General features: G+C 64.4%; 54 protein-coding genes and 1 riboswitch (2 of these 55 running past the window's edge). Of the genes, 30 read left to right on the plus strand and 24 right to left on the minus strand.

Annotated features, from left to right (window positions below):
• Nucleotides 1-1,211, plus strand: partial view of an NADP-dependent phosphogluconate dehydrogenase gene (gene gndA / locus ACNEOT_RS15705; protein ID WP_314143064.1) — the 3' portion only. The gene continues 241 nt to the left of window position 1, outside the view; only the last 1,211 of its 1,452 coding nucleotides appear in the window; its start codon lies beyond the left edge, outside the window; its stop codon occupies nt 1,209-1,211.
• 68 nt (nt 1,212-1,279) lie between these two features.
• Here gndA and ACNEOT_RS15710 read toward each other — a convergent pair whose 3' ends face one another.
• Nucleotides 1,280-1,750 (minus strand): DUF4262 domain-containing protein, encoded by a 471-nt coding sequence (locus ACNEOT_RS15710; RefSeq protein WP_415974957.1) that lies wholly within the window; start codon nt 1,748-1,750, stop codon nt 1,280-1,282.
• A 146-nt stretch (nt 1,751-1,896) separates the two neighbouring features.
• On the opposite strand from ACNEOT_RS15710, the gene ACNEOT_RS15715 reads away from it, so the two are divergent.
• From ACNEOT_RS15715 to ACNEOT_RS15755, 9 genes are all read left to right on the plus strand, one after another.
• Nucleotides 1,897-3,198 (plus strand): DEAD/DEAH box helicase, encoded by a 1,302-nt coding sequence (locus ACNEOT_RS15715; RefSeq protein ID WP_415974958.1) that lies wholly within the window; start codon nt 1,897-1,899, stop codon nt 3,196-3,198.
• Nucleotides 3,195-4,094 (plus strand): DMT family transporter, encoded by a 900-nt coding sequence (locus tag ACNEOT_RS15720; protein WP_415974959.1) that lies wholly within the window; start codon nt 3,195-3,197, stop codon nt 4,092-4,094. Before ACNEOT_RS15715 ends, ACNEOT_RS15720 begins: the two co-directional genes overlap by 4 nt.
• 11 nt (nt 4,095-4,105) lie before the next feature.
• Nucleotides 4,106-5,542, plus strand: a complete 1,437-nt coding sequence (locus ACNEOT_RS15725; RefSeq protein WP_415974960.1) for a GuaB1 family IMP dehydrogenase-related protein — start codon at nt 4,106-4,108, stop codon at nt 5,540-5,542.
• A 342-nt stretch (nt 5,543-5,884) separates the two neighbouring features.
• Entirely contained in the window at nt 5,885-7,264 is a 1,380-nt protein-coding gene (locus ACNEOT_RS15730; protein WP_415974961.1) for a hemolysin family protein, read from the plus strand.
• Nucleotides 7,257-8,396, plus strand: a complete 1,140-nt coding sequence (locus ACNEOT_RS15735; protein WP_415974962.1) for a hemolysin family protein — start codon at nt 7,257-7,259, stop codon at nt 8,394-8,396. The genes ACNEOT_RS15730 and ACNEOT_RS15735 overlap by 8 nt, the downstream gene beginning before the upstream one ends.
• Nucleotides 8,397-9,329, plus strand: coding sequence for a 3-methyladenine DNA glycosylase (locus ACNEOT_RS15740; protein ID WP_415974963.1), 933 nt, complete (start codon nt 8,397-8,399; stop codon nt 9,327-9,329). It abuts the gene before it with no gap.
• A 65-nt stretch (nt 9,330-9,394) separates the two neighbouring features.
• The gene (locus ACNEOT_RS15745) at nt 9,395-11,569 is read left to right on the plus strand and encodes a malate synthase G (protein WP_415974964.1); all 2,175 of its coding nucleotides are present in this window, start codon (nt 9,395-9,397) and stop codon (nt 11,567-11,569) included.
• Nucleotides 11,570-11,636: 67 nt separating this feature from the next.
• Nucleotides 11,637-13,298: a substrate-binding domain-containing protein gene (locus ACNEOT_RS15750; RefSeq protein ID WP_415974965.1), complete on the plus strand. Its 1,662-nt coding sequence runs from the start codon at nt 11,637-11,639 to the stop codon at nt 13,296-13,298.
• A gap of 3 nt (nt 13,299-13,301) precedes the next feature.
• Nucleotides 13,302-14,441: a metallophosphoesterase gene (locus ACNEOT_RS15755; protein ID WP_415974966.1), complete on the plus strand. Its 1,140-nt coding sequence runs from the start codon at nt 13,302-13,304 to the stop codon at nt 14,439-14,441.
• A 61-nt stretch (nt 14,442-14,502) separates the two neighbouring features.
• Here ACNEOT_RS15755 and gcvP read toward each other — a convergent pair whose 3' ends face one another.
• The 12 genes from gcvP to idi form a co-directional block, all read right to left on the minus strand.
• Nucleotides 14,503-17,355, minus strand: a complete 2,853-nt coding sequence (gene gcvP / locus ACNEOT_RS15760) for an aminomethyl-transferring glycine dehydrogenase (RefSeq protein ID WP_415974967.1) — start codon at nt 17,353-17,355, stop codon at nt 14,503-14,505.
• Nucleotides 17,356-17,548: 193 nt separating this feature from the next.
• A riboswitch (glycine riboswitch) is annotated at nt 17,549-17,646 on the minus strand.
• A 12-nt stretch (nt 17,647-17,658) separates the two neighbouring features.
• Nucleotides 17,659-18,216: a MerR family transcriptional regulator gene (locus ACNEOT_RS15765; RefSeq protein WP_094642346.1), complete on the minus strand. Its 558-nt coding sequence runs from the start codon at nt 18,214-18,216 to the stop codon at nt 17,659-17,661.
• A gap of 397 nt (nt 18,217-18,613) precedes the next feature.
• Complete coding sequence (locus ACNEOT_RS15770; RefSeq protein WP_415974968.1) at nt 18,614-19,087, minus strand: bifunctional nuclease family protein; 474 nt, start codon at nt 19,085-19,087, stop codon at nt 18,614-18,616.
• Between the two features lie 99 nt (nt 19,088-19,186).
• Nucleotides 19,187-19,924: a MerR family transcriptional regulator gene (locus ACNEOT_RS15775; RefSeq protein ID WP_415974969.1), complete on the minus strand. Its 738-nt coding sequence runs from the start codon at nt 19,922-19,924 to the stop codon at nt 19,187-19,189.
• Nucleotides 19,921-20,418 (minus strand): FHA domain-containing protein, encoded by a 498-nt coding sequence (locus tag ACNEOT_RS15780; RefSeq protein WP_415974970.1) that lies wholly within the window; start codon nt 20,416-20,418, stop codon nt 19,921-19,923. Before ACNEOT_RS15780 ends, ACNEOT_RS15775 begins: the two co-directional genes overlap by 4 nt.
• A gap of 213 nt (nt 20,419-20,631) precedes the next feature.
• Nucleotides 20,632-21,036 (minus strand): glycine cleavage system protein GcvH, encoded by a 405-nt coding sequence (gene gcvH / locus ACNEOT_RS15785; RefSeq protein ID WP_415974971.1) that lies wholly within the window; start codon nt 21,034-21,036, stop codon nt 20,632-20,634.
• 41 nt (nt 21,037-21,077) lie between these two features.
• A complete protein-coding gene (locus ACNEOT_RS15790; RefSeq protein ID WP_415974972.1) occupies nt 21,078-21,827 on the minus strand; it encodes a DUF881 domain-containing protein in 750 nt (249 codons plus the stop codon).
• Between the two features lie 3 nt (nt 21,828-21,830).
• On the minus strand, nt 21,831-22,259 hold the full coding sequence (locus ACNEOT_RS15795) for a small basic family protein (RefSeq protein WP_415974973.1): 429 nt from the start codon (nt 22,257-22,259) through the stop codon (nt 21,831-21,833).
• Nucleotides 22,256-23,092, minus strand: a complete 837-nt coding sequence (locus ACNEOT_RS15800; RefSeq protein ID WP_415974974.1) for a DUF881 domain-containing protein — start codon at nt 23,090-23,092, stop codon at nt 22,256-22,258. The genes ACNEOT_RS15795 and ACNEOT_RS15800 overlap by 4 nt, the downstream gene beginning before the upstream one ends.
• 32 nt (nt 23,093-23,124) lie before the next feature.
• Nucleotides 23,125-23,727, minus strand: a complete 603-nt coding sequence (locus ACNEOT_RS15805; protein ID WP_415974975.1) for a CDP-alcohol phosphatidyltransferase family protein — start codon at nt 23,725-23,727, stop codon at nt 23,125-23,127.
• 66 nt (nt 23,728-23,793) lie between these two features.
• A complete protein-coding gene (locus ACNEOT_RS15810) occupies nt 23,794-24,429 on the minus strand; it encodes an NUDIX hydrolase (protein WP_415974976.1) in 636 nt (211 codons plus the stop codon).
• A gap of 27 nt (nt 24,430-24,456) precedes the next feature.
• Nucleotides 24,457-25,065 (minus strand): isopentenyl-diphosphate Delta-isomerase, encoded by a 609-nt coding sequence (gene idi, locus ACNEOT_RS15815; protein WP_415974977.1) that lies wholly within the window; start codon nt 25,063-25,065, stop codon nt 24,457-24,459.
• A gap of 44 nt (nt 25,066-25,109) precedes the next feature.
• Between idi and ACNEOT_RS15820 the strand changes: the two genes are divergently transcribed.
• The 3 genes from ACNEOT_RS15820 to ACNEOT_RS15830 all read left to right on the plus strand — a co-directional run bounded on the left by ACNEOT_RS15820 (nt 25,110) and on the right by ACNEOT_RS15830 (nt 26,897).
• The gene (locus ACNEOT_RS15820) at nt 25,110-25,268 is read left to right on the plus strand and encodes a hypothetical protein (protein WP_415974978.1); all 159 of its coding nucleotides are present in this window, start codon (nt 25,110-25,112) and stop codon (nt 25,266-25,268) included.
• Between the two features lie 103 nt (nt 25,269-25,371).
• A complete protein-coding gene (locus ACNEOT_RS15825) occupies nt 25,372-25,632 on the plus strand; it encodes a BatC protein (protein WP_415974979.1) in 261 nt (86 codons plus the stop codon).
• Entirely contained in the window at nt 25,629-26,897 is a 1,269-nt protein-coding gene (locus ACNEOT_RS15830) for a cupin domain-containing protein (protein ID WP_415974980.1), read from the plus strand. Before ACNEOT_RS15825 ends, ACNEOT_RS15830 begins: the two co-directional genes overlap by 4 nt.
• A gap of 6 nt (nt 26,898-26,903) precedes the next feature.
• Here the strand turns inward: ACNEOT_RS15830 and ACNEOT_RS15835 are convergent, their stop codons facing one another.
• Both ACNEOT_RS15835 and ACNEOT_RS15840 read right to left on the minus strand, forming a co-directional pair.
• Nucleotides 26,904-27,665: an SDR family NAD(P)-dependent oxidoreductase gene (locus ACNEOT_RS15835; RefSeq protein ID WP_415974981.1), complete on the minus strand. Its 762-nt coding sequence runs from the start codon at nt 27,663-27,665 to the stop codon at nt 26,904-26,906.
• 27 nt (nt 27,666-27,692) lie between these two features.
• On the minus strand, nt 27,693-29,489 hold the full coding sequence (locus tag ACNEOT_RS15840) for an acyl-CoA dehydrogenase (RefSeq protein WP_415974982.1): 1,797 nt from the start codon (nt 29,487-29,489) through the stop codon (nt 27,693-27,695).
• 318 nt (nt 29,490-29,807) lie between these two features.
• Between ACNEOT_RS15840 and car the strand changes: the two genes are divergently transcribed.
• Both car and ACNEOT_RS15850 read left to right on the plus strand, forming a co-directional pair.
• Nucleotides 29,808-33,335 carry a carboxylic acid reductase gene (gene car, locus ACNEOT_RS15845; protein WP_415974985.1) on the plus strand — a complete coding sequence of 1,176 codons (3,528 nt, stop codon included), beginning with the start codon at nt 29,808-29,810 and terminating at the stop codon, nt 33,333-33,335.
• An 82-nt stretch (nt 33,336-33,417) separates the two neighbouring features.
• Nucleotides 33,418-33,714 (plus strand): DUF503 domain-containing protein, encoded by a 297-nt coding sequence (locus ACNEOT_RS15850; RefSeq protein WP_415974986.1) that lies wholly within the window; start codon nt 33,418-33,420, stop codon nt 33,712-33,714.
• 6 nt (nt 33,715-33,720) lie between these two features.
• Here ACNEOT_RS15850 and ACNEOT_RS15855 read toward each other — a convergent pair whose 3' ends face one another.
• A complete protein-coding gene (locus ACNEOT_RS15855) occupies nt 33,721-34,284 on the minus strand; it encodes a dihydrofolate reductase family protein (protein WP_415974988.1) in 564 nt (187 codons plus the stop codon).
• Between the two features lie 116 nt (nt 34,285-34,400).
• Between ACNEOT_RS15855 and ACNEOT_RS15860 the strand changes: the two genes are divergently transcribed.
• Nucleotides 34,401-34,703 carry a hypothetical protein gene (locus tag ACNEOT_RS15860; RefSeq protein WP_415974990.1) on the plus strand — a complete coding sequence of 101 codons (303 nt, stop codon included), beginning with the start codon at nt 34,401-34,403 and terminating at the stop codon, nt 34,701-34,703.
• A gap of 99 nt (nt 34,704-34,802) precedes the next feature.
• The gene (locus ACNEOT_RS15865; protein ID WP_415975226.1) at nt 34,803-35,231 is read left to right on the plus strand and encodes a VOC family protein; all 429 of its coding nucleotides are present in this window, start codon (nt 34,803-34,805) and stop codon (nt 35,229-35,231) included.
• Nucleotides 35,232-35,247: 16 nt separating this feature from the next.
• Here the strand turns inward: ACNEOT_RS15865 and ACNEOT_RS15870 are convergent, their stop codons facing one another.
• From ACNEOT_RS15870 to ACNEOT_RS15880, 3 genes are read right to left on the minus strand one after another with little or no spacing between them, the layout of a single operon-like run.
• A complete protein-coding gene (locus tag ACNEOT_RS15870) occupies nt 35,248-36,519 on the minus strand; it encodes an MFS transporter (protein WP_415974992.1) in 1,272 nt (423 codons plus the stop codon).
• A 13-nt stretch (nt 36,520-36,532) separates the two neighbouring features.
• On the minus strand, nt 36,533-37,177 hold the full coding sequence (locus tag ACNEOT_RS15875) for a GyrI-like domain-containing protein (RefSeq protein ID WP_415974994.1): 645 nt from the start codon (nt 37,175-37,177) through the stop codon (nt 36,533-36,535).
• Nucleotides 37,174-38,400, minus strand: a complete 1,227-nt coding sequence (locus tag ACNEOT_RS15880; RefSeq protein ID WP_415974996.1) for an EAL domain-containing protein — start codon at nt 38,398-38,400, stop codon at nt 37,174-37,176. The genes ACNEOT_RS15875 and ACNEOT_RS15880 overlap by 4 nt, the downstream gene beginning before the upstream one ends.
• Before the next feature lie 177 nt (nt 38,401-38,577).
• Between ACNEOT_RS15880 and ACNEOT_RS15885 the strand changes: the two genes are divergently transcribed.
• From ACNEOT_RS15885 to ACNEOT_RS15895, 3 genes are all read left to right on the plus strand, one after another.
• Nucleotides 38,578-39,921: a serine/threonine-protein kinase gene (locus ACNEOT_RS15885; RefSeq protein WP_415974998.1), complete on the plus strand. Its 1,344-nt coding sequence runs from the start codon at nt 38,578-38,580 to the stop codon at nt 39,919-39,921.
• 258 nt (nt 39,922-40,179) lie between these two features.
• Nucleotides 40,180-42,243: an AMP-binding protein gene (locus ACNEOT_RS15890; protein ID WP_415975000.1), complete on the plus strand. Its 2,064-nt coding sequence runs from the start codon at nt 40,180-40,182 to the stop codon at nt 42,241-42,243.
• 110 nt (nt 42,244-42,353) lie between these two features.
• Entirely contained in the window at nt 42,354-43,022 is a 669-nt protein-coding gene (locus ACNEOT_RS15895; RefSeq protein WP_415975001.1) for a response regulator, read from the plus strand.
• A gap of 7 nt (nt 43,023-43,029) precedes the next feature.
• Here ACNEOT_RS15895 and ACNEOT_RS15900 read toward each other — a convergent pair whose 3' ends face one another.
• Nucleotides 43,030-43,401, minus strand: a complete 372-nt coding sequence (locus ACNEOT_RS15900) for a response regulator (RefSeq protein WP_415975002.1) — start codon at nt 43,399-43,401, stop codon at nt 43,030-43,032.
• 72 nt (nt 43,402-43,473) lie between these two features.
• Between ACNEOT_RS15900 and ACNEOT_RS15905 the strand changes: the two genes are divergently transcribed.
• The 8 genes from ACNEOT_RS15905 to ACNEOT_RS15940 all read left to right on the plus strand — a co-directional run bounded on the left by ACNEOT_RS15905 (nt 43,474) and on the right by ACNEOT_RS15940 (nt 52,620).
• Complete coding sequence (locus ACNEOT_RS15905) at nt 43,474-45,294, plus strand: sensor histidine kinase (protein ID WP_415975004.1); 1,821 nt, start codon at nt 43,474-43,476, stop codon at nt 45,292-45,294.
• Between the two features lie 116 nt (nt 45,295-45,410).
• Nucleotides 45,411-46,232, plus strand: coding sequence for an alpha/beta fold hydrolase (locus ACNEOT_RS15910; protein ID WP_415975006.1), 822 nt, complete (start codon nt 45,411-45,413; stop codon nt 46,230-46,232).
• A gap of 40 nt (nt 46,233-46,272) precedes the next feature.
• The gene (locus ACNEOT_RS15915; RefSeq protein ID WP_415975007.1) at nt 46,273-47,106 is read left to right on the plus strand and encodes an NmrA family NAD(P)-binding protein; all 834 of its coding nucleotides are present in this window, start codon (nt 46,273-46,275) and stop codon (nt 47,104-47,106) included.
• Nucleotides 47,103-48,722 carry an MFS transporter gene (locus tag ACNEOT_RS15920; protein WP_415975008.1) on the plus strand — a complete coding sequence of 540 codons (1,620 nt, stop codon included), beginning with the start codon at nt 47,103-47,105 and terminating at the stop codon, nt 48,720-48,722. Before ACNEOT_RS15915 ends, ACNEOT_RS15920 begins: the two co-directional genes overlap by 4 nt.
• Nucleotides 48,719-49,099, plus strand: a complete 381-nt coding sequence (locus ACNEOT_RS15925) for a VOC family protein (RefSeq protein WP_415975010.1) — start codon at nt 48,719-48,721, stop codon at nt 49,097-49,099. Before ACNEOT_RS15920 ends, ACNEOT_RS15925 begins: the two co-directional genes overlap by 4 nt.
• A 129-nt stretch (nt 49,100-49,228) precedes the next feature.
• Nucleotides 49,229-50,047: an Fpg/Nei family DNA glycosylase gene (locus ACNEOT_RS15930; protein WP_415975011.1), complete on the plus strand. Its 819-nt coding sequence runs from the start codon at nt 49,229-49,231 to the stop codon at nt 50,045-50,047.
• Between the two features lie 72 nt (nt 50,048-50,119).
• Complete coding sequence (locus ACNEOT_RS15935; RefSeq protein ID WP_415975013.1) at nt 50,120-52,048, plus strand: DEAD/DEAH box helicase; 1,929 nt, start codon at nt 50,120-50,122, stop codon at nt 52,046-52,048.
• Entirely contained in the window at nt 52,048-52,620 is a 573-nt protein-coding gene (locus ACNEOT_RS15940; protein ID WP_415975014.1) for a hypothetical protein, read from the plus strand. The genes ACNEOT_RS15935 and ACNEOT_RS15940 overlap by 1 nt, the downstream gene beginning before the upstream one ends.
• 14 nt (nt 52,621-52,634) lie before the next feature.
• Here ACNEOT_RS15940 and ACNEOT_RS15945 read toward each other — a convergent pair whose 3' ends face one another.
• Both ACNEOT_RS15945 and ACNEOT_RS15950 read right to left on the minus strand, forming a co-directional pair.
• Nucleotides 52,635-53,099 carry an SRPBCC family protein gene (locus tag ACNEOT_RS15945; RefSeq protein ID WP_415975016.1) on the minus strand — a complete coding sequence of 155 codons (465 nt, stop codon included), beginning with the start codon at nt 53,097-53,099 and terminating at the stop codon, nt 52,635-52,637.
• Between the two features lie 147 nt (nt 53,100-53,246).
• Nucleotides 53,247-54,098, minus strand: a complete 852-nt coding sequence (locus ACNEOT_RS15950) for an SDR family NAD(P)-dependent oxidoreductase (RefSeq protein ID WP_415975018.1) — start codon at nt 54,096-54,098, stop codon at nt 53,247-53,249.
• Between the two features lie 178 nt (nt 54,099-54,276).
• On the opposite strand from ACNEOT_RS15950, the gene ACNEOT_RS15955 reads away from it, so the two are divergent.
• Complete coding sequence (locus ACNEOT_RS15955) at nt 54,277-55,140, plus strand: helix-turn-helix transcriptional regulator (RefSeq protein ID WP_415975019.1); 864 nt, start codon at nt 54,277-54,279, stop codon at nt 55,138-55,140.
• A gap of 28 nt (nt 55,141-55,168) precedes the next feature.
• On the opposite strand, the gene ACNEOT_RS15960 is transcribed toward ACNEOT_RS15955, so the two are convergent.
• Complete coding sequence (locus tag ACNEOT_RS15960) at nt 55,169-55,537, minus strand: winged helix-turn-helix transcriptional regulator (protein WP_415975020.1); 369 nt, start codon at nt 55,535-55,537, stop codon at nt 55,169-55,171.
• Nucleotides 55,538-55,616: 79 nt separating this feature from the next.
• On the opposite strand from ACNEOT_RS15960, the gene ACNEOT_RS15965 reads away from it, so the two are divergent.
• Nucleotides 55,617-56,027 (plus strand): RidA family protein, encoded by a 411-nt coding sequence (locus tag ACNEOT_RS15965; protein ID WP_415975022.1) that lies wholly within the window; start codon nt 55,617-55,619, stop codon nt 56,025-56,027.
• A gap of 36 nt (nt 56,028-56,063) precedes the next feature.
• On the opposite strand, the gene ACNEOT_RS15970 is transcribed toward ACNEOT_RS15965, so the two are convergent.
• Nucleotides 56,064-57,671, minus strand: the 3' portion of a protein-coding gene (locus ACNEOT_RS15970) for a TerD family protein (RefSeq protein ID WP_415975024.1). The gene runs 384 nt beyond the window's last position; 1,608 of the gene's 1,992 nt are visible here — the last part of the coding sequence; its start codon lies beyond the right edge, outside the window; its stop codon occupies nt 56,064-56,066.

A 57,671-nucleotide genomic window follows, 5' to 3' on the forward strand; every position in this document is an offset into this window, starting at 1 on the left:
TGGTCAAAGCAGGCGACCCCACCGACGCGGTGATCGAGGAGCTCGCTGGCGCGATGGAAGAGGGCGACATCATCATCGACGGTGGTAACGCGCTCTACACCGACACCATCCGTCGCGAGGCAGCGATGAAGGAGCGCGGTCTGCTGTTCGTCGGTGCCGGAATTTCCGGCGGTGAAGAAGGCGCGCTCAACGGCCCGTCGATCATGCCGGGCGGTCCGGCCGAGTCCTACAAGGCTCTCGGTCCCCTACTCGAGTCGATCGCAGCGCAGGTCGACGGCACGCCGTGCTGCACCCACATCGGTCCCGACGGCTCCGGCCACTTCGTCAAGATGGTCCACAACGGCATCGAATACGCCGATATGCAGCTCATCGGCGAGGCATACAACCTGTTCCGCGATGCTCTCGGATACACGCCCGCTCAGGTTGCGGACGTGTTCACCGAATGGAACAACGGTGATCTGGAGAGCTACCTCGTCGAGATCACCGCCGAGGTTCTCCGTCAGGTCGACGCCAAGACCGGGCAGCCGCTCGTCGACGTGATCGTCGATGCTGCCGAGCAGAAGGGCACCGGTCGCTGGACCGTCAAAGCGGCACTGGATCTGGGCGTCCCCGTCACCGGTATCGCCGAGGCCGTCTTCGCTCGGGCGCTGTCGGGCTCACGCGCTCAGCGCAAGGCTGCCGTCGGGCTCGCCTCGGGAACGCTTGCCGACAAGCCCACCGACGCCGAGCAGTTCACGCACGACATCAGCCGGGCGCTGTACGCCTCGAAGATCGTTGCCTATGCACAGGGCTTCGACCAGATCGCCGCGGGCAGTACCGAATACGACTGGAACCTGCATCCCGGTGACCTCGCCACCATCTGGCGCGGTGGTTGCATCATCCGCGCTCGGTTCCTCGACCGGATCAAGGACGCCTACGACGACAACGCCGAACTCCCCAGCCTGATCCTGGCACCGTACTTCCGCGATGCCATCGAGAACGCCATCGACAGCTGGCGTCGAGTCGTCATCACCGCAGCCTCGTTGGGCATTCCGGTCCCCGCGTTCGCGTCCTCGCTCTCCTACTACGACGCGCTACGGGCGGAGCGTCTGCCTGCAGCTCTGACGCAGGGACAGCGCGACTTCTTCGGCGCGCACACCTACGAGCGAACCGACTCCGAAGGAAAGTTCCACACGTTGTGGAGCGGCGATCGTTCCGAGATCGAGGCCTGACCGACCTACGTGCACCGGTGGCGCTGCGCGGCAGAACGCAGCGCCACCGTGCTGTTCGGACAGAACGGTCAGAAGGGCACCGGCCCGAAAACCGGTTGCACCACCGTCGACGGCAAGCCCTCCCAGGGCAGCGCACCTTCGAGGTCCTTCCACACCGCCTGAACGGCATTGAAGCACCCTGGTCCGTATACGTCGGATGCCGTGTAGAGAATGTCCGCACAGTCCGGTACGTCGACGGTGAACAACTCGAACCCTGCTGCAGTACAACCGATCCCGGATTCGAGCTCCAGCATCCCCGACGCCACCGAGGCACCGAGCGAGTTGAGGATTCGTGAGGACTCGTGCGGTCCGCGCCCCGTCATGACGATCTCCGGGCTGCCGAAGTTCGTGAGTCCGACCGTGTAGCAGAACGCCGGGTGGATACCGTCCGGATCGACTTCCGATTCGACGTACTGAAGGGCCCAACCACACCTGTCGATGGTGCGTTTCACACCTTCGATGTACTCGTCGACGCTGTAGCCCTGACACATCTTGCACATAGCTCCCCCATACTCTGTGTGCGATCGCCCCCTCGGCAACCGCGGTGTCGAACGACGATCGAACGTACGTTCGGAGCAGAAGTATGGCGCGGGGCACCGACAAGAAGATTCCGACGCATGGTCGACGCAGCGGTAGGGTCACAGCCATGCCGGGTCAATCCGTTCGATCGTTCGCAGACCTGGGACTTCCCGTGGTTCTCGTGCACTCGCTGAAGAATGCGGGTGTCTCGGAGCCGTTTCCGATCCAGGCCGCGGCGCTGCCCGACGCTCTCGCCGGCCGCGATGTCCTCGGGCGCGCTCCGACCGGATCGGGCAAGACCCTTGCATTCGGGCTTCCGCTGCTCGTGCGGCTCGCCGGCCGTCGTAGCGACCCGAATGCACCGCGTGGACTCGTACTCGCTCCCACTCGCGAACTGGCGCTCCAGATACACGAAGTTCTCGACATGCACGGTGCGACGTTCGGCCTGCGCAGCGTCGGGGTCGTCGGTGGGGTTCCGCTCGAACGCAATGTCCGAGAGATTCAGCGTGGAATCGATATCGTGGTCGCCACCCCCGGCCGTCTCATCGATCTGCTCGAGCGACGTTCCATCGCCCTGAATCGCGTGGAGGTCACCGTGATCGACGAGGCGGATCGTATGGTGGACATGGGATTTCTACCCCAGGTCGACTCTCTGTTGGCCGCGACTCCTGCCGACGGTCAGAGGATGCTGTTCTCGGCAACGCTGGACGACGACGTCGATCGACTGGTCGAGAAGTTCCTGACCGATCCGGCCGAGCACGCCACCGCGGAGTCGGTGAGCGAGCCCGACATCGCGCACTACGTGTTTCGTGTCGATGCCGCCCGCAAGACCGAAGTAGCTGCCGCACTTGCCAACAGAGACGGTCGCACGTTGCTGTTCGTGCGCACGACACACTCGGTCGATCGACTCACCGACGACTGTCGCCGGCTGGGTGTACCGGTTTCGTCGTTGCACGGCAACAAGACTCAGGCGCATCGCACACGTTCGCTTGCCGCATTCGGCGAGGGCAGCTCGACTGCTCTGATTGCGACCGACGTCGCGGCCCGCGGAGTTCACGTCGACGACGTCACCCTCGTCGTTCACGTCGACCCGCCGATGGATTCCAAGGACTACGTGCATCGCGCAGGCCGTACCGCGCGAGCCGGAGCCAGCGGAACCGTCGTTACGCTGGCCACCGACGACCAGGTGGAGCAGGTCCGTGCGATGGCCGACGAGGCCGGCGTTTCGGCAACGGTTGTCGATACCGAGGCCGATCCAACCTCGTGGCGTCGACTGACCGGAGCGCGCACGCCCGTCGGCAGGCCACTGCCCAACGAGGCCGAAACACCCGCACCTCGGAATCCACGGCGCAGTGCCGCACCTGCCCGGCACGAACGGAACGGACGGGCCGCGGGCAAGCGTGGCGGCGGCAGAGGACGACGCGGGTGACCTCCTCCTGGTTGTCGGTCGCGCTCGCTCTGGTCTCGGCCTTCCTGTTCGCCTGTGCCTCGGTGGCGCAGCAGAGCGCCGCGTCGTCCGTCCCCGAAGGCGGGTCCCTCATATCGGCCTTGATCAGGAGCCCGCGCTGGTGGATCGGCGTACTCGGTGACGGCGGTGGGTACGTGGTGCAGATCGCCGCGTTGTGGGTCGGCTCGGTTCTGGTGGTACAGCCCGTGCTGGTCACCGCCCTGTTGTTCGCGCTGCCGATGTCGGCGAAACTGGCCGGCCGTACCCTCCCGGCCTCGACGTGGGCCCTCGCAGCTCTGATGGCGACCGCCCTGGCCGTCTTCATCGTGGTGGGCGATCCGAGTGAGGGCCGCACCGACGCACCCTTCACGCAATGGCTGATCCCACTGGCCGTAGCGGCCGTCGTGATCGGTGGGGCGGCAGTGTCCGGGCTACTGCTGAGCTCGCCCGGAGTGCGAGCGCTTCTACTCGGTGCCGCAGGAGGGTTGCTGTTCGGCCTCGCTGCAGCTCTGACGAAGTACGTCACCGACCTCGTCGACGGCGATCCGTTGGGAGCGTTGACGGCCTGGCAGACCTACGCACTGGTCGGATCCGGTGTGCTCGGTTTCTACCTCCAACAACGTGCATTTCAGGCGGGACCGCTGACCGCCTCGATGCCCGCCGTCACGATCGGTGAGCCACTGGGCGCAGCGTTCATCGGTCTCACTGTCCTGAGCGAGCGAATCAGAGCCGAGGGTGCCGCTCTAGCCGTCATCGTGGTCGCGGTGGCAGTCATGCTCGTCACGACGATTCTGCTCTCCCGGACGCAGGCCTCGTCCGATGTCGAACGGGAGACCGCGGACGGGGCGTCGATCCCCTCGACTGCACCCGACCGGTAGTCTCGATCAACGTGCAGTTCCTCGATGGTCACCATCCGCCCTACGACCTCACTTACGACGACGTCTTCCTCGTCCCCAACCGAACCGACGTCACGTCGCGATTCGATGTCGACCTCGGTACGGTCGACGGCTCGGGAACGACCATTCCGATCGTCGTATCGAACATGACTGCTGTGTCGGGCCGGCGGATGGCCGAGACCGTCGCACGTCGCGGAGCGATCGCAGTGATCCCGCAGGATCTCCCCACCGAGGCCGTCGCCGAGACCGTCGCATTCGTCAAGAGCCGAGACTTGGTCGCCGACACACCGGTCGTTCTCGGACCGAACGAGTCCGTGTCCGACGCATTGGCGTTGGTGCACAAGCGGGCCCACGGATCGGTGGTCATCGTCGAGAACGGCAAGCCCGTCGGAGTCGTGACGGAGAGCGCCTGCACCGACGTCGACCGATTCGCCAGGCTCAGTTCCGTGGCGTCCGCCGATTTCGTGCGCGCTCCTCGTCATGCGTCGCCCGAGGAAGTCTTCCGGTTGATGGAGGCGGCCCATGCGCACCTCGCCGTCGTCGTCGAGGACGACGGGGCGCTCGCAGGTGTGATCACCAGGACAGGCGCTGTTCGCACCGGCATCTACGCGCCCGCGGTCGACGCGTCGGGACGTCTGCGCATCGCTGCCGCCGTCGGCATCAACGGCAACGTCGCAGAGAAAGCGATCGCTCTGGTCGAGGCCGGTGCCGACGTGCTCGTGATGGACACCGCTCACGGGCATCAGCAGAAGATGCTCGACGCTCTCGCAGCGGTCCGCTCCCTCGATCTCGGAGTGCCTCTCGCTGCCGGCAACGTGGTGTCTGCGCAGGGCACGCGTGATCTGGTGCAGGCGGGTGCGGACATCGTCAAGGTCGGCGTCGGACCCGGAGCGATGTGCACGACTCGCATGATGACGGGCGTCGGACGCCCTCAGTTCTCGGCCGTTGCCGACTGTTCCGCTGCTGCAGCCGAACTCGGCGCTTCGGTGTGGGCCGACGGCGGAGTGCGCCATCCTCGTGACGTTGCTCTCGCATTGGCTGCGGGTGCTGCGAACGTCATGATCGGCTCGTGGTTTGCCGGCACCTACGAATCCCCCGGCGACCTGCGGGTCGACGCGTCGGGCAACCGCTACAAGGAGAGCTTCGGCATGGCGTCCAAGCGAGCCGTTGCTGCCCGCACCGCCACCGACGGTGCATTCGACCGGGCTCGCAAGGCTTTGTTCGAGGAGGGCATTTCCAGCTCGCGGATGCGGCTGGATCCCGATCGACCGGGCGTCGAGGATCTGATCGATCACATCTGTGCCGGAGTTCGCAGCACGTGTACCTACGCCGGTGCTCGCAGCCTCCCGGAATTGGCAGAACGCGCGGTGCTGGGAGTTCAGTCCGCTGCCGGATTCGCCGAGGGGCGCCCCCTGCCGTCCGGATGGTGACCGCACAGCACGGTTAGACTCTCCAACAGCAAACACAGTTGTCCGCGCTCGCTGCGCGCCCGAGGCCGTTCACCCGAGCCCAGGTGCCGTCGAATCGCGGGTTCCACACGGTGGACCCGCAGCGCGGACCGGACAGAAGGGAATCAGGTGCCCGAGGCACCCACTATTTCGGTTGCCGGTCCGGCAACCTCGGAGCAGCACGACGACGGTTCCACTTCGGAGGGATCCTCTATCGAGCCGGGAGAGAAACCCGGCGATCTCGATTTCGGCAGCCGCCTGCAGTCCGGTGGCGCGATGCTCCTGTCCCAGCTTCGACGGCCCCGACTCAGGCGGGACTGAAACGTGGCAACTCTTCTCACCATCGTCAGCCTCCTCGGCTTCGTTGCCTTGACGGCGGGTACTGCGCTGTTCGTCGCGGCCGAGTTCTCCCTCACTGCTCTCGAACGCAGTGCGGTCGAGGCGCAGGCCGAAAACGGCGACATGCGCTCGCGCCAGGTTCTGCACGCCCACAAGACGCTGTCCTTCCAGCTGTCCGGAGCGCAGCTCGGCATCACCATCACGACACTGATCACCGGCTATCTGGCCGAACCTGTGTTGGCAGGCTTCATTCGACCGGTGGCGGATGCGTTGGGTGCCTCGGAGCGGCTCGCGTCGGGCATCTCGCTCGCAGTGGCGCTGATCCTGGCCACCTCGTTCTCGATGATCTTCGGCGAGCTGGTCCCGAAGAACATCGCCATCGCGAAGCCGATGTCCACCGCCCGCGTCACCGCCGGAGCCATGGCCGGGTTCTCACTGATCTTCAAGTGGGCGATCAACGGGCTCAACGGCTCGGCCAACTGGCTGGTCCGACGCCTCGGTATCGAACCGGCCGAGGAGTTGAGGTCGGCACGTTCACCTCAGGAGCTGGGTTCGCTCGTGCGCACCTCCGCCAGGCAGGGATCGATCGACGAGAACACCGCTCGGCTCGTGGATCGCTCGCTGCAGTTCGGCGATCGCACGGCCGAGGAACTGATGACGCCGCGAGTCAAGATCGAAACGCTCGCCACCGACGCGACCGTGGCCGATCTGATCGAAACGGCTGCACGGACCGGCTTCTCGCGCTTCCCGGTGGTCGACGGCGATCTCGACGACACCATCGGCGTCGTACACATCAAACATGCGTTCACCGTGTCCATTTCACAGCGCCGTTCGACAACGGTCGAGTCGCTGGCACGCGATGTTCCGGTCGTACCGTCCAGCCTCGACGGTGACGCGGTGATGGAACGGGTTCGCGCCGACGGTATGCAGGTCGCGCTCGTCGTCGACGAGTACGGCGGTACCGCGGGCATGGTCACGATGGAGGATCTGATCGAGGAAATCGTCGGTGACGTGCGCGACGAACACGACGAGCCGGAACTCGACGTCGCCCGCTCGGGTGACGGGTGGGATTGCGCGGGCCTGCTTCGTATCGACGAAGTCGCCTCGGCCACAGGATATTTCGCACCGGAGGGTGAGTACGAGACCATCGGCGGGCTGGTGCTGACCGAGCTGGGCCGCATCCCTGCCGAGGGAGACTCGGTTCTGCTGCCTCCGCCTGCCAACGAGGATCCGCTCGAGCGGGACGGCGGTTGGGTGGCACGGGTGACTCGCATGGACGGGCGTCGGATCGACCGGGTGGTACTGCTGCCCGTCGACGCGGCAGCCGTGGCTCGCATGAGATCGGAAGGTGAGATCGATGGGTGATCTCTTCGGAGTCGGTCTCGCTGTTCTGTTGCTCGCGGGCAACGCATTCTTCGTCGGTGCGGAGTTCGCGCTGATCTCTGCCCGACGCGATCGCCTCGAAGCTCTGCTCGCGCAAGGCAAGAAGCGCGCTCAGAGTGTGATCGAAGCCGGTCAGAATCTTTCGCAGATGCTCGCCGCTGCCCAACTCGGCATCACGATCTGCTCGATTCTTCTGGGCCGCGTGGCCGAACCGGCGGTGGCGCATCTGATCGAGGTTCCGCTCGATGCAGTGGGTATTCCCGAATCGTTCCTGCACCCGATCGCGTTCGCCATCGCGTTGACGCTCGTGGTGGTGTTGCACATCCTCATCGGCGAGATGGTCCCCAAGAACATCGCCATTGCGGGGCCGGAGAGCACCGCGATGATCCTGGTGCCGATCCATCTGCTGTTCATCAAGGTGGCGCTGCCGCTGATCTCGTTCTACAACCTCTGCGCCAACCTGACCCTTCGGATGCTGCGTATCGAACCCAAGGACGAGCTGAGCTCCTCGGTCTCGGCGGTCGAGTTGTCGCAGATGATCGGCGAATCGCGTTCCGAAGGATTGATCGATGCCGAGGAGCATCGGCGGTTGCGGCAGGCCCTCGAGACGTCCGGTCGAACGGTCGCCGAGGTTCTGATTCCCTCGCACCAGGTCCGCAGCATTGCTTTGTCCGGGCCCGATCACGATCTCGGACCCACGCTCGGATCCGTCGAGCGCGCTGTGATCGAGACAGGCTTCTCTCGCTATCCGGTGCGCGACGCTGCCGGCGCGCTGGTCGGTTACCTGCACCTGAAGGACGTTCTCGACGACATGGCCGACGACTCGGCTGGCCCGGACACGGTCATTCCCCGCAGCGACGTCCGGGCTCTACCTGTGGTCTCCATCGACACGGTGCTCGACGACGCCTTGACGAAGTTGCGTCGTGCCAGCAGCCATCTCGGAGCAGTGCACGACGCGACAGGTGCCACGGTCGGCATAGTCGCGCTCGAGGACCTGGTCGAGGAGTTCGTCGGAACGGTTCGGGACGGCACGCATCGGGTGGCAGGACCCCGTCCGGGTCAATCGTCGTCCAGCTTCAAGTCGACGTCGGCCACTCCCCCACGGAACGTGTGAATGCCGGTCCCGATGCCGATGCCGACGCCGACGCCGCTGAGCGAAACGGAGTGGACCTCTCGCCGCGCCGCGCATGCGGCACGGGTGGAGAACCTGATCGGGGACTATCTGACCGACCGTGGCCACGGCGGCGTCCATCCGGTGCTGGATTTTCTGTTCACCTACTACAGCCACCGACCGGGTCAACTGCGACGATGGAATCCAGGTCACGGCGTCGTCCTCACCGGTGATCGTGCGCGAGATTACGCCGAGTTCGCGTCGTACGAGCAGGTGGACACCGCCGACGGGCCGGGCTTCCGGGTGCGGTCGGATCTGGTGGAGCGGCGCCGATCGAGCATCGAGTTCACGCTCGGCCTGCTCGTCGGCACCCGAGACCGACCCCCGATGCTGGGCTGCTTCGGATTGCACGAGTGGGCAATGGTCTACCGCGGAGGCAGCTCGGCTCAGCGGCACGAGCAAGTGCCACTGCGCCTCGGCCATCAGGGAACCGACGCCGTGGTCGAGTCCATGACATTGCGGTGCACCCATTACGACGCTTTCCGCTTCTTCACCCCTGATGCTGCGCCGCGCAATGCGCTTGCCCTGTCCCCGGACTCACGTCTGGGATCGGAACAGCCCGGTTGCATTCACGCCTCGATGGATCTGTACAAGTGGAGCTACAAACTGGGCCCGCTCGTCGATTCCGAGTTCCTGACCGATTGTTTCGAGCTGGCCTTGCGGGCCAGGACAATCGACATGCGCGCGAGTCCGTACGACCTGAGCGAATTCGATCTCGAACCCATTCGCATCGAGACTTCGGCCGGTCGCGCGGAATACGTCCGTGCGCAGGGAGAGTTGTCGGCCGAAGCGGCACCTCTACGTTCGGCTTTGATTGCTCGATGCCAGAATTTACTGATCGGCGGCGAGTTCGGCGTCGCACCTACCGCCGAGTAACATCGACAGCGTTGTCGTGGGGACACCGGTCGCCGGTGTCCGTGACCGGAAAGAGTGAGGAATTCATGACCGATCGTGTGCAGGCTGGTGGACTTCAGGTCGCCAAGGTCCTATTCGATTTCGTCGAGAAGGAGGCGCTGCCGGGTACCGACGTAGATTCGGATGCTTTCTGGGCCGGTGCCGCGTCGGTGATCACCGATCTCGCTCCCAAGAACAAGTCACTGCTGGCTGTCCGCGACGAGATCCAGGGCAAGGTCGACGCCTGGCACGGCGAACATGCGGGCCCGAACTACGACCGCGCTGCCTACAAGGCATTCCTGAAGGAGATCGGCTACCTGCTCGACGAGCCCGCCGACTTCCAGATCAGCACGTCCGGTGTCGATACCGAGATCACCACGACGGCCGGCCCGCAGCTCGTGGTGCCGGTGCTCAATGCCCGGTTCGCGATCAACGCGTCCAATGCGCGGTGGGGCTCGCTCTACGACGCGCTCTACGGAACGGACGCCATTCCCGAGGCCGACGGAGCCGAGAAGGGATCGAGCTACAACCGGGTCCGCGGCGACAAGGTCATCGCGTTTGCCCGTGACTTCCTGGACGAGGCACTGCCCCTGAGCTCCGGCTCGCACGTGGGCACCACCGGATACGTCGTCGACGCAGCATCACTGACCGTGACCCTGGCCGACGGCAACACCGTCGGCCTGAAGGACCCGTCGCAGCTGCTCGGCTACCAGGGCGCACCGGACGCGCCGTCGGCAATCCTGTTCGTGCACAACGGCTTGCACTTCGAGATTCAGATCGATCCCGAGAGCCCGATCGGCAAGACCGACGGCGCGGGCGTCAAGGACGTCCTGCTCGAGTCGGCTGTCACCACCATCATGGACTTCGAGGACTCCGTCGCTGCCGTCGATGCGGACGACAAGGTTCTGGGTTACCGCAACTGGCTCGGCCTGATGAAGGGCGATCTCACCGAGGAAGTCTCCAAGGGCGGCAAAACCTTCACTCGTGCGATGAACAAGGACCGCACGTACACCTCGGTCGACGGCTCGGAGCTGGCGCTGCACGGCCGCTCGCTGCTCTTCGTCCGCAACGTCGGCCATCTCATGACGTCCGACGCGATTCTCGATGCCGACGGCAACGAGGTGCCCGAGGGCATTCTCGACGCACTGTTCACCTCGCTGGCCGGTATGCACTCGCTGACCGCCGACAACGTGCTGTCCAACTCGCGTACCGGTTCGCTGTACATCGTCAAGCCCAAGATGCACGGACCGGACGAGGTTGCCTTCACCGCAGAGCTGTTCGGCCGTGTCGAACAGGTTCTCGGGCTGCCTGCCAACACGCTCAAGGTCGGCATCATGGACGAGGAACGCCGCACGACGGTCAACCTCAAGGCGTGCATCCAGGCCGCCTCCGAGCGGGTCGTGTTCATCAACACCGGCTTCCTCGACCGCACTGGCGACGAGATTCACACCTCGATGGAGGCAGGTCCCGTCGTTCGCAAGGGAGCGATGAAGGGCGAGAAGTGGATCGCTGCCTACGAGGACTTCAACGTCGACACCGGCCTGGCCGCCGGCCTCCAGGGCAAGGCGCAGATCGGTAAGGGCATGTGGGCCATGCCGGATCTGATGCACGACATGCTCGAGCAGAAGATCGGCCATCCCAAGGCCGGTGCCAACACGGCGTGGGTTCCCTCGCCGACGGCAGCGACGCTGCACGCCTTGCACTATCACAAGGTCGATGTGTTCGCCCGCCAGCACGAGATCGCACAGGCCAAGCGCGCAACCGTCGACGACATTCTCGAAATTCCTCTCGCGCCGTCCACGGACTGGACCGACGAGGAGAAGCAGAACGAACTCGACAACAATTCGCAGTCGATTCTCGGTTACGTGGTGCGCTGGATCGACCACGGCGTCGGTTGCTCGAAGGTTCCCGACATCAACGACATCGCGCTCATGGAAGACCGTGCGACGCTCCGTATTTCGAGCCAATTCATCGCGAACTGGCTGCGCCACGGCATCGTCACCGAGGACCAGGTGCGCGAGTCGTTGAAGCGGATGGCCCCGGTGGTGGATCGTCAGAACGAAGCGGATCCCACGTACAAGCCGTTGGCTCCCGATTTCGACACCAACATCGCCTTCCAGGCGGCGAGTGACCTGATCTTCCAGGGCACCAGCCAGCCGAACGGATACACCGAGCCGATCCTGCACCGCCGCCGACGGGAGTACAAGGCCGTCAACGCCTGACGGTCTTGTCGATCACGTGGGTGAACATCGGAACACAGGGCGCGGGCGTTCGATAGCCGCCGGACCCGTGATCGTCGTGATCACGATCGCGGTTCTGGTTGCGGCCGTGCTCGGATGGTTCCAACTTCGTGATCGCATTTCCGATCAAGGGATCGAAGCTGCCGATACATGTGTGGAGGGATCGGCGGTGCTCACCGTCGCCGCCGATCCCGACATCTCCGGACCCGTCGAACAACTGGCCACTCGATTCAACGACACGGCCCCCGTCGTACGGGATCACTGTGTGACAGTGCAGGTTCGAGCCACCGCCTCGGATGCGGTGCGGGCGGCCCTGAATTCCGGTATCGACAACTGGGATGTCGGTGCCCTCGGTGCCCGGCCAGGCCTGTGGATACCTCAGTCGTCGGGCGACGTCGAGGCGGTCACCGACCGCAAAGCCGTCGACGGCACCCCGCGGCCGCTGGCGTCGAGTCCGGTCGTTCTCGCTGCACCGTCCGCCGTGGCCGACGCTCTGAACGCCGCGGGCTCGAGCTGGGCCGATCTGGTTCGGCTGCAACGCGAACCGCAGGCGCTCGGACTGGGCGAATGGGGCGGCCTCCGTCTCGCCGTTCCGACCGGGTCCGATACCGGCGCAACCACACTCGCGATCGCCGCAATCGCTGCCGGGGTGCGCGGGGATCCGACCACGGCGCTGACCGTCGAGCAAGCCTCGTCGCGAGAACTGGTCTCGGCGATGTCGGAGTTGGCCGTCACCGACACCGGGGCCTCTGCAACGTCGGCGTCCACGACGTACGACGCGCTCGCGGCCCTCGAGAACGCGCCAGGCCCCGACGCCCCGATTCACGCAGTTCCGGTCACCGAACAGCAGCTGGCTTCGACCGATTCGTCGACGTTGACGGTTGTCAGGCCGCAGGGTCCGACGCCGGTCGCCGATCATCCCGCGGTCGTCCTCTCGGGCGACGAGACCTCGACCCGAGCTGCTGCCGCCTTCGTCGAGTTCGTGAGGCAACCCGAGGGAGCGCAATTATTCGCGGGTGCAGGCTTCGACGCCGCCGAGGCGCAGGACGCGCAGGCCGTCGCTGCTCCGTCCGGACCTGTCGCCGACGCACTGCTGGCCGTGCTGACGAACCCGGTCCTGCCGCGTCGGGCCACCGTCCTGCTCGACGTGTCCGAGTCGATGGGCACGGCCGAAGGCAGCGCGACACGTCTGCAGAACACGGTTCGGGCCCTCGGCGAGCAGTTCGAGCGAGTGCCCGACTCCACCGAACTGGGCCTGTGGAGTTTCAGTGAGGATCTGGGCAACTCACTGCCCTATCGGGTCGACGTTCCGACCGGTCCGATGTCGGCTCCGATCGGCACTACGCCCAGGCGCACAGCGTTGGAATCCAGCGCGACCGCGTTGACCCCGAAAACTGCGTCTCACTCCGCTGCGTCGTTGCTTGCGGCCTATCGCGACGCGGTGGCCGGATACGTCCCCGGACGCGCCAATTCGGTCGTGTTGATCACCGACGGCCCGAACGACGACGCGTCGGCGACTACGCAGGACCTGCTCACCGACCTGACCTCCGATGCTGCGCGTCCGGTCGCGGTGAACGTCGTGATGATCGGCAACAACGCCGACGCCTCTGCGTTCACCGACATCGCAGCCCGGACGGGCGGCACTGCCACGACGGTGCCGACGTCCGATTCTTCGCAATTCATCGAACTACTCGGAAAGTTGCTGTACTAGAACATGTCTCGCGTACTTTTTGTCGGCGTCTTCCTCCTTCTCGTCACCCTGTTCCTGCATTGGCGATTTCTTTCGGTCACCAGGATGCCGACACGTCCGAGGCGGGCGATCGACGTTGTGCTGACCGTCCTCTGGCTGTGCGCGGTGATCGGTTTCGGTAGCGGCGTGGTACTCGATCCGTCCTGGGCGCGCGGTCCCGCTTTCGTCGGCCTCACCTGGCTCGCCGTCGTGCTGTATCTGTTTCTGGGAACCGTCCTCGTCGGAGTCGTCAGCCTCGTCGTCCGAGCAGTCTTCGCGATGAGGCGTAGAGATTCGTCCGCAGTTCGTCTGCGCGTGACGAGGATCGGCTCCGCGGCGGTGGCACTCGTCAGCGTCGTCGCCGTCGGGTACGGACTCGTCGAGGCTGCGAGTCCGCGAGTGACGAACACCGACGTCGCACTCGGCGGGCTACCGGCCGAATTCGACGGTCTGCGTGTGGCGTTGGTATCCGACATCCATGCCGGTCCCTCGCGCGGTGCCGGGTTCGTGCGCACGGTCGTCGATTCGGTCAATGCGCAGAACCCGGATGTCGTACTGCTCGACGGAGACCTCATCGACGGCACGGTTCCCCTGGTGGGTGCCGACCTCGAGCCGCTGCGCGATCTCGACGCGCCGCTGGGCGTGTTCGGCGTCAGCGGCAACCACGAGTTCTACGCCGGGGACGGCGGCGAATGGCTGGACTTCTGGTCGACGCTCGACATCGATGTGCTGCGAAACGAGCGCACGACGATCACTCGTGGCGATGCAGCAATCGACATCGCCGGCATCAACGACGCCACTGCCCCGGCACCGTACGAACCCGACCTCGGCGCGGCCTTGAACGGAATCGATCCCGACCGCTTCGTGCTGCTGATGGCTCATCAACCCAAGCAGGCGGTGGAGGCCTCGGACTTCGGAGTGGACATGCAGGTCTCCGGACACACCCACGCGGGTCAGATCTGGCCGCTGCGATACCTGGTTCCGCTGCAGCAGCCGAGCGTCGAGGGGCTGGACACCATCGGCAACACGACGCTGTACACCACCCGCGGCGCAGGAGCGTGGGGTCCACCGGTGCGAGTTGCGGCTCCACCCGAGATCTCGATGCTTCGGCTCACGCAGGCTTGATCCCAGCGGCAACCGATACGACAGTGCCCGCCACGTCGACGTGGCGGGCACTGTTCTCGGTTCAGGCGAAAGCCTCGATCGGCGGGCACGAGCACACCAGATTACGGTCTCCGTGCGCGCCGTCGATGCGTCGCACCGCGGGCCACACTTTCGGTCGGTCGTAGCCTGCGGGGTAGGCCGCGAGCTCCCGCGAGTAGGGGTGATCCCAGTCGGCGACCAGACACTGGGCAGTGTGGGGCGCACCCCGAAGCGGATTGTCCTCGACCGTCCATTCGCCGGATCCGACACGGTCGATCTCTCCCCTGATGGCGATCATCGCGTCGCAGAACGCGTCGATCTCCTCGAGGTTCTCGCTTTCCGTCGGTTCGACCATCAGCGTTCCCGGCACCGGGAAGCTCATGGTGGGCGCGTGAAAGCCGTAGTCCGCCAACCTTTTCGCGACATCGTCGACGGTGACGCCGGTGTCCTTGGTCAACCCGCGAAGATCGAGAATGCACTCGTGGGCAACCATCCCGTTGTCGCCGGTGTAGAGCACCGGGAAGTACTCGTCGAGACGGCGGGCGATGTAGTTGGCCGACGCGATTGCCGTCAACGTTGCCTGCCGGAGCCCCGTCGCACCCATCATCGCGATGTAGGCCCAGGTGATCGTCAGGATCGACGCGCTGCCGTAGGGGGCTCCGGACACCGTCGGTCCCGAACCGAGTTGTGGGGCCAGCGGGTGACCCGGTAGGTACGGCTGCAGGTGCGACCGAACCCCGATGGGGCCGACTCCGGGCCCGCCGCCGCCGTGCGGGATGCAGAACGTCTTGTGCAGGTTCAGGTGGCTGACGTCGCCGCCGAACCGACCGGGTCGCGCCAGTCCGACAAGAGCGTTGAGGTTGGCCCCGTCGACGTACACCTGACCGCCTGCGTCGTGCACCGCCGCACAGATCTCGGAGATCTCGTGCTCGTAGACGCCGTGGGTCGAGGGGTAGGTGATCATGATCGCGGCGAGTGCCTCTGCGTGCTCGGAGATCTTGGCGCGCAGGTCGTCGACATCGACGTCGCCGTTGGGTCGACAGGCCACCACGACCACGCGCATGCCGACCATGACCGCCGAGGCAGCGTTGGTGCCGTGTGCACTCGACGGGATGAGGCACACCGTGCGCTGGGCATCGCCGTTGTCGAGGTGATAGCGGCGAATGGCGAGCAGACCCGCATACTCGCCCTGGCTTCCCGCGTTCGGCTGCAGACTGACCGCGTCATAGCCGGTGATATCGACGAGCCATCGTTCGAGGTCGGCGATCACCCGCAGCAGACCGGGCACGTCCGACGCCGGAGCGAACGGGTGCTGCCGGGCGAACTGCGGCCAGGTGATGGACTCCATCTCCGCGGTTGCGTTCAACTTCATCGTGCACGAACCCAGCGGAATCATGCTGCGGTCCAGCGCAATGTCCTTGTCGGACAACGCGCGCAGGTATCGGAGCATTGCCGTCTCGGTGCGGTACCGGGTGAACGCCGGGTGAGTGAGGTACTCGGAGGTGCGAGTCATGTGTGCCGGCAACGACTCCGCACCCGTACCGGCGTCTCCTGCACCGAACGCGGCGAGCACGTTCGCGACATGGTCGGACGTCGTCGCCTCGTCGCACGCAACGGCCACGTGATCGGCATCGACCGTTCGCAGATTGATGCCGCGTTGCTTGGCAGCGTCGACGACGATTCGAGCCCTACCCGGGACCGCCACGAGGACGGTATCGAAGAAATCGGAATGCACCACCTCGACGCCCGACTCCCGCAGACCCGCCGCCACGCTTCGAGCATGCGCGTTCACGCGAGTTGCCATGGCGCGCAATCCATCCGCGCCGTGGTAGCTGGCATACATCGCAGCGACGATGGCCAGCAGCACCTGCGCTGTGCAGATGTTGGAGGTCGCCTTCTCACGGCGGATGTGCTGCTCGCGGGTCTGCAGCGCCAATCGGTAGGCGCGGTGTCCGTCTGCATCGAGTGAAACCCCGACGAGTCGACCCGGTAGCTGACGGGAATGACCGGACCGCACCGCGAGGTAACCGGCATGCGGTCCGCCGTATCCCATCGGAACACCGAAACGCTGAGTGGTACCGAAGCAGACGTCCGCGCCGATCTCACCCGGCGGAGTCACGACGGTGGCAGCCAGCAGGTCCACACCCACGGCGACCAGCGCGCCTCGCTCGTGCGCGGCGTCGATGGTCGCGGTCAGGTCGACCAGACGCCCCGACGCGCCCGGCAGCTGCGCCAACACACCGAAGAATTCTCCGTCGGGCAGGCCGTCGGTCAGATCGGCGTAGACCAACTCGATCCCCAGCGGCTCGGCGCGGGTGGCCAGTACGGCTTCGGTTTGCGGAAAGATATCGGAATCGACCAGTAGTCGAGGCGACTTCGATGCTCTGTTCGCGCGCCGCATCAAGGTCATCGATTCAGCTGCAGCCGTGGACTCGTCGAGCATCGACGCATTTGCCACGTCCATGCCGGTGAGGTCGGCGACCATGGTCTGGAAATTCAGCAACGCTTCGAGCCGACCCTGGCTGATTTCCGGCTGATACGGCGTGTAGGCGGTGTACCAGGCTGGATTCTCCAGAATTCCGCGGGTCAGCACCGGCGGGGTCAAGGTGTCGTAGTAGCCGAGGCCGATCATGGATGTGGCCACGGTGTTCTGCCCGGCCAGGTCCGCGAGCGCGGCAAGCGCCTCGTGCTCGCTCAGGGCAGGAGGCAGGGTTGCCAATCCGTCGGGCACTCCGTCGACCACGGTGTCGAGGATCGACGCGGGAACTGCTTTGCGGGCCAACTCGTCGAGACTGCCGACGCCGATCGAGTCGAGGATGCGGACCAGCTCGGTAGCGTCGGGCCCGATGTGTCGGTTCACGAAAGTGGATGCGGGCGAGGCGATTCGGTCGGTCACGGTGTTCTCCCAGGGGCCGGAAAGACGAGGCGTCGGACGGCCGAGGCATGTGCGCCGGCCGCTCCTCCCCCTCTGTCGTGTGCCCGCTGACGCGTGCGCCTGAGAGATTCGGTCGGACACGGCGCGTAGAGACAGCGCGCCGGCACCTTTCCCCTTGGGCGGGTGGGTGCTCCCACCACTTTCCAGAGTTGTCGAAGCCCACACGGTCCGTGTGCCTGAGAGATTGACGGGGAGGTATTGCTCCTTCGGCGTCCGAGACTGGATGCCTCGGAACTCTCCCGCGCAGGCGCGACGGAGAGTAGTCTAGCCGGTCTTGCGGCTCGCGCGATTCTTGCGGCGTGAGGCCAACTCGTCCTCGGGGCTCGGCTGGCTTTCGCCGCCGTCTGCTCGTTCGGCCGGGAAGTCGGCGATTGTGCCGGTGAGTTCGCGCATCGCGCCGTTCACAGCGATCCCGAACACGCCTTGACCACCTTGGAGCAGGTCGACGACTTCCTCTGCCGAGGTGCACTCGTACACGGTGGTGCCGTCGGAGAACAACGTGATGTTGGCGAGGTCACCTACGCCACGCTGGCGAAGGTGATCGACGGCGACGCGAATGTTCTGGAGCGAGATGCCGGTATCGAGGAGCCGCTTGACGATCTTGAGGACCAGCATGTCCTTGAACGAGTACAGCCGCTGGCTTCCCGAGCCCGCTGCGCCTCGGATCGACGGGACGACGAGCCCGGTACGGGCCCAGTAGTCGAGCTGACGGTAGGTGATACCGGCGATCTGGCACGCGCTGGGGACGCGGTAGCCCACGAGTTCGTCGGGCACGGAGTCGTCGGGGAACAATCCGGGTTGGATGTCCTGAGGCGATTCGATCCGGGCGCTCGACGCCTGGTCGGGGGCGTCGACCCGAGCATCGGCACCGACAGGCGTGTCCTCGGTCCGGCCTGCGGCATCGGACTTTCGACTGCCGTGATGCTGCTGCGGCTGATCTCCCACTGACTGCTCCCTCTCGGATGTCTCACTGCGTTCGGATCGAGTCAGTACTGCGATCCGTCCGGGACCTGAGAAATGTCCCGGTGTACTCGCGTGAAGTCATACCGTGTACCAGGTCAGACTACGCCTCGTCGGTTATCGGCGAGGCGTGAACTGCACCGGATTCGACCAGCGCCGGCGATGAACTTCACTGGCACGAACGTTATGGGGGCGAGGGGGCAGATTCAACGCAACGCGCCGTAAACCTGAACCTAAAGTTGAGGTTGAGACTCTTCTGTTACCCGTCGGTGGCCTTGAAGTCGTCCGGCGACACCGATTCGAGGAATTCCTTGAACTTCTCGACCTCGTCCTCGCGCTCGTCGGGCATGATCAAACCGGCCTCGGCGAGCACCGGCTCCTCGGCGAAGATCGGCACCCCGGCCCGCAGCGCGATGGCAACAGAATCCGACGGCCGGGCCGAGACCCTGATGTCCTTGTCGAACACGAGGTCTGCGTAGAAGGTGCCCTCCTGCAGATCCACGATTCGCACCTCTTTGAGCTCGTGCCCCAGTGCCGAAATCAGGTTCTTGACGAGATCGTGGGTCAGCGGTCGAGCGGGTTGCACACCCTGCTGCTCCAAAGCGATTGCGGCAGCCTCGGTTTGACCGATCCAAATCGGGAGGTACCTGTCGCCGTCCGCCTCACGCAACAGCAGCACGGGCTGATTCTGTGGCTGTTCGACACGAATACCGACCACACGCATCTCACTCATCGTGTCCGCCTCTCACCTCGAGAAATTCGGGCTGCACCGAAAGCTGGGAGCGCCCGTCGCAACCGAGTCTATTGGAATTCGAAACGGCACGAGCGAGCGTCACCGGTCGAGTGCACCGCGCACCGCCGCTTTGACCAAGCAGGTGTGCAAAGTCAACGACAGTGCCGCCAACTCACGAATCATTTCTTCTGCGCGGTCTCGCGCGCCGGCGTCTCGACCCTTGGCGACCGGTCCGGCGATCTGCGCAACCAGACCGGCCTCGCGATCGGCCGCCAGCTTGAACGCACGCAGGTGCCGCACTTCGAGACCGAACTGCAACATTGCGTGTGCCGTTCGAGCAAGCGTCACGGCACCGTCGTCGTAGAAACCGGCCTGCCCAGGAGTGATCAGTCCGGCCCGTAGCAACTCGGTGAGAAACGCGTCGTCGATGCCGGCCTGCGAGAGAAGATCGGCTTTGCCGATACGAACTTCACGGTCCGGCAAGAACTCCTCGGGCGAGACCTCGCCCGCCGCAACCGTGAGCGACCGGGGCCGCCTGACGGACGCGTCGGCCCGCTCCACGGTGGCGACACCGTGGTCGATGGCTTCGAGTTGCTCTTTGATCACCTTGAGCGGCAGGTACTGATCACGCTGGGCGGTGAGCACGAATCGCAGGCGCTCACAGTCGGCGATCGAGAATCGCCGGTATCCCGACGGTGTGCGTTCCGGTGAAATCAGGCCCTCTGCTTCGAGAAACCGGATCTTCGAAATGGTGACATCAGGAAAGTCGGGCCGAAGTCGATCGAGGACGGAGCCAATCGACATCCCCCCGTTGGACTGCTGCCCGACGGCGGTCACTGGCTTCCTGCACCCGCAGACGTGTCGCCGACCTGAGATTCGTTACCGCCGCGTGGTCCGGTCAGGAACACCAAACGAAACTTGCCGATCTGCACTTCGTCACCGTTGGCCAGAACTGCGGAGTCGACCGGCTCGCGGTTGACGTACGTCCCGTTGAGGCTGCCGACGTCGACTACCTGGAAGTCGTCCTCGTCCTGCCGGAACTCGGCGTGCCGACGGCTGACGGTGACGTCGTCGAGGAAGATGTCGCTGTCGGGGTGTCGACCGGCCGAGGTGGTCGGCTGATCGAGGAGGAACCGCGAACCGGCGTTGGGTCCGCGCTTGACGACGAGCAGAGCAGCACCGACAGGCAACCCTTCGACGCCCGATACCGGAGCTTCGGTGCTCTGGGCGGCCGCAGAGTTGTCCAGCTCCTGGAGGAAATCTGCACGGAAGACCGAGGTGGTCTCTGCCGGTGACTCCCCGTAGTTGCTGTCGTTGTCGTTCTGGCTCACCGTTACTCCTTCTCAGTCCGTTCACCCGGGGCAGAGAACGCCGCGGGTAACGCAGTACATGGTCTTCACATCAGGTGGTGCTTGGCGTTCGGTGTTGCGTGGCGTCGTACAGCTTGCTGGACCGTCGCCCCGACAGGATATTCGCTCGGTGTCGACCGTACCCTGCGCAGCGGGGACCGTGTGGCCTGTTGGCCGGTGTCGACAACCGGCCGATCACTCGGCCGTGATCAGAGCATATCCGGCGGCATCGAGCATCTGCGCCACTGCCGCGTCCAACTCCTCCGGTGTCGAAACCTCGAGATCGATCAGCCAGCCTCCCGTGTACGGCCCCGAGTTCACCTTGTCCGGTTCGCCGTCCAGATCCTGGTTCACGGCAACCACTTTCGCGGTCAGAGGGCTGAACACGTCGGACACGCTCTTGGTCGATTCGACCTCCCCGAGAGACTCGCCGGCCGTGACGGTGTCGCCGACGGAGGGAAGCTGAACGAACACCACGTCTCCCAGCTGCGCCTGCGCGAAGTCGGTGATACCGATTCGCACCGTTGCAGGCCCCGTGCGCTGCACCCACTCGTGCTCGGGTGTGTAGTACAGATCAGCTGGTGCGTCGATGTCGCTCAAGGCGGCATTCCCTTCGATCGTGGCCCGGGGCGATCGGGCGGTCAGTTACCGGGCTGAGCGTATTGACGCGGGCGCGGATCCCGCAAGGCGGACACCGTGACCTGGCCCGACTGCGCGATACTCGACGTCGCACCGTTGCGAGCCACCGTGTCGACCACCCCACCGGGAATGTTCAACGCCGACGCCAGCGTCGGCGCGTCTCCGATGGCCGTGAAGGTGTACGGGGCTCTCAGTTCTCGACCGTCGACCACCACCCGACCCGCGGGACCGGCGATCCACGAATCGACGCCGATGCGGACCGCGCTGCCGCCGCCCTCGATCTGAAGCGCTTCGGCACCTGCGGCGCGCAACTCCTGCATCGCGTCGAGCAACACTTCCGATCCCACGCCCGAGTTCGGGTCCTCGATCAGCAGCGTCACGCCCGGACCCTGTGCCGCGACGGTGCCGACTTGAACAGACAACGCGGACAATCGTTCCTGCGCTTGCGCCACCGCCGCCTCCGATCCCGAACCGGACTGACGCAGCGCAGTCAGGGTGGCCTGCAACGCACTGATCTCGTCGCGGATGGACGCCTCTCGCCGGGTCAGGGTGTCCAGCACGACCAGTAGGTCCTCGGGCCGGGAGTTCTCCAGACTGTCGGTGGTGTCGGTCTCGCGTACCTGCGTGGCTATACCGATTCCCAGAACGCACAGCAGCGCAAGTGCGAGTACGCCGAAAACCGTTCCGCGCCTTCGCCTCTGCGCACCCGAGCGCCAAGCGCGCCAACCGTGTCGTCCGCTGCCTGCCGTCATCGTCTAGGCACCGAACAGACGGCGGCGCAGAGCGGCGGCATTGCCGAAGATACGAATTCCGAGAACGACGACAATTGCGGTGGACAGCTGTGTTCCCACCCCGAGCTGGTCGCCGAGCCACACGATCAGGGCCGCGACGAGGACGTTGAAGACGAACGAGACGACGAACACCTTGGCATCGAAAATGCCGTCCAGAAATGCCCGTACACCACCGAACACCGCGTCGATCGCCGCCACGACGGCGATCGGTAGATAGGGCGCGACCACGGCGGGAACCTGTGGGCCCGCGACCGTACCGATGACGACGCCGACGATCAGTGCGGTGAGAGCGGCGAAAGCATAGACCCCGTGGGTCGGGGTGATCGGTGCGTCCGACAGTGCGTGCACATCGGGCTCGGCGGGTACGTCATCGGGCAAATCGTGCTCCGTCATCGTGGCCCTGCTTCCTGTGCCTCGAACGACTCTCTCACAACAGCGGGACCGAGCTCGAGATCGGTGGCCGGGCGCACCGAGAACCCGACGTCGTACAACTGCGCCACGGTGCTCATCCGTAGGTACGCATCGCTGACGACGAACTGCACCTGGATTCGTTGCGGCGGTCCGATCGCGTCGATTTCGTAGGGTGAGCCGATGGGCCGATTGTCCAGCAGCAGGGCCCCGCCCGCCTGCCTGATGGTCACATTGGGGCCGACTCTGATCCCGTCCACCGATACCGCCTCCGCGCCGCTCGCCCACAGAGAATTGACGATCGCGGCGATGTCGCGATCGAGCACGGCAGCACCCGAACCCGTGCGCACCGACCGGTCCGAAGGACTGTCCGCGGCCACCGGTTCGGTGACGACAACCGACAGTCCAGGCCCGGAAACAGTGTCGATTCCCGCGGCGGATTCCACGGCGCTCAATCGCTCCGACAGAGCACTGCCCGAGGCATCGGACTGCAGCGCTCGGTCGCGTTCCGACGAGACCTGCTCGGCCAGTTCTTCTCGCGTTGCTTCCAGTTCAGCGCTGCGGTCCTGTGCGCCGCGGACGGCGGCCGACGCATCGGCACCGGCACGGTCGACATCGGCACCGGACGCCAGTTGCGAGAACGCGATTCCGAATATCAACCCTGCGGAGACGGCTCCGGTCAGCAACCAGAGCGCACCGGGTATGCGTTGCTTGCGAGTGTGTTGCGCCGTGCGTTCGGCCGCCGCGGCCGCATATCCGGGGTCGAGATGGTCGGTCAGCAACGACGTCAACAGCGACGGGACGGGATTCCTCTGCACTCGTGCGACCGGTCGATCCTCGGACTCCACCGTCAGGTGCCGGCCGCCGTCGGGGCGACTGCCTTCGCGACAGCGATCGCCTTACCGAGGTACAGCAGACCGGTCCAGGTGTACAGCGCTGTGCCCCAGATGAGCAGCGCGTAGCCGAGTGGGCCCGCACCATCGGCCAGCGAACTGCTCCCCGCCGAGACCAGCAGCACCGGCAACGCGATCATGACCACGAAGGTGGCGGCCTTGCCGAGGTAGATGACGTCCGGAGGCGGCAGAGATCTGCGGCGGTAGACGATCATGGTCACGCCGAGCACAGCGTCGCGGCCGATCAGTATCGCTGCGACCCACCAGGGAATGATGCCGCGCAGAACGAAGGCGACCAGAGTGCTGACGACGTAGAGCCGATCGACCAGCGGGTCGAGAACGGCACCGAGCTTCGACGCCTGACCGAGCATGCGCGCGAGTTTGCCGTCGAGCCAATCGGTTCCACCACTGACGAGCAGAATCACCAGGGCCCACCCGTCGGCCTCCAGACCGAGGATGAGGTACAGGAACAAGGGAACGCCTGCGAGCCTGATGGCACTGAGCAGATTGGGAACGGTCGCAATGCGATCCGATACTTCGAGCTCACTGTCGTCCGTCATCGGCGATCACCTCCGTCTCGTCCTGCTCCTCGCACCGGCCGTGCCGTCGGCCACTCTTCGGCCACGTTAGCGCCACGCGAACACGGGTTGCTCGAAGTCCGCGACTCGGGTGTGTCGACCGTGCAGTGCCACCTCGCGAAATTGGTGCACGATCGCGCCGGTCGGAGCGTGGATGGCACCGGTTCCGTAGGGCCAGCGGATAACGGGTCGGGGAGATTCGGGTATCGCTACGAACTCGGCGTCGACGTCGAGTTGGTCGACCGTCACTTCGAAGACCTCGGCAACCTCGTCCTCGCTGGGGTCGAGGGCAGACGCATAGTCGCCCACCCACACGACGAACGGAGTGATGACGTAGCCGGACCGGGTGACGTAGTCGTCGAGCCTGCCGAGTACGTCTGCCGCACGGGCTCGAATTCCCAACTCCTCGGCCAGTTCCCGCAGACATGCGTGCACCCTGCTTTCACCCGGGTCGACGCCGCCGCCCGGCAGTGCGTACTGGCCGGGATGCGCGCGTAACCGATTCGGTCGCCTCGTCAGCAGCATGCGCCGATCCCCCGGCTCCCCGCCGATCGCCACAGCGACCGCGGCAGCCCGAAGTCCTTCGGCTTCGGCAGTGCGAGGGATGAAGCGTTCGAGTTCGTGGGCGACGGAAGCCCGACCGAGACGGTCCTCGTTCGGTTCACCGGATGCGTCGACGCTCACAGCACCGACCTCGGAGCCTCGACAGCATCAGTGCGCGTCGGCAAGACGGGCGGCAGGGGGAAGCAGTTCGTTCGCCGCAGCCGGCCAGGCGAGCGGCTCGTCGGCCAGAGCGGACAATTGCTCCACTTGCGTTCGACACCAGGGTGATACATCGATGGTGCCGCCGCGCACCCCCGCGGAGAACTCGTCCCACGACACCCATCGAGTCTCGTCCACCTCGAGGGGATCGGGATCGAGTGTCGCGTTCTCGTCGACGAGCACGCGGTACACGGGACAGATCTCGTTCTCCACGATCCCGTTGTCCATCACCGCCCGGTACCGAAAGTGCGGGAGCACCAGCTCGGCCGAGGTGGCGTGCAGTCCCAGTTCTTCGCCGATGCGGCGTATCACCGCATCGGCGAGCGCCTCCCCGGGAGCCGGATGGCCACAGCACGTGTTGGTCAGCACCCCGGGCCACGTCGTTTTGCTCGATGCTCTACGAGTGAGAAGCACGGCACCGTCCGATCTGACGACGTAACTGGAAAAGGCCAGATGCAACGGGGTGTCCAACGTATGAACGGTCGCCTTGTCCTGTGTGCCGACCGCGCGGCCTTCGTCGTCCAGCAACACCACATGCTGCCCTCGAGATCGATCCATCGTTCCATCGTCCCACGGCCCGCACGGCGGTCTACTGTCGAACCATGGGACGTGACGACAAAGCCGACAAGAACACCTCGACGGACGACGCAGCCGAATCGGACGCGCCGAAGGGCGGAAGGCCAGGACCGGTCGACGGCGGGGGCGGCGGCGGGATGGCGACGCGAGAGAACGCGCCGGAGATCGCCGAAGACTCGGCCTGACATCGACGACGCGATCGCTGTTTGAGAAACAGAGTTTGCGTCAATACCACCGGTGTTCTCGCGATGCGCGGGCACACGAACCTCCACGACCGGAAGGATTTCGATGAGCATCAACGACGACGACATCACCACCACCACGGGCGGAGCCGCAGGCGAAGGACCCGCCGACGGCGGATCCAATCCTGACGGTCACGACGGCGGAGCAGACGGCCCCGCCGGAGCAGGCGAAGGACCCGCCGACGGCGGATCCAATCCTGACGGTCACGACGGCGGAGCGGACGGCCCCGCCGGAGCAGGCGAAGGCCCGGCCGACGGCGGATCGAACCCCGGTGGGCACGACGGCGGCGCAGACGGCACCGCTTGAGCACTGACTCGAGCGACGAGCGCGGATCGGATCACCGGTCCGCGCTTCGTCGTCTCACCGGCATCGACCTCGGCACGTTCGCAGACCGGTACTGGGGTGTCGCGCCCAAGCTCACCCGATCTGCCGATCTCACAGGGTCGTTCGACGATCTGATGACGCTCGACGCGGTGGACGAGTTGATTGCCGAACGCGGTGTCCGCACCCCGTTCGTGCGCATGGCCAAGGACGGCCGCCTGGTGGACAGAGCGCAGTTCACAGCATCCGGCGGATTCGGTGCCGAGGTGACCGACCAGGTGGATTCGGGTGCCGTGCTGGCCGAGTTCGCAGCTGGAAACACCCTTGTCCTACAAGGCCTACATCGCCTGTGGCCACCGCTGATTCATTTCGTCGGCGATCTCGTTCGTGAGATCGGCCATCCCGTTCAGGTGAACTCGTACATCACTCCGGCTGCCTCGCAGGGCTTTTCGCCGCACTACGACGTCCATGATGTGTTCGTGGTCCAGATCGCAGGTACCAAGAGGTGGACCGTTCACTCCCCCGTGCACGTTCATCCGCTGAACGATCAACCGTGGTCGGATCGACGTCCGGAGGTCGAAGAACAGGCTCTCGGCATGCCAGAACTCGACGTCGTCCTCGAACCCGGTGACGTGCTCTACCTTCCGCGTGGGTGGATTCACTCGGCACAGGCGCTAGGCGACACCACCGTTCACCTCACCGTCGGCGTTGCGGCGTTCAACGACTACGACATCGCACATCACACGCTGCGAGCGCTCGGTGACGTGGAACGATTGCGTGCACCGCTGCCCGCAGGATTCGACCCCACCGACCCCGATTCCGTGGTTCCCCACGTGCAGCGGGTTCTGGACGCCATGCGAACCGCACTCGACGAGATTGCCCGAGACCCCGACGCGATTCGACAGCTTGCCGACCGTGTCGCAGACCGCTACGACGAGCTCGTTCGTCCGGCACCGGTGCGCCCACTGAGCAGCATTGCCGCGATGGGAGCGCTACGAGGCCAGGACTCGATCCAGCTCCGGCCGGGAGTATTCGCACGCGTCGAGCGATCGGCCGAAGCCGTATCGGTGGTGCTACGCACCAAGACCGTGACGATGCCTCCCCAGTGCGACGATGCCCTCGAACTGCTGATCCGAGGTGAACCGTGCCGCCTGGATACGCTGCCCGGCCTCGACACCGACGACGCATTGGTCGTGGCGCGCAGACTCATCCGCGAAGGCATCGCCGTTCCGACACCCACCGCCCGGTGATCTTCGTCAGGTGATCGTGATCCCGCCGTCGACCGCGATGGTCTGACCCGTCACGTATCCCCCGGCTTCGGACGCGAGCCAGATCGCGGTTGCGGCCAGTTCCTCGGGATCGCCCGTGCGTCCGAGGATCATTCGCGGAGCCATCGAGTCGAGGTATCCCGGCTGATACGAATCGGTCATCTCGCTCTGGAAGAAGCCGGGTGCAATGGCGTTGACCCTGATGCCCTTACGCGCGCCCCACTGCTGAGCGAGATCGCGGGTGAGGCCGACGATGGCCGCCTTGCTGGCGCTGTAGGCCGCCTGCGGTAGGCCCGCTGTGGTGAGCCCGAGAACGCTGGAGATGTTCACGATCGAACTGCCGGGTGCCATCACCCGACCGCATGCCTGCGCTGCCCAGTACGACCCGTTCAAGTTGATGTCGATCACCGAGCGGAACTGCTCGGGTGTCTCCCGGGTTGCCGGGTACGCGGTGCCGACACCGGCATTGTTGATCAGAACGTCGACCTTGCCGAACTCCGCCACCGCGGCATCGACCATCGCGGTGCACTGATCGGGGTCGACCACATCGGTGGCCACCGTGATCGATCGTCCTCCGACGCTGTCGATCAACTTCGCCGTCTGCGCCAACTTGTCGACTCGCCGTGCGGCGAGCACCACGTCCGCTCCGGCCTCGGCGACTGCTTTGGCAAATGCCACGCCGAGTCCGGACGACGCGCCGGTGACGATGACGACGCGGCCGTCCAATCGGAATTTGTCCAAGATCGACATCGGTGTGAATCTCCTTGTGACTCGTACTCAGAACCAGGCGGGTGACATATCGAGGGTCGTGCGGTCCAGTCGCGCCAGCAGATCGAGCTGCACATCCACCTTCGGGAGCTCGTACACGAAGAAATACCGTGCTGCAGAACGCTTTCCATCGTAGAAGTCGCCGGCTTTCGCACCCACTGCCAGTAGCTGCTCCAGCCACATCCACGCGATCACCGTATGCCCCATGGCCTCGAGATAGGCCGTGGAGTTCGCCAGTGCCACAGCAGCATCGCCGGTACCCCACACTGCCGCGGTGATCTCGACGATTCTGCCGAAGCGCGCCTGCAATTCGCTGCCGAACCGTCCAGCGTCACCGCCTGTTGCGATCGCCCGTTCGACTGTCTCCCCGATGTGTTCGGCGAGCAGAGCCAATCCCGCGCCGCCCTGCATGATCACCTTGCGGCCGAGCAGATCCAACCCTTGAATGCCGTGCGTGCCTTCGTGAATGGCGTTCAGACGATTGTCACGGTAGTGCTGTTCGACGTCGTAATCGCGGGTGTATCCGTAGCCGCCGTGCACCTGGATGGCCAGACTGTTGGCTTCCAGGCACCACTGAGACGGCCAGCTCTTGGCGATGGGCGTCAGGACGTCGAGCAGCAGAGTGGATCGCGCTGCTTCTGCGTCGTCGGCTGCCGAGTCCTGATGGTCGACCAGGCGCGAGCAGTAGAGACCGAGGGCAAGTGCGCCTTCGACATAGGACTTCTGCGCCAACAGCATCCGGCGAACGTCTGCATGCTCGATCAACGCGACCGGAGGAGCGGCCGGATCCTTGGCACCGAGGGGCCTTCCCTGGGTACGCGTCTTCGCGTACTCCACCGACTTCAGGTAGCCGACGTAACCGAGCGCGATGGCCAGAAATCCGACGCCGATGCGAGCTTCGTTCATCATGTGGAACATGTACGACAATCCCTTGTTCTCCTCGGCTACGAGGAACCCGATTGCTCCGGGTTGCCCAGCGGGAGAATGGGTTCCGTCCCCGAACGCCAGCAGAGTGTTGGTGGTGCCGCGGTTGCCCATCTTGTGATTGAGACCGGTCAGCACGATGTCGTTGCGCGTCCCGATACCGCCGTCGCCGTTCGGGAGGAACTTGGGCACGATGAACAGGGAGATGCCCTTGACTCCCGGCGGTCCTCCCGGAGTCTTCGCGAGCACCAGGTGGACGATGTTCTCGGTGAGCTCGTGATCGCCACCGGAAATCCACATCTTGGTACCGGTGATGCGAAAGCTGCCATCGCCCTGCGGCACTGCTTTGGTCGTGATGTCGGCAAGTGACGACCCGGCCTGCGGTTCCGACAAGCACATGGTGCCGAACCAGCGCCCGTCGAGCATGGGCCGGACGTAATCGCGCACCTGATCCGGTGTGCCGTAGGTGGCGATCAAATTTGCATTGGCCATGGTGAGGAACGGGTACGAGGAGGTCCCTGCGTTCGCGGCTTGGAAGAACGCCATTGCCGCCCTGGACACGGTCGCGGGCAATTGCATGCCGCCGATCGACTCGTCGAACTGCCCGGCGAGCAGACCTGCCGACGCATATACGTCGAGCGCTTCCTTGACCTCGGGTATCAGCTCGACCGAACCGTCCGCATTCATGGTCGGCTCCTGGGCATCCGCCTTCTTGTTGTGCGGCGCGAAATGCTTGCGGGCGATGTCCGCACTGAGGTCGAGAACAGCGTCGAAGGTCTCCCGCGAATGTTCTGCGAAACGTGGTCGAGCAGTCAGTGCAGCTACGTCCAACCATTCGTACAGCAGAAAATCCAGGTCGCGTCGCGAGAGGACATCCGACATTCACTTCTCCGTTCGCGAGGGGAACACGTGCGCACACCGACCGACAGGCGCTGTGACGCACGTGACTGCAACCTCACCATACAAGTCAGGGTTCGCCGGCTACACCGAGCGTCGAGACAGCACTGTTCCCCCGCGGCCGTTCGGTCGGGCCGAGGTCGAAAACCTCAGCAGGACAAATATTTACGACAAATCGGACTATGAGCAGGGTCACGATTGAAAGTGCACTCGGCAGCATATACTTACCTTTGATAACGATATTTACAGGACCATCACGATCGCCCGGAACGATCGGCGCGCATCATCGGAGGGGAGTCGAGAATGACGCACACACTGGCCGTCGACAGCACACAGGATCGAGAGAACAGGCAGCGCAGCCGATTCGAGGAGCTGCACAAGACCGACCCCGAGTTTCGAGCCGCCGAGCCGGACCGTGCGGTGGCCGACGCCGCCCAGGAGCTCTCGCCCAACCTCGCCCGCGTGGTCGCCGAAATCATGACGCGCTACTCGGATCGGCCTGCCCTCGGTCGCCGGGCCCGCGAGGTCGTGACAACCGACGAGGGCGGCACACTTCGGCTACTCCCCCGGTTCGATACCGTCACCTACGGCCAGGCGTGGAACGACGCGGGTGCCCTGGCCGCGGCGCTGACGCACGACGACATCGGCGTCGAGCCGGGTGACTTTCTTGCTACTTTGGGATTCGCCAGCCCCGACTACGTCATCGCGGAACTGGCCACGATCCGACTCGGCGCGGTCGCCGTTCCACTGCAGGCCGGTGCCACCGCCGGGCAACTCGCTGCCATTGCCGACGAGGTGGAACCCGTCGTTCTCGCAGCCGATGTCGACAACCTGTCGGTCGCGGTCCAGGTTGCCACGCACTGCCGGTCCATTCGGCGAATCGTCGTCCTCGACTACGACGCTGCGATCGAGACACACGCACGCATCATGAAGTCCGCGCAGAACGATGCCGAACAGGCGGGAATCGTCATCCGACCGCTGACCGAGCTGGTTCGCGACGGCGGACGACTACCGGAGGTTCCGTCACCCGACGCCGAGGACCCCGATCGACTCGCAACACTGATCTACACCTCCGGCAGCACCGGAACTCCCAAGGGAGCCATGCACACCGAACGACTCGTCTGTGGAGCCTGGACCGGGGCCTGGCACCACACCGGAGCTTCCTCCGAATCCGTGGATCGGCCCGCCTTCCCCGTGATCACCCTCGATTACCTTCCGATGAGTCACTTGGCCGGCCGTGGCCTCGTCTTCTCGGCGCTGGCGGCAGGCGGGACGGTGCACTTCGCCGGAGCCAGCGACCTGTCCACGCTGTTCGAGGACTTCGCGCTCGCTCGCCCCACGATGGCGCTGTTGATCCCCCGCGTGTGCGAGATGATTCGACACAACGTCCTCGCCGAGATCGATCGAGAGGTCGAACGCTCCACTGCAGGAGACGAAGACCGTGTACGGCGAGATGTTCTGGAGCGCAACAGGAACGAACAATTCGGCGGACGTGTCCTTGCGGCGATGGTCGGCACCGCACCTATCGCTGCGGAGGTCAAGGATTTCGTCACGGAGCTGCTCGACATTCAGGTGCGCGACAACTACGGCTCCACCGAAGCCGGAATGGTGCTCCACGACGGCGTCGTCGCGCGCCCGCCGGTGATCGAGTACAAGCTCGACGACGTACCCGAGCTCGGCTACTTCTCCACCGATAAGCCCCACCCGCGCGGTGAGTTGCTGCTCAAGACGTCGTCCATCATTCCCGGGTACTACAAGCGCCCGGACGTCACGGCCGACGTCTTCGACTCCGAAGGCTTCTATCGCACCGGAGACGTAGTCGCCGAGATCGAGCCGGACCGACTCGCTTACCTCGACCGGCGCAAGAACGTGCTCAAACTGGCCCAGGGAGAGTTCGTGGCGCTGGCACGCCTCGAAGCATTGTTCGGTACCAGCGAGCTGGTCGATCAGATCTTTCTGTACGGCAACGGTCAACGCGCGTACCTACTGGCAATAGTCGTACCGGCGCACCCGGATACGACTGCGAGTTCGGTCATCGAATCGTTGCAGACGATCGCGCGCACCGAATCGCTGAACTCGTACGAAATCCCGCGCGAAATAGTGCTGGAACACCAACCGTTCACGCAGGACAACGGATTGCTGTCCGGTGCAGGCAAGCAACTGCGGCCCAAACTCGTCGAGCGCTACGGCGCCGAACTCGAGCGCCGCTACCAGGACCTCGAATCCGGCCAGAGCGAGCGCCTGCGTGAACTCCGCCGCAGCGGAGCCGACGCCCCCGTCCTGACCACTGTCGGCGATGCCGCACAGGCGCTGCTGGGATGTGCAGGTTCCGACATTCGTCCCGACGCCCACTTCAGCGACTTGGGCGGAGATTCGTTGTCGGCGTTGACGTTTTCGACGCTGCTGCGTGAGATCTACGACGTCGACGTTCCGGTGGGCGTGATCACCGGTCCCGCAATGGACCTGGCAGCGCTGGCCGAGTACATCGCCACTGCCCGTGACAGCGATTCCGGCACAGCCACGTTTGCGTCGGTGCACGGTCGCGGCGCCACCGTTGCCGACGCGTCCGAGCTGGGTCTGTCGAAGTTTCTCGACGACGCACTCCTCGATGGCGCTCACCGCATCCCGGGCCCCCGAGACCGAACCGACACGGTCCTGCTCACCGGTGCCAACGGATATCTCGGCCGCTTTCTCTGCCTGGAATGGCTGGAGCGCATGGCCGAGGTCGGCGGAAAAGTGGTCTGCCTGGTGCGCGGACGCTCCGATTCGGACGCGCGGGCCCGACTCGATGCAGCATTCGACAGCGGCGACGCCGAGCTGTCCGATCGGTACCGGGCATTGGCCGACGCCGCGCTCGAGGTGGTGGCAGGCGATCTCGGAACACCTCGGTTCGGGCTCGACGACGATGCCTTCGGAGCGCTGTCCGAGCGGGTCGATCGCATCGTCCACCCCGCCGCACTGGTCAACCATGCGCTGCCGTACGAGCACCTCTTCGGCCCCAACGTCGTCGGAACGGCCGAGGTGATCCGGCTCGCACTCACCCACCATGTCAAGCCGGTGACCTATCTGTCGACGGTTGCCGTCGCTGTGGGAGTCGAGAACTTCCGAGAGAACGGCGACATCCGTACCGACAGTCCGTCACGTGCTGTCGACGATTCGTACGCCAACGGCTACGGCAACTCGAAATGGGCCGGTGAAGTGCTGTTGCGCAACGCATTCGACGAGTTCGGCCTGCCCGTGTCGGTCTTCCGATCGGACATGATTCTCGCGCACAGCACGTGGACCGGTCAGCTGAACGTTCCGGACGTGTTCACGCGGCTGATCCTGTCGGTGGTCGCCACCGGCCTGGCTCCGCGGACGTTCTACGCCACCGATACCGGTGCACCGACCGATGAGAACGGGCGTCCCCTGGCTCACTACGACGGACTACCTGCAGATTTCAGTGCGCGTGCCATCACGTCGATCGCAGGTGCCGACACGTCGGGCTACCGAACCTTCGACATTCTCAACCCACACGACGACAACATCTCGCTGGACACGTTCGTCGATTGGATCCGCGATGCAGGTCGCGACATCGAGATCGTCGACGACTACGACGAATGGTTCGACCGGTTCAGCACCGCGGTCGAGGCGTTGCCGGAGAAGCAACGGTCCCATTCACTACTCCCGTTGATTCACTCGTACGCGCGACCGCAGCACCCGTCATCGGGGGCGATTCTGCCCGCGGACGAATTCGCAGCAGCCGTCGGCGAGATTCCGCACCTCGGGCGCGAACTGATCGAGAAGTACCTGTCCGATCTCGTGGCCCTCGGGCTGGTGAACGAGCGGTGAAGCTGTCGGCGATGCGGGCTACGAGGCCTGCATCGCCGATTTCACGCTCCACTCGCCCGTCCGGCGGTAGAGTCGACGCCATATGTGGATTGGATGGATAGAATTCGACTTCCTTCTCGGCGATGTGCACTCACTCAAAGAGAAGCGTTCCGTGATTCGGCCGGTGATTTCCGAATTGCATCGCAAGTTCGCAGTGTCGGTCGCAGAGACCGACCATCGTGAATTGCACAGACGGGCAGGTATCGGCGCGTCCGTCGTCGCCGGCGATCTCGACCACGTCACCGATGTCCTCGACCGAATGGAACGCGTCGCGGCCTCACGCCCCGAGCTTCAACTCGTCTCCGTCCGACGGCGCACGATCCGAAGCGACGACATCTAGGCCGGGTCAGCGACGGACGTCGAACACCTGCTTCTGAATTCCGTTGCCGTACACCGCGTGTTCGACGAGTTCGAGATGCGTGGTGTCCTTGTCGGCCGCACTGAACAGGCGCTTTCCCGCGCCGAGCAGGACCGGGAAGACGAGCAGGTGGTACCGATCGACCAATCCGGCGTCTGCGAGACTTCGTCCCAGTGTGGCGCTGCCGTGCACCGAGATCGGCCCACCGTCGGAATTCCTGAGCTCTGCAACGTCGTCGACACTGCGCAGTATGGTTGCCGGCCAACGTGAGTCGTCATGGTCGAGCGTGGTCGATACGACGTACCTCGGCATCGCGTTGTACTGGGCGAAATCGTCCATGCTGGGCCAGATCGGCGCAAATGCCTCGTACGAAGTGCGGCCCAACAGCAGCGCCGTGGCCTCTTCTTGCTCGCGTCCCTTGATCTCGTACGCCGCCGGGTCGAATTCGATGTCGTTGAACGTCCACCCCGAGTTGCGGTAGCCCACCTCGCCGCCGGGTCCTTCCATCACGCCGTCGAGAGAAACGAACGCGGTCACGATCAGAGTGCGCATGGTGATCCTTCGGGTTCCGGAGTCGGGTGCCGGAATCGTAAACCATGGGCCCGAGACGGCGTCGATTCTCGGGCTCGGCACTGTTTGCCCGACTCACCCGTGGCACTGTGGACTTCATGGCAGAAGAACTGGAACGCACCGAGGACGGTCACTACATCGTCATCAAGGGTCGCCGTTGGCGCGCAACGGATCCCGATATTCCGGAGGAACGCGATGCCGAATTGCGGTCCATTCTCATGGCGTGGCGCAGGGAGGTCAAACGCACGTCGGGTGCACCGGAATCTCGGGCGGGTGTACAGGCCACCAAAGTTGCCCTCGGCGAGCGAGGCACGCCGTGGTGGGAACAGACCGACGACGAGCGACGGGCCCGGTGGGAAGCGAACGTGTCGCGGCCGGACGACAGCGACACCGAGAATTGACACTCGATCTCGACCGGTGACTTTTCGTCGTCACGAGTGTCTACTTGTTCGACGGCTGTAGTCGACCCGGCTCAGCAAAGCCTGTTCGGAAAAAAGGAGATCTCGGTCGTGTCCACTCTGAATCCCTACCTGTCGTTCCGTGACAACGCGCGTGAAGCGATGGAGTTCTACCGGTCGGTCTTCGGTGGTGAACTCACGTTCACCACGATCGGCGAGGCTCACGCCAGCGAGGATCCCGCCGATCAGGACAAGATCATGCACGGTCAGCTCACGACCCCGAACGGGTTCACCCTGATGGGCGCCGACACCCCCTCGTCTATGGAACACACGCCCGGCAACACGATGAGCGTGTCTCTCAGCGGCGACGAGGAAGAGGAATTGACGGGCTACTGGAACGAGTTGGCCGTCGACGCGCAGTTCACGATGGGCCTGGAGAAGGCTCCGTGGGGCGACACGTTCGGCATGTTGACCGACAAGTTCGGCGTGCAGTGGATGGTCAATATCGCAGGATCGACCAGTGGGAGCTGAGCCCTCGCGGGCGCCGCTAGACGACGACCGTCTTCGGCGGGACAGCGTGCCGCAGATTCTCGGGCCCCCAGCCCCGATGGAGTGCCACCAGCAACACGGCACAGCCGATCCCCGACAGAACGAGCGCGGAGCCGAACATCGCCGTGTAACCGAACAGGTCGCCGATCAGACCGGCGGCAATTCCGGCCGCGCCCTGCGCGAAAACCACCGCACACGCCATCAGTGTGTAATCACTACCCGCGTACCGCTTCTCGGATGCGTCCATCATCAAGGCGAACACTGCAACAGTGGCCGCTCCGCCGAGAACATGTTCGATGATGTTGGCCGAGACCAGGAGGGGAAATCCGCCGATACCCAAGGACGCAACGACATACAGCGCGAGGCTCAGGGTTTGGCTCACTCCTCCGACCAGCAGCGCGCGGCGACGTCCGTGTCGAAACGACAACCACGCCCCGAGTGCTGCTCCCCCTAGAGCAGCCACCGAAGACAGACCGCCCTCGACCAGTGCAATCTGGGGCAGCGACAGTCCACTGTCCGACAGAAACGGCCCCACCAGTGCCGATCCCATCGAATTTCCGAACTTGAACCCGATGATCAGCAGGATGAATGCCGCCATGCCGGGCCTACGCAGCCGGGACCACCATGCGACCGCGAGCCGCGACGGAGTCTCCGGTTCGTCGGACCGATCGGAGTCCGCATCGGCCGCGTCCAGCTGCCTGCGCATCCACCACACGGGGACCGTCGAGAGCACTATCAGCAGTGCCATCGCGACGAACAGCACCTGCCACCCGGCAAAGGTAAACAGCCACAGAAGCAATCCTCCGCCGCACACCATTCCGATCCGGTAGGCACCGACCTGCAGGCCGTTGCCGAGCCCGCGCTGCGCCGCGGTGAGCGTGCGTACCGCGATGCCGTCGGTCGCGATGTCCTGCGTCGCGGAGAGGGCGTTGATGACGAAGATTCCCACGAAGAGCCAGCGCAATGTCGACGACAGATCGAGGAACGACAGTGCCAGCGCCACCGCCGCGGCCGAACATTGCAGCGACAGCAGCCACCGTCGCCTGGATCCGTAGCGATCGACGTACGGTGCCCACAGAAACTTCAGAGCCCACGGCAGAAACAGCACACCGGTTGCGCTGATCTTCACCAGCGAGAAGCCCGACTCCCGGAGTACCACCGGGAGCGCCTGAGTGAAGAATCCGAAGGGCAGCCCCTGCGCGAAGTAGAGCGCCCCGAGGAGGGTGAGGGTCCCGGCCGTGAACGACGCCGGACGCACCGGATAGGTCATGACGGTCATCGTGTCAGAGCGGCGTCGACTCCGCCGAGTACTCCACCGGCTGACGAAGGATCGTACGCAATTTCGCGGGTGCGACCCGTCGTGGATCGCTCAGATAGATCTCGTGGTGCTTGCCCGTCATCGTCATTCCGGAGTCGGGAATGTGCCGCTGGTGCAGCTCGGCCAATACCGACGTCTCGTCGTCGTAGGAGCCGATGTGCAGGGTCTGCACGCACAGTCCCTCGTCCAGGGTCTCCAGCCGCACTTCGGTCGACGCATCGGAACCCCTCTTGGCCCGCACCGACGCCACAGCCGACTCGAACATCGTTCGGTCGATCCAGTCGGGCACCATGATCATGGTCGTCCAATTCCATTGCGCTTTGTCACGCGCGGTGGTGAAGGACGCCATGTCGTCCGCCCACCACAGTGCCTCGAGCGGCATGACGACGTAGTCACGGTCGAGGTTGTTCCTACTGGCGAACTTCAGTGCGTAGGCCACGGGGTAGAGCGCGGTGATCGCGGAGGCGTACTCCGGTGCAGTGTTGGGATCGCCGCGCCCGTCGACCATCAGATAGGTCAGCGGCGGTACGACGAGGGTCCGAAAGGTGTTGTGCCGCGCGGAATATGCGTCGAGCGTCTTCTTGAAGTCGATCTTCGTCGCGCGCGTCACGGCGAGGACCGAGCGGGAATTCGTCGCAACAGCACCGTTGCCGCATCGAGGACCACGTGGCGATCGTAGGTGAGCAGGTAGTCGTACATCGGAGTGCCGTCCTCCGCCGTACCGCGTTCGACTGCGATCAGCGCCACGCTGGACATCGGAGCCAGGATCACGATCGAGCGTTCCATTGCCAGGGGTTCGTCCGCGCCGACGACGACCGTCCGGACATTGTGCAGTTCGGGCGCGGGGTGCGAGTCGAAGACGGCCATCAGCGCGGTACGCGACGCCAGATCGTCGTAGATCGCTGCGCGCGCAGGGGTCGTACCGGTCGACGAGCTCACGGTGGCCAACACCACGGTCGACGACCCGGTGCCGTACGCACTGTGCAACAGACTGTTCTCGATGGCATCGAGCAGTGTTGCATCGGCGTGCCTACGGGCACCGAGTTGATGGGTGAGGCCGTACGGAGTCACGGCCACCGGAGCGCGCACGGTCACCGAGCCATCCAGATCCAGTGGACGGACGGGTTCGAATGCCTCGCCGAATCCCGGAAGGGATTCCGGTGCACCGTACAGATAACCTTGGCCGAGAACGGCACCCATGGCTCGCGCGTAGCTCTCGTGGCGGATTGTTTCGATTCCTTCTGCCAGCACCAACGCACCGGTGCGTTCGGCCTCGGCGGCAACGGCAGCAACGATGGCGGCTGTCTCGTTGCTCGAACGGCCCTGCACGAGTGCCATATCGAGTTTGATCACGTCCGGTCGCAGGAGCGGGATCAGCGCCAGACTCGACGAGTCTGCCCCCACGTCGTCGATAGCCACTCGCCAACCCAGGTTGCGCGCATGCTCGGCTGCCCTGAGCAGTCCGGCCGGATCACCCATCAGATCTCGCTCGGTGATTTCGACGATGATCGACAGCCGTGCCGCGTCGGCGAGAATCGGAAGGTGATCCCGAGGAGGCGGCGCGTCGAGAGCGATGGGTTCGGCATTGACGAACAGCGCCATCCCTTCGGGATAGCCGGCTTCGACGGCACCGCGCAGCGCGCTGATCCTGCAACGCCAATCGAAATCGGCGGTGACGTCCTGCTCACGGGCTACGCGAAGAAGTTCCGTCGGCGAGATCGGCGGACCATCTCCGCACGTACGGACAAGCGCTTCGTACCCCACCACAGCGCGGCCGTCGAGGGTGACGATCGGCTGATACGCCGACGTGAGGTCGATCGACATCGGAGACATTTCGTCGTGTGTAGGACGTCGACGCACGGTGGAACCTCCCTCGGTGCTTGTCCTTCGGTCCCCACCCGGTGGATCATCATGCCCGACCCGGCCGAATTTTCCGATACCCGACTGCGGTCTGCACGTTGCGTTGCTGGCTATAGGGTGCTCGGAGTAGTCGACGAACGGCGGTGAATCATGGTGGGAGCGGAGTCTGCGCCTCGGGCCACTCACGATCACCTCTTCGCGGGTCGATATCGACTCGGTGCAGTGCTCGGGCGCGGCGGAATGGCCGACGTCGTACACGCAGAGGATCAGGTGCTCGGCAGATCCGTGGCAGTGAAGATTTTCCGGCACGGTGAGCCGCCGGACACTGCACAACGGATCGACGCGGAGGTCCGGACCCTGGCGTCGTTGTCGCACCCGGGTCTGGTGACGCTGTACGACGCGGGAACCGCGCACGATGCCACCGGTGTACCTGTGCCGTATCTGGTGATGGAGCTGATCGACGGTCCCACTCTCGGTGCCCTTCGCCAGGGCCGGGCACTGCCGTACGCCCACGTCGCGCGGATCGGCTGTGAGATCGCGGAGGCGCTCGCCTACATTCACGACCGGGGTGTGGTGCACCGCGACATCAAACCGGCCAACATTCTGATCGCCCAGGATCCTGACGTCGGCGTGGGGCAATGTGCCAAGCTCGCAGATTTCGGCATTGCCCGCATAGTGGATGCAGAAAGACTCACCGAGCACGGCACAACGGTCGGTACGGCGCACTACCTCAGCCCTGAGCAGGCCACGGGGACCTCGGCCGGCCCACCGACAGACATCTACACACTTGCCCTCGTTCTCATCGAATGCATCACCGGCGCAATGGTGTTCGAGGGAAGTGCCGTGGCGGCAGCCGTGGCACGCCTGCACCGCGACCCTGCCGTTCCCGACGAGCTCGGGCCGGACTGGCATTCGCTGCTGACAGAGATGACGTCGAGGCGGCCGGAAGATCGACCGAGGGCATCGGCAGTCGCCCACCGACTGCGCGGGCTCCTGCGGAGCACAACACCTCTCCCTCGAACCACCGTGATGCCCGTGGAATCGATGAATGCTGTTGCACCCCTGCATGTTCCAGTGTCGACCGAGTCGAGTTCACCCCGCCGACGATGGATGATCGCGGCTGCGGCGACGCTCTTCGTCACGCTGGGAGCGGCGATCATCTGGGCGGCGTCCGGCGCGGGCGAGGATTCGAACCTGCCCGCTGCGCCGTCGACAACACTCGTGGAGACGACGACCGCGTCGCCCACGACACCTGCACCTGTGCCCGGGCCGGCACTCCCAGCTGTCTCGAATCCGCCCGAACCCGCACCGGCCCCCATGACGAATCCGGCTACGGTCGAGCCTGTCGCCCCGGCACCACTACCGCCGGGCAGCGGTAACGGAAACTCGGGCAACGGCAATGGCGGTAACGGCAACGGCAACGGGAACTCGGGCAACGGCAATGGCGGTAACGGAAATGGCAATGGGAACGGCAATTCCGGCCGAGGGAACTGAGTTCACGCCCGTCGGCGACGCAGCCGGTTCGGTTCTCGGAACCCCATGGTGCCCGCGCCATCGGGGATTGCACCCGGAATCGACACCGTTTCGAGCCTCGGTCGACAGAATTCGGCCGATTTCGCCCATGAACCGTGCGCCGGGTTTACGATAACGACTTCATCCAGGCCGATGACCCGTTCCCAGCGTGCGCCGCCATCCCCTGGTCGGTGCTGATGCGGCGTAGGTGTCCGACTCGGCGGGTACGGGGGGTAAGGCATGGTCTCGGACGTCATCGACTGCAGTGTGGTCTTCGCACACGACGTCGACCAGGTGTGCGGAGTCTTGAGCGCAGTCGAACTGTTCCCTCGCTACTTCCCCGGACTCGATCACTGCCGGCTTCGCGAGTCGGCGGCCGGGTACACGTGCGGAGCCGGCGGCGTCGAGCACGCCCTGGAACTGGTGGTGAACAGACGCAACCGGCCGATCATCACCATCGAACACCTGCAGTCCGGTGGGTTCATCAGGTTCACCCTCACTGCGCGCTCTGCGAACGAGACGAAGATCGATGTCACCGTCTTCAGAGCCGGACTCGGCGGTGCGTACTCGCCCCAACCCGAACACAACCGCGCCGTCGTCGACTGGGTGATGGGCGGTCTGCGCAGACTCGACGATTCGTTGTCCGGTACCTCGACGTCGATCGTGTCCAACACCGGCGACTCGCGATCGCTTCAGCTGGCGATCATGAAGACCATGGTGGGAACCGGTGTCATCCGAGCCGCACGTCCAGATCGCGCGTACCGACAGCTGAACTCGCTGGCGAAATGGGGCTTCACCCTCGGAGGCGGCTTCGCTGCCGCAGCAGCGAAATCACCGGACGAGATCGCCGTCATCGACGACCGCGGAACCCGTACGTTCGCCGAGATTCACCACCGATCTCATCGCATCGCAGCAGGTCTCGACGCGTCCGGCATCCGTCCGGGCAGCACAGTCGGCATCCTCGCTCGCAACCACTCTGCGATGATCGAATGCACCGTCGCGTGCGGAATGCTCGGAGTCGAGGTGGTCCTCCTCAACACCGGCTTGGCCGCTCGCCAGATCGAAGCGATCGCCGATCGCCATCAACTCCGGGTCCTGTTCGTCGACGACGAATTCGATTCGATGGTGCGCTACCTGCCGGACGACGTCACCCGCGTCAGCCTGTCTTCTCATACCGCCGTTCCGCGCCGACGCACCCTCGAGCATTTCGTCGCAGCGCCGTCTGCCTCGTTCGACAGGCCCGATCGTCCCGGGTCGGTGGTCGTGTTGACCTCGGGGACGAGTGGGTCGCCGAAGGGCGCACTCCGTCCGACCCCGAGGGGCTTCGGAACGGTCGCCGCAATGCTCTCTCGCATGCCTCTGCAGATGAACGAGCGGATGCTGATCGCGGCACCGATGTTCCACAGCTGGGGGTTCGCGGCGCTGCAGATCAGTACGCCGCTGCGCGCAACCGTCGTTCTCCAGGATCGGTTCGATCCCGAAGAGTGCCTGCGTGCGATCGAGGCGCACCGATGCACCTCGCTGATCGCCGTCCCGATCATGCTGCAGCGAATTCTCGAGCTGCCCGACGAGGTGCGATCCCGCTACGACACCTCGAGCCTGCGCGTCGTCGCCTGCAGTGGGTCCGCGTTGACCGGATCGACCGTGAACCGATTCATGGATCTGTTCGGTGATGTTCTCTACAACTTCTACGGGTCCACGGAGGTCTCGTGGGCCACGATCGCCACCCCCGAGGACCTGCGCGCCGCCCCTGCAACTGCGGGCCGGCCTCCGCTGGGCACAACCATTGCGGTGCTCGACGCCGACGGAAGCGCCGTCCCGATGGGAACTCTCGGCCGAATCTTCGTCGGTAACGACATGCTGTTCGACGGCTACACCAATGCCGAACCACCGTCGACCGTGTCGGCCCGCGGTGCTGCGCTGATGGATACCGGCGATCTCGGCTATCTCGATTGCAACGGTCGACTGTTCGTCTGCGGCAGGGACGACGAGATGATCATCTCCGGTGGCGAGAATGTCTTTCCAGGTCCCGTGGAAGATGCCATCGCCAATCTTCCTCAGGTCGGCGAGGTCGCTGTCGTCGGTGTTCCCGACAGCGAATACGGGCAACGTCTCGTCGCCTTCGTCGTCGGTCGCGGTGCGGCGAGCCTGGACGCGGAGATGGTGCGCGCCTACATCCGCAATCGCCTGAGCCGCTTCTGCGTCCCCCGAGACATCACCTTTCTCGACGAGCTCCCGCGAACCGCGACAGGCAAGGTCATCAAGAGGATGCTGATCGAACCGCCGACTGCCGCAGGAATGTAACGCTCAGCGGATTTCCCTGGCTGCAAGGACCGAACAACGAGTCGAATGACTGATGACGGCACACCTGCTCGCATCGGATACTTCGATATCGACGCGGTTCAGGGAGTGTGATGTCCGAAATTCGAGTAGTGATCGCCGATGACGACGTATTGCTGCGTGAGGGCCTGGCCAGTTTGCTCACTCAGGCGGGCCTGAACGTCGTGGGTCGAGCCGGCGACGCGGAGGAACTGCTGGCGTTGCTCGAGGTCGATCCGCCGGAATTGGCGATCATCGACATCAGAATGCCGCCGACATACACGGCCGAGGGCCTGGACGCAGCGTTGAGCATTCGGTCCCGCTTTCCCGACGTCGCCCTGTTGCTGTTGTCCGCACACGTCGAGGTCGATCATGCTCTCGAACTTCTCGACAGCGGAAATTCCACGGCCAGGGGTATGGGCTATCTGCTCAAGAGCAGGGTGACCGATGTGGCCGATTTCGTATCGACGATCGACCGCATCGCAGCGGGCGCATCGGTGATCGATCCTGCATTGGTCTACGAATTGGTTGCCGCCAAGCGTCGAGGAGACCCACTGGGCGCGTTGAGTTCTCGCGAACGCGATGTACTGACGTTGATGGCGGAGGGGCTGTCGAACGCCGGTATCGGGAGGCGGTTGTGGATCACCGAGGGAACCGTCGAGAAGCACGTCCGCAGCATCCTCACCAAGTTGGACCTGGCGGAGACGTCCGACGATCACCGTCGCGTCCGGGCCGTCATCCTCTACCTCGACACGGTCGGGTGATACGCAATCATCTCTTCAGGAGAGTGTCGATGGCGGTAGCCGACAGTTCGAACTTGGGCAGAAACCCCAGGGCCGAACTGCTTTCCACCAGATCCGCGAAATCCTCCTCGTCGTGGGTCGAGACGAGGATGACCGCAGGCGCGGGGGTCAGCGCCATCGCGTCGATCGCTTCGACGACGTCGAATCCACTGTCGGTACCGAGGTCGATATCCACCAGGACGAGGTCGGGTTGTGTGGATGCCACGGCTTCGAGCGCGTCGACCAACGAGATCGCACTCCCCACCACGGCGATACCCGCAGCCTCCAACAGCCGACGGGCAGCGATGCAGAACGCATCGCTGTCGTCGACGATCAGGCAACGCAGGCCGGAGGATCTCACCCTGTCGACCCTGTCAGAGAACAGTCGACGCAGCATTACCGCTAGCGGTACTTCGATCGGGCGGAAGTGACGATGACAGCCGAAATTGCCCGACGCAATCGGCTCGTCACTCTGATCCTGCGGCCGAGCGCTCCACCGGTGGCCTGCGGGGTTGCACTGGCTGCGGCCACGATCGGCCTCGAGATCGTCGTCGTTCTGCTACTCAAGCGGATCTCTCCCGAGAACGCCTTCGGTGCGATATTCCTCTTCGGCGTTCTGGTCGTATCCGCGGGCTGGGGCTTTCGTTTGTCGATTGCGACGTCCGTGGCGAGCGCTGCCGCTTATGCGTACATCCACGTCATCGAGAGCAGCGAGAGCCTCTTTCCGGCGCTTGTTGTTTTTCTCGCGTTGGCACTGCTCACCAACATGCTCGTCGGTCAATCGCGGCTTCGCGCGGCAGAATCGGATCAACGACGACGGGAAGCGGACATGCTCGCGTCCTTCGCCAGGACGATGCTGCGATCGGATTACACCCCCGAAATGCTCGACGCCGCCAGTGCCCGCCTGGCCGGCGTTCTCGACCTGCCGTTCGCGATACTGGGCCCCGAGAATTCTCCGGTCTCCACGGGGCAGGAGAAGATGCTTCTGCGCGACGGGCCGACCGTCACCGCGTCACTGCTGGTCCCTGCCGATCTGGACGCCGCCGATTCCCGTCGCGTCAGACGAGTCGTTCCGTCGTTGGAGGCTCTGCTCGCCGCCGCCCGAGACCGCCAGGACATGCACAACAGAACCGTGACTCTCGCTCGGCAACAAGCGTCGTTGCGGCGAGTGGCAACTCTGGTCGCGCTGCGGGCCGAGCCCGATGACGTATTCGTCGCCGTCGCAGACGAACTGACTGTCGGCCTGGACAACGAACACGTGTCGGTGATTCGCTACGCCGACGATTGCTACACCATTCTGGCAATCCGCGACGACGCCGGCGGAGACCGCGTGAGGGCCGGCGAACTCCTACCAGTGGGCGGAAAAAATGTCGCGACCATGATTGCCGACACCGGCCGCGCCGCGGCCGTCGACTTCACCACAGCGACAGGAGACATCGTGTCGCGGCTGGACGGGAGGGGAATTCGTCGGTCCGAGGGCGTACCGATCACTGTCGACGGCCGGACCTGGGGAGCGGTGATCATCGGCACCACCACCCCCTACTGTTCTGCGGGCGGTGACACCAGGGATCGAATGGCCGACTTCGCCGACCTCATCGCCACCGCGGTCTACAACCACGACACCAGGCTCGAGCTGACCCGGTCGCGATCTCGTGTGGTTGCTGCAGCCGACCAGGCGCGCCGCGGTATCGAACGAGACCTGCACGACGGTGCCCAGCAGCGAATCGTCTCTCTCGGAATGGAATTGCGCGCGGCACAGGAGTCCGTGCCGCAGCATCTGACCGAGTTGCGCACCCGGCTCGATCGCACCGTCGCCACGTTGTCTCAGGTGCACACGGATCTGCGCGAACTGTCCCGCGGCATCCACCCCGCAATACTCTCGCGCGGTGGACTGGCCCCGGCGTTGAAGACCTTGGCGCGGCGCAGCCCTGTTCCGGTGTCTCTGAAGGCCGATATTCCCTCTCGTCTGCCCGAATCGGTGGAGGTGGCGGCGTATTACGTTGTGGCCGAGGCACTGACGAATACCGCCAAATATGCCGAGGCCACCGAGGTCCAGATCACTGCGCGCGTGACGAAGAGTTGTGTGGAACTCGAGGTTATGGACGACGGATGCGGCGGTGCCGATCCGTCCGGAGGTTCGGGTTTGATCGGCCTGCAGGATCGAGTGGCCGCAGTCGGCGGAGAACTGACCGTGCTCAGTCCGCCCGGTGTCGGGACGACACTGTCGGTGCGCATCGGTCTGACTACCGGGTAGCAGGTAGTGACGCCACCGCTATCCCCTCCCCCACATTGGATGGCAGCGGCGACGCTTTCGCCTCCCGGTGGGACGAATGTTGTCGGTACCCAATCGAACCGATCCAGGAGCACACGATGCCGTTCATCACCACCACCGATGGAACCGATATCTACTACACCGAGCAGGGCTCAGGAAAGCCGGTACTGCTCAGTCACGGATGGCCCCTGTCCTCCGACGCGTGGCAGCTCGAACTCAAACTTCTCGCCGATGCCGGCTACCGCGCTATCGCGCACGATCGCCGTGGACACGGCCGGTCCTCGCAGACTGCCGTCGGCCACGACATGGACACCTATGCCAAGGATCTCGCCGAACTGGTCGAGGCACTCGACCTGCAGGAGCTCACCCTGATCGGACACTCGACCGGTGGCGGCGAAGTGGTGCGGTACGCCGCACAGCACGGTGGCAGCCGCGTCGCTCGTGTCATCACCGCAGGCGCAGTTCCGCCCATCATGGTGCAGTCGGAATCGAACCCGGAGGGCACACCGATCGCCGCATTCGACGACATCCGCAACGGTGTTCTGAGCGATCGCTCGCAGTTCTACCAGGACTTGTCCGAGCCGTTCTTCGGAGCCAACCGTGAGGGCTCGACTGTCTCGCAGGGAGCCAAGGACGACTTCTGGCGTCAGGGCATGTTGGTCAATCTGACCGCGGCCCACGACTGCGTGAAAGCCTTCTCCGAGACCGACTTCACCGAGGACCTCAAAGCGCTGACCGTGCCGATCTTCATCGCGCACGGCGACGACGACCAGATCGTACCGATCGCCGCGGCCGCACTGAAGACTGCCGAACTCGTCAAGGACGGCACCCTCAAGGTCTACCCCGGTGCGCCGCACGGCATCTACGGCGACTACCAGAAGGCCCTCGACGCAGACATTCTCGCCTTCATCGCCAAGTAACAGCCCCGCTCTCGCCCTCCGGAACAAAGGTGCCAACACGATGATCGGACCGTTCGCAGTCGTCGGAGCAACCGGAGGGCAGGGCGGCGCGGTGGTGGATGCCCTACTGGCGCAGGGGCAATCGGTACGCGCGGTGGTGCGGCGTCGATCGGCTCGCGCAGATCGACTACGTCAGCGGGGCGCTGAGATTGTCGTCGCGGACATCACCGATCGGGAATCGACCGCGGCCGCGTTGCGGAACAGTGCCGGTGCGTTCGTGATGACGACACCCTTCGAGGACGGTCCCGCTGCCGAATCGGCGCAGGGCGCGGCGCTCGTCGACGCCGTCGTCTCCGCGGAGGTTCCGCACGTGGTGTTCTCCTCGGTCGCCAGCGCGGATCGCCACACCGGCATACCGCATTTCGAGACGAAAGCCGAAACCGAGGCAATTCTGCGTGACGCCGGCGTGTCGTACACGATCGTCGGGCCCACCTACTTCTACGACAATCTCCTCGGCGGACTCGACGACATCCGAGCCGGCCGACTCGATTTGCCATTGCCGCTCGACACGCCGCTGCAGCAGCTGTCCCGACGCGACCTGGGGCGCTTCGTCGCAATGGTGTTGACCGATCCCGACACCTTTCGGGATCGACGAATCGATCTCGCATCGGACAATCCGACGCTGGAGGCCATGGCCACGACTCTGGGACGTGTATTCGGGACGTCGGTGCGGCCGTACTCGGGCCGAGCAGCAGACATCGGTTCCGAGGACATGAGAGCCATGTTCCAGTTTCTGACCGACATCGGTTACGACGCAGACATTTCCGGATTGCGTTCGAGTTACCCCGAGGTCGAGTGGCAGACGTTCGCACAATGGTCGGCGGCTTTGCTGTGACCACGACAGACACCGTGGCGGCAGCACCGTCCGCGTGGTCGCCGCTACGGAACACCGTGTACCGCAGCCTCTTCATCGCCCAGCTCGTCTCGAACGTCGGCGGCTGGATGCAGACGGTCGGAGCGCAGTGGTTCCTGGTCGAACGTGAGGCCTCGACCACCGTCATCGCGGCCGTGCAAACGGCAAGCTTGCTTCCCACGCTGCTGCTGGCCCTACTGGCAGGCGCATTGGCCGACGCACTCGATCGCCGAGTTCTGCTGATCGTCGTCGGTGCCGGGTCCATGCTGACCGGGGTGGTTCTGACGGCTCTGTCCTGGACCGACACCTTGTCTCCGTGGGGACTGCTTGCGTGCACCTTCGTATTGGGTTGCTGGACATCGCTTTCCGCGCCTGCGTGGCAGGCGATTCAGCCGGAGTTGGTGAGCCGCGAGGAGATACCGGCCGCCTCGGCGTTGGGTAGCGTGACCGTCAACGGTGCGCGCGCCATCGGGCCTGCGCTCGCCGGTGTGCTGGTGGCAGTGGCCGGTCCGACATTCGTGTTCGCCATCAATGCCGCGTCCTTCCTTGCAACGTTGAGTGTGCTGATCGCGTGGAAGCGGCCGAAGCACCCGCAGACCGACCGCGAGGGCCTCGCCGAGTCGATCCTCTCGGGCGTCCGCTATATCCGTTCCGGACCGGTGGTCAGACGCATCATTCTGCGCTCGGCCCTGTTCGCCTTCCCGGCCTCCGCATTGTGGGCTCTCCTGCCGTCGGCCTCGTCGTCGGTGCTGGGACTGGGCGCGGTGGGATACGGGGTGTTGTTGGGTGTGCTCGGGGTCGGGGCCGTGATCGGCGTCGCCGTGACGCCGGTACTCCGAAAGCGCTGCAGTGCAAACGTTCTCCTCGTGGGTTCAGCGGTCGGATACGGCATCGGGATGGCCGCGCTCGCATGGCTTCCGCTGTGGGCGGTGGTTCCGGCCCTGTTGCTGTCCGGCGTCGCCTGGATCACGACATTGACCGCGCTGAACGCCTCGATTCAGCTCTCGCTTGCGACGTGGGTTCGAGCGCGTGGAATGTCGGTCTACCTTCTGGTGTTCATGGGCTCGCAGGCCATCGGCTCACTGGCGTGGGGCTGGCTGGCGTCGAAGATCGGGATCGTCGACGCATTGGCCGTCGCGGTGGCCGCGTTGGCCCTCGTCGCGGCAAGCGTCGCCGTTCTGCCGTTGCGGGCCGAGACGGGCGTGCTCGACCGCGCGGTGTCGGTGGCCTGGCCGACTCCGACCGTGGTGTTCGAACCCGATCCCGACGACGGTCCCGTACGGATCACCGTCACGTACCGCGTTTCGAAAGACGCTCTGGAGCAGTTCCTGACGTCGATGGCACCGGTCGGGATCGCGCGAAAGCGGACGGGGGCGTACGCCTGGAACCTCTACCGGAGTCTGGACGTCGAGGACACCGTGGTCGAACAATTCACCGTTCCGTCGTGGAGCCAGTACCGGCGTCAGCGAGAAGAACGATGGCTCGGCTCGGATCACGACGTCATGCAGAACGCCCTGGCGCACACCGTCGACAGCGCTACCCGAACCGAAACCCACGACATCGCACTTTCGGTGCGAACGAACCCGAACGGAACATGATGGACAACGCACTCTCGGGCGTGGGGAACGTCTTCTACTTCTCGGACGATCTCGCCGCCGCCGTCGACTGGTATCGAACGCTCCTGGGAACCGAACCCGTCGACCTGCACGAGCAACTCGCTGCGTTCGATGTCTCCGGCACTCGCCTGACCGTCCACGTAACGGACAACTACAACCGGCCCGCGGGAACGGCTGGATCGGTGTCGTACTGGGACGTCGCCGACGTGGACGCCGTCGTCGCCGGCTGCGTCGATCGCGGAGGCGTCGTGCATCGGGGGCCGAAATCGGTGTTCACCGGCGAGCGTCTGTGCCAGGTACTCGATCCCTTCGGCAATCTCATCGGCTTCCGGCAGCCGTCTGCGCGCGCCGCGGGCTGACGGGGTCACTACCGGTCAGCGGTTGTGCGCATCATCCTTTGTCGGCGACCGCCTGCCTGGGCCTGGCGGTCCCAGATCGATGGAATTGGCAGCCGCGCATAGTGCCGGCGAATTGGGTACACCGGACGCATGCCGGAACTACCTGAAGTCGAAAACGCCCGACAGGTCGTCGAGAAAGCTCTCGGTCGTGTGATCGTCGACATCGACGACACGGACACGTTCGAGTGCCGACCACACATGCCGGGAGATATCGCCCGTGCGCTGACGGGCGGCAAGCTCACCGAGGCGCGCCGACGTGGCAAAGCGATGTGGTGCGAGACCATCACGGCCGACGGATCGAGCGGCCCGACTCTGGGCATTCACCTCGGCATGGGTGGACGCGTCATCGTCACCGCTCCCGACGGCGCGCGGACGTCGCAGTACGGAGGTGGCGATCCTCATGTGGGCGAGCGACCGACCGACAAGCCCGAGTGGACACGGTTCTCCATGACGTTCGAAGACGGCGGCCAGTTGCGGCTGTTCGACAAGCGCCGCCTCGGCCGCGTTCGACTCGAACCCGACATCGACGGGCTCGGTCCGGACGCCGCGGAAATCACGCGCGACGATTTCCGCCACCGAATCGGTTCCAGCGGTGCACCTCTCAAGGCACGACTGCTCGACCAATCGGCGATCGCAGGCGTCGGCAACCTACTGGCCGACGAGGTGCTCTGGCAGAGCGAGCAATCCCCGTCCAGGCGTGCCAAGACGCTTACGACAGAAGAGCTCGACGAGCTCCGCGTTGTTCTGCGTCGTGCGATCAGATCAGCGATCAAGAAGGGTGGCGTACACACCGGGGAGATCATTCCGTTCCGCAAGGCGGATGCGGCGTGCCCTCGATGTGGCGCGCCGATGCTTCGCGGAACAGTGGGTGGCCGCACGACGTGGTGGTGTTCTCGCGAGCAATCCTGATCCGATCCATCGCGGCGGGGTGCTCGATAGCGCTGTAGGACAGCATTTTTCGGAATTGTCAAGCGTGATCGAATGCGGCGCAACGCCACCGGACGGCGTACGGTGTTGGCAGCTTCGGACAACGCCGAGGCAGAGAACTTCGCCGGAGGGTGCATGCTTTCGACCGCCGACACAGACCCAGATCCGCACGTCACCTATCTGCCGCAACGGCATTGTTTCGCCGTCTGGCACAGCGCACCGGAGGCGACGCCTGTGGGAGGGTCCACTCCCATCGAGCTTGCGATTCCCGATGCGGACGGCACCGTCGTCGTGCGCACTGTGGATGCGCAACTCGTCGCCGCGAACGGTGCCGACCTTCGGACCGCCGCCGGCTCCGAGAAAGAGCCATCGACGCAGGGATGGTTGTCGATCCTGGACCACGTCGAGCGCAACCCCGACGTACGCGTGGTTCCTCGAGCGCTTGTCGACGCTCTCCCGCGGGCAGCACATGCTGTTCCCAACGCCGGCGGATCCAGCGTGTTGACCGCACACGGTGCCGCTGACGCGCTCCGAGCCAGCCTGCGCATGCAGAACCATCTGAGCGAGGGTGCGTCGATGTTCACACCGAGGCCCTATCAAGTCCACGGGGCGTCCTGGGTGCCGACCGTTCAGGAGATGGGCGGCGGGGGGATCCTCGCCGACGAGATGGGGTTGGGCAAAACGCTCCAGGCCATTTCGCACATGATCGTCGGAGCGCGGCGAGGCGAGGGCAACTATCTGGTCGTGTGCCCGACGTCGTTGATCAGCAACTGGCGGCGAGAAATCGAGAACTTCTCCAACGGCGAATTGGTCGTCAACGTGTACCGCGGGCCGACTCGAACTCTCGAGCAGTGCTCCGACGCGGGCTCTGTGACAGTGACCGGATACCCCACCTTACGCACCGACACCGACCGATTGAGCGAAATATCCTGGAGCACAGTGTTCTTCGATGAGGCGCACGTCATGAAGAACTCTCGAACCAAAATTGCTCGGGCCGCGCGTCGGTTGAGTTCCACCACACGCATCGCGCTGACCGGCACTCCTGTGGAGAACCGCATGGACGAACTCTGGGCTCTGCTCGATCTCACCAATCCAGGATTGCTCGGAACCCGGGCTCGGTTCACCCGGCGATTCTCGGTACCCATCGAACAGGGAGGCTCGGCGGCCGCACTCGCACAGTTGTCCGGCGCGATCGCGCCGGTCGTCCTGCGAAGAACGAAGGCCGAGGTTGCGACCGATTTACCGCCGAAGCACCATGTCGACGTTCTATGTCCGATATCGAACGAGCAAGCAACGCTGTACAACTCGGCCGTCGAGGAAGCATTCGACACCGGTTTCGGCCCGGATCGCGGACGAGGAACCGCAGTGCTTGCGCTACTGACCTCGCTCAAACTGATCTGCAACCATCCCGGCCTCGTCAACGGAGACTTGTCTCGACTTGCTGATCGCTCGGGCAAACTCGACAGGCTTACAGAGATCGTCGACGAACTTGCCGAATCCTCGCAGGCTGCGCTCGTCTTCACTCAGTACCGCCGCACCGGCGAGATCCTCTCCAATCACCTCGAACGACTCACCGGAGCCCCGATCCCGTTCTTTCACGGTGGCCTGGACGTGGACAAACGCGACAGAATGATCGATCAGTTCCAGAACAACGACCGATCCCCCGTCATGGTTCTCAGCCTGAGGGCGGCGGGGTACGGCTTGAATCTCACTCGTGCCAGCACCGTGATTCACTACGACCGATGGTGGAACCCCGCGGTCGAAGCGCAGGCCACCGACCGGGTTCACCGGATCGGGCAGAAGTCACGGGTGACAGTGATGGCACTGACGACCGAAGGAACGCTCGAGGAGCACATCGCGTCACTCCATACCCGCAAGAAGGCGATCGCCGGTTTGACCGAGAGCAACAACGAGTTGGCGCTGGCGGCGCTCGACGACTCGACATTGCGCGAGACGCTGTCGTTGCGGGCGGTGACGCGCTGATGGCCACAACACCGCAGCATGCGGCCTTCGGATCGACGCCATGGGGGAAGGACTGGGTCCGGCGAGTCGAGCCCATCGCCGTCACTCGACCGAATCCGACGCTTCCGCGGGCACGAAGCCTGGTCCGCAACGATGCAGTTGCCGTGCACCACAGCAAGATCGGGGAGTTTCGCTGTGTCGTGTCCGCCGGCAAGAAGGCAGAGACTGCGGTGCTGTCCCTCCCCCGTTATTCGGCGGCCGAACGGAAATCGGTGCTTCGCATCCTCGCTCGCCACACGCGCGGCGGGGCGTCCAGCGGTGACCTCCCCGACGAGGTCCACGCCGAACTCATAGCCGGCAAGCTATCGCCGGTCCCCAACACCACCGATGCGTTCTGCACCTGCTCCGGAAAAATAGATCCCTGCGTCCACGTGACGGCCGCAACCTACGCAGTCAGTCTGATCGTCGATCAGATGCCGACGACGGCGTTGGCCGTCCGTGGAGTCGATCTATCGGCTACAACTGCGTCGAACGATTTTCCGCGACGCTGGGTGCCCATCGAGAGTGTTGACGCCACAGGGTTTTTCGGCTGAGCTGACGCCCGGAATCAGGACGTTGCTTCGACTGCCAGTCGAGCGAGGGTGTCGTTCAGCTGATCCTCGGTGACCAGCGGGAACTTGACTTGTTGGAGCAACTTCTTGTCCGTGACCTTGGACCAGTCGTAGGTGTGGCGAACCAGCGTCTCATTGGGGCCCTGAGACTCGAGCTCCCACAACCACTCCCATCCGGGAGGCTCGTTGCCTGCGGGGGCCGTCTTCCATGCGACCAGCTTGTCTTTGATGTAGCCGGATACGTGGTTGTCGGTCTGGTACTCGCCGCCCATGTGATCACCCTGCATGTTCATCGTGAACTTCTCGCCGACCGCCTGAATACGGTCGGCGTGGTCCACGCTGCGGACGAAGCCTGATCCATCCAGGGCCTGATGCCGGTCCGGGTTGGTCAGGACGTCGAAAACAGCGTCGACGGGAGCTTCGATGGTCCGTTCGACTGTGAGCTTTGCGTTGTCGGTCATACATTCACTGTTCCCAGTCGACGGGCTCCCCAATCATGACGGAATTTCGCTGGGCAGCATGGGTCCACGACCGCCTGCACCGACAACGTTGCCCGTTCGATGTCCTCGCCGCCTTCGAACGAAACTCTCGGTGCCATCGCGGTGCGCTTACGACTGCGAGTGATCGGTGGTCAGAGCGAGCTCTCTACCGGCTTCGAAGTCGTTGCTCATCGCGGCAATCTTGGCGGTGGCGTAGGTGTAGGAGTCGGAACCGAGTAACTGGCGTAGAGGTCCCTGCGTCGAGGTAGCGATCTCGATGATCGCTGCGGCGCCCTTGACGGGGTCACCGAGCTGGGCGCCGTGCAGATCGAGATGGTTCTGCGTCATCTCCCGAATCGATTCGTAGCCTTCGGTGGTCGATTCAGGTAGTGATAGCGAAGTGGGAGTGAGGAATTCGGTTCGGAAGTAGCCAGGTTCGACGATAGTGACCTTGCCGCCGAATTCGGAGACTTCCGCCGCCAATGACTCGCTGAGACCCTCGAGTGCGAACTTCGCAGCGCAGTAGAGTCCCCAGCCTGGCATTGCAGTCAGTCCCAGGATCGAGGACACGTTGATGATGTGGCCGCTGCGCTGAGATCGGAGGATCGGCAGGGCCGATCGGAGTACATTCCACAGCCCGAAGATCTGGACATCGAACATCTGACGCACCGAAACGTCGGTGGTCTCCTCTACTGCTGCGAGGTAGCCGTACCCGGCATTGTTCACGACGATATCGAGTCCGCCGAACCGTTCTGCCGTCTGCCGAACTGCGGCCTCGACCTCGTCCGCAGCGGTCAGGTCCAGCGGCAGTGTGAGAAGGCGGTCCGTGTTGGCACCGTCCAGGGCCGCGCGCAGCCTGTCGACCGAACGAGTGGTGGCGGCGACGTTGTCGCCGCGTGCGAGCAGCTGCTTGACAAGTTGCAGACCGAGGCCTTGTGAGGTGCCGGTTACGAACCAGGTGTCAGCGGTGGCGGAAGTCATGTCGTTTGCTCCTCGAGTTCTGCGCCGAATGGACGGGTGGTGTTTCGGCGAGTGATCTCAGTTTCGTCCGCGGCGACGCCCCACAGAGGCCCATATCAGGCTCAATTCGACCCGGGTCCGGTGAACCTAGGACTCTGCGACCCATGTGTCGACGGACGCCGTACGACATGATGAATCGATGGACGAGATCAAGCGCGAGCTTGCCGACTTTCTGCGGCGGGCCAGGAGCCAGGTTGATCCATTCAGTGCGGGGTTACCGGCCGACGCGCGAGTGCGTCGTGTCCCGGGCCTGCGCCGCGAAGAGGTCGCCTTGTTGGCGGGGGTGTCGACGGACTACTACACGCGACTCGAGCAGGGTAGGCGTATCACTCCGTCGACGGGGGTTGTCGACGCGATCGCGCGGGCACTCGACCTCGACGACGCAGGCCGAACTCACCTCGGGAACCTGATCGGAGGTCGTTCCCCGTCCTCTTTCCGCCGAACCACGGCGGTCCAGCGGGTCCGACCTGGCCTCTATCAGCTTCTCGATGCCCTCGAAAGTCAGCCGGCACTTGTTCTCGGTAGAAGGTCCGACGTACTGGCCACCAATCGCATGTCACGCGCTCTCTTCACCGACTTCGATCGATGCGTGCCTCGGGAGCGCAACTACGCCCGGTGGATGTTCTTGGGCGACGAGCCACGAAATCTGTTCCTGGACTGGGAAGTACAGGCGCGCGCCGCAGTGGAAAGCCTTCGGCTGGAGGTAGGAAAGAACCCTGACGACAAGGCTGTCCGGACTCTGGTCGACGAGTTGTCGAACGAAAGTGCAGACTTTCGCCGATGGTGGTCGCAGCATCGAGTGTTTCAGCGGACGCACGGGTCGAAACGACTGCGGCATCCAATTGTCGGAGAGGTGACGGTCGACTACGAAACGCTCACGCTGCCGGATGATCCGGAGCAGACGTTGTTCGTGTATACAACCGAGCCCGGCACTAGTTCGAGGCAAGCTATGAATGTTCTTGCCAGCTGGTCGATTTCAGGATTCAAGATCGAATCAGAATAGACACACGGAACGCCCTCGGTTGTCAGTCTCATGCGAGGTCGAAGTCCTCGCGAGCTCGTTCGATCTCCGGCATATGCTCGGTGGCCCATTGCAAGATGACGTCGATCGGTGGCCGAAGCGTCTTCCCCAGTGGCGTGATTCGGTATTCGACAGCGACGGGGCGCGAACTAAGGAGAACCCTTTCGACAATGCCGTTTCGTTCGAGCTTTCGCAGAGTCGCGGTGAGCGACTTCTGCGTCACGGTCGGAATCGCGCGCCGCAGTTCGTTGAAGCGGCACGGTCGCTCGCAGAGTTCGTTGAGGACGGCCAGCGACCATTTGTCGAGAACCTGATCGAGCAACTCACGGTGTGGTGCGCTGATGGTGAGTTCGTCCTGCGCGGCCGAGGTATCGGTCATGAAACCACGTCTCCTTGAAGTGACTTTCGTGTACCAGGTATCAATGTTATACCTAGCCGCAACCACCGAGGAGAAGTCGATGTCCGTCATCTATTCCAGTCCAGAAGGCATGACCCAACAAGTGCCGTATCACCACGTCGCTGTGGGTACCGGAACGCGCCACGTGCACGTCAGCGGCCAGATCGCACGCCGGGTCGACGGTACCCCGGTGGCTCCCGGCGACCTTGCGGGTCAGGTTGCACAGGCGCTGAGAAATACTGCGATCGGATTGGCGGGCGCGGGCGCGACGTTCGACGACGTGTTGCGGTTGACGTTCTACGTCACCCATTGGATGCCCGAGAAGATCGCCGAATTCATGGCAGGTGTCGAACAGGTCGCCGCCGAGATCGGAATGCCGATTCCCATGCCGCCCGCCTCGCTCATCGGAGTCGACTATCTCTTCGAACCCGACGTACTCGTGGAGGTCGAGGCGACGGCAATCCTCGACTGAAATCGAGGCGCCGTAAGCACTCGCGAATCCGGTCGCTCAACCGTCTGCATCGGCTCCGGAAGATGCTTCCGGGGCCGACGGAACCCATGGCTTCAGAGGTTGCACCACATCGCGATAGAAGACGTCGAGACCGTCGGTCACGCTACCGATGAAGCTTGCCGCCGATCCCGAGCGCTTGCTGCCCATCTTGGTCGGTGATGTCAGCGTGAAGTACTGCAACTCGCTGATCCGGCCTGCAGTCAACGATTTGGGGTCCGCTCGCACGGTCGCCAAGTTCTCGCACGATATTTCGCTTGCGTCTGCGAACACGGCTTCGACCAGGATGTCGGCGGGTGCGTTCTTCAGTTGCTTGAGGAGCCACGATGCTCGTCGGAGCGCAGTCCCGTCGGTCGGCGCGTCGATAGCGGTACTGCACTGAATCTTGTTGGTACGCATGTCTGCTTCGACAGTGACATCTCCGGCGGCATCAGGGATGCGCAACGTGGCAGAGAGACAGCCGGAGGCAACAAGCTGCTCGACGATGTACTCGTTGCGCGCTTGGGGATCTCCGGCGAACTTCCTCGGGAGATGATGCTTCACCGGAACGCCGAGGTCGGCGGTCATTCGCAACGCCAGGTGCCTGGACAGCGATGCCCATGTATTCGCGACGGACAACGCCTTGACGTCACTCGCGCGGAGGGTTCCGGCGGTGACGGAGTCGCGAACTGCCACCCAGTGGCGACCCATGTCGACGAACTCCGTCGCGCCGGACTTCGGGTGCGTCAGATAGCGGACGAATTCACTCAGAATCCATACCTGCAAAGAATCGGCAAGGTCGCCGTGTGACAACAACATTCGAGCTTCGTGAATGACCTCGGACCATGAGATGTGCCGCAGCGATACCTTGTTCAGCTTGGTCTTGTTCACTTCGACGGGGAGCTCACCGGCAGAGGCCGGTATGTCGTTGGACAAACTCAGAACGGTCTCGTACCTGTGTCGTTTCGCGACATCGAGGTAGTTCTCGAGCTGCTCTTTCTGTAGCTTGCCGGCGCCGGTTTTCACTTCCAGCAAAGCAGTCCACACTTGGCCCGCGCGCGATACACGGAACACACCGTCAGGGATGACTTTGCCCTCGCCCTTGGCGAACTGCACTTCGAGGTAGCCCTCGAAGGGACCGGATGGTGCTCCGGCATGCGCGCAGATTGCGCGAGCGAACGGACGAACCGCCTGCATCGTCGCGATCAGCGCTGAGGTAGCCCTCTTCTCCTGCTCCTCACCGGACCCCACACCGGAAACGGAGAACAGGCGAGCTGTCTGCCACCCTTCTCCCCCGGCCAGGGTGAACTGAGGCAGAGTGACCTTCTTGGCAACGGGCTTCTTGGTGCGAACGCCGCGTTTCGGCGGTTCGACATCGACAACCGAGATGTCGACGATCTCACCGGTCGTGTCGACGGCCTGCACATGCGAGTCAGCGACCTCTACGACGACCACATCGTTTGCTGACGCTTCGGGTTCGCTGTCATCGACGTCGACGCCGAAATCCTGTGCTAAACCACCCAACCCGGATTCCCAGCCCTGTCCGACTGCGCGCAGTTTCCACGCACCGTTTCGCCGGTAGACCTCCCCGAACACCATCGCACGTTCCGACGACGCGTCGGCGGTGAG

The sequence above is a fragment of the Rhodococcus sp. 077-4 genome, assembly GCF_047782425.1.
Taxonomy (GTDB): domain Bacteria; phylum Actinomycetota; class Actinomycetes; order Mycobacteriales; family Mycobacteriaceae; genus Rhodococcoides.

Coding starts and splice junctions, on each gene's coding strand:
- ACNEOT_RS15710 (WP_415974957.1), bottom strand. CDS start 1,750: ATGTGCAAGATGTGTCAGGGCTACAGCGTCGACGAGTACATCGAAGGT.
- ACNEOT_RS15715 (WP_415974958.1), top strand. CDS start 1,897: ATGCCGGGTCAATCCGTTCGATCGTTCGCAGACCTGGGACTTCCCGTG.
- ACNEOT_RS15735 (WP_415974962.1), top strand. CDS start 7,257: ATGGGTGATCTCTTCGGAGTCGGTCTCGCTGTTCTGTTGCTCGCGGGC.
- ACNEOT_RS15740 (WP_415974963.1), top strand. CDS start 8,397: ATGCCGGTCCCGATGCCGATGCCGACGCCGACGCCGCTGAGCGAAACG.
- ACNEOT_RS15745 (WP_415974964.1), top strand. CDS start 9,395: ATGACCGATCGTGTGCAGGCTGGTGGACTTCAGGTCGCCAAGGTCCTA.
- ACNEOT_RS15755 (WP_415974966.1), top strand. CDS start 13,302: ATGTCTCGCGTACTTTTTGTCGGCGTCTTCCTCCTTCTCGTCACCCTG.
- ACNEOT_RS15770 (WP_415974968.1), bottom strand. CDS start 19,087: ATGAGTGAGATGCGTGTGGTCGGTATTCGTGTCGAACAGCCACAGAAT.
- ACNEOT_RS15790 (WP_415974972.1), bottom strand. CDS start 21,827: ATGACGGCAGGCAGCGGACGACACGGTTGGCGCGCTTGGCGCTCGGGT.
- ACNEOT_RS15795 (WP_415974973.1), bottom strand. CDS start 22,259: ATGACGGAGCACGATTTGCCCGATGACGTACCCGCCGAGCCCGATGTG.
- ACNEOT_RS15805 (WP_415974975.1), bottom strand. CDS start 23,727: ATGACGGACGACAGTGAGCTCGAAGTATCGGATCGCATTGCGACCGTT.
- idi (WP_415974977.1), bottom strand. CDS start 25,065: ATGGATCGATCTCGAGGGCAGCATGTGGTGTTGCTGGACGACGAAGGC.
- ACNEOT_RS15820 (WP_415974978.1), top strand. CDS start 25,110: ATGGGACGTGACGACAAAGCCGACAAGAACACCTCGACGGACGACGCA.
- ACNEOT_RS15825 (WP_415974979.1), top strand. CDS start 25,372: ATGAGCATCAACGACGACGACATCACCACCACCACGGGCGGAGCCGCA.
- ACNEOT_RS15835 (WP_415974981.1), bottom strand. CDS start 27,665: ATGTCGATCTTGGACAAATTCCGATTGGACGGCCGCGTCGTCATCGTC.
- ACNEOT_RS15840 (WP_415974982.1), bottom strand. CDS start 29,489: ATGTCGGATGTCCTCTCGCGACGCGACCTGGATTTTCTGCTGTACGAA.
- car (WP_415974985.1), top strand. CDS start 29,808: ATGACGCACACACTGGCCGTCGACAGCACACAGGATCGAGAGAACAGG.
- ACNEOT_RS15850 (WP_415974986.1), top strand. CDS start 33,418: ATGTGGATTGGATGGATAGAATTCGACTTCCTTCTCGGCGATGTGCAC.
- ACNEOT_RS15855 (WP_415974988.1), bottom strand. CDS start 34,284: ATGCGCACTCTGATCGTGACCGCGTTCGTTTCTCTCGACGGCGTGATG.
- ACNEOT_RS15860 (WP_415974990.1), top strand. CDS start 34,401: ATGGCAGAAGAACTGGAACGCACCGAGGACGGTCACTACATCGTCATC.
- ACNEOT_RS15870 (WP_415974992.1), bottom strand. CDS start 36,519: ATGACCTATCCGGTGCGTCCGGCGTCGTTCACGGCCGGGACCCTCACC.
- ACNEOT_RS15880 (WP_415974996.1), bottom strand. CDS start 38,400: ATGTCTCCGATGTCGATCGACCTCACGTCGGCGTATCAGCCGATCGTC.
- ACNEOT_RS15885 (WP_415974998.1), top strand. CDS start 38,578: ATGGTGGGAGCGGAGTCTGCGCCTCGGGCCACTCACGATCACCTCTTC.
- ACNEOT_RS15890 (WP_415975000.1), top strand. CDS start 40,180: ATGGTCTCGGACGTCATCGACTGCAGTGTGGTCTTCGCACACGACGTC.
- ACNEOT_RS15895 (WP_415975001.1), top strand. CDS start 42,354: ATGTCCGAAATTCGAGTAGTGATCGCCGATGACGACGTATTGCTGCGT.
- ACNEOT_RS15905 (WP_415975004.1), top strand. CDS start 43,474: ATGACAGCCGAAATTGCCCGACGCAATCGGCTCGTCACTCTGATCCTG.
- ACNEOT_RS15910 (WP_415975006.1), top strand. CDS start 45,411: ATGCCGTTCATCACCACCACCGATGGAACCGATATCTACTACACCGAG.
- ACNEOT_RS15915 (WP_415975007.1), top strand. CDS start 46,273: ATGATCGGACCGTTCGCAGTCGTCGGAGCAACCGGAGGGCAGGGCGGC.
- ACNEOT_RS15925 (WP_415975010.1), top strand. CDS start 48,719: ATGATGGACAACGCACTCTCGGGCGTGGGGAACGTCTTCTACTTCTCG.
- ACNEOT_RS15930 (WP_415975011.1), top strand. CDS start 49,229: ATGCCGGAACTACCTGAAGTCGAAAACGCCCGACAGGTCGTCGAGAAA.
- ACNEOT_RS15935 (WP_415975013.1), top strand. CDS start 50,120: ATGCGGCGCAACGCCACCGGACGGCGTACGGTGTTGGCAGCTTCGGAC.
- ACNEOT_RS15940 (WP_415975014.1), top strand. CDS start 52,048: ATGGCCACAACACCGCAGCATGCGGCCTTCGGATCGACGCCATGGGGG.
- ACNEOT_RS15945 (WP_415975016.1), bottom strand. CDS start 53,099: ATGACCGACAACGCAAAGCTCACAGTCGAACGGACCATCGAAGCTCCC.
- ACNEOT_RS15950 (WP_415975018.1), bottom strand. CDS start 54,098: ATGACTTCCGCCACCGCTGACACCTGGTTCGTAACCGGCACCTCACAA.
- ACNEOT_RS15955 (WP_415975019.1), top strand. CDS start 54,277: ATGGACGAGATCAAGCGCGAGCTTGCCGACTTTCTGCGGCGGGCCAGG.
- ACNEOT_RS15960 (WP_415975020.1), bottom strand. CDS start 55,537: ATGACCGATACCTCGGCCGCGCAGGACGAACTCACCATCAGCGCACCA.
- ACNEOT_RS15965 (WP_415975022.1), top strand. CDS start 55,617: ATGTCCGTCATCTATTCCAGTCCAGAAGGCATGACCCAACAAGTGCCG.